Genomic DNA, 57,671 nt, shown 5'->3' on the forward strand with positions numbered 1-57,671 from the left:
AGCTGGGCTATCTCTTTTTTATTCTTTCCAGCTTGTAATAATACGAAAATCTGGTATCTTTCCTTCCTAGAAAGGTGATTATAATGCATAGCAATCTCCAAACTGTGGTGGTGCGAAGGTGCTAGTATAAATCACCTTTCTACTTTCTTCACTCCACCGTGTTTAAAATTGCACTTCATATTTGAATCCAGGAAACATTAAATAAAAACTTTAATAAAATCAATACCTTTTCTGACCGATTTTTTGGCGGAAAATCAGGCCTTTTTGGTTTTGGTGAATAGAATAAATTGAGTGCGGTGGTTTCGGACGTTTTGACCTTGGGTGGACAAAACGTCCGAAACCTTGCCGTACTATAAATAGACCACGAAATTAAATTGCTACAGCGTAATCACTAAAATTGCCAGCCACGCTTTTAGCGTTGGCGACGGCGGGGGCGGCGCGATTGTGACTTCGCCACAACTGCGCAACCCTAAGGGAAAACGCCCCAACTTGCGCGGGGGCTTGATTCTTTGTTAGATTGTCCTCTATCTACACCATACCCCCCCGCGGCCCAAGGATTAAATATTAAAAGCTAAGGTGTGACGCAAACGCCATTGCTTTTATAGAATATGTGGTTGTAAGTGATGTAGCCGTCGGTCGAGTTGACATAGAACTGATTATTACCTACCAAGTCACTCGTCCAGTAGAAGTAGTTGACGAAACCCGCATTGGTGTATTTGTCCATCCAACCCCACTCAGAAAAAAATCCTGCACCTATTTGTCGCGAGTAACCATTATAACCTGATGACGGCGTAGCAATAGAAATACTAGGAAAATCTGTTCTGACTGCATTGGTTAAATCACTTACCCTAGCAATACGATAACCCAAACGACTACACCAAGATGAGTGGTTAGACGGAGTATCGAATTCACCACCCCGATGGACGAACCACTGCTTTAACACAAATCCATACCTCACCTCATTACCACGACCATCCCTACCGACTAACTCAAACGTCTGTGGCAAAGATGGCACAATCAATGGATTAGGAGTAGCTGACTGTACCTGAGTGCTATCCGCCCTAGGACCGCTTAACGTTACCCGTGTGACATAACTGGATTTATCTTTAATCCATTCATCTTCGTTTTTGCCTTGATTTGGCTGCCTCCAACTTACCGTTGCTTTTATACTACCATTCGTGACAACAGACCACGTCAACTGACTTGCATCGACTCCTTCTATGTGCAAATCAAAATACAACCCATCAGCACCCATTGTCGGAAAGTTTCGGTTGTAAGATGATGGACTTGTTGACTGAACTAAAAAACCTTTTGTAGGAGACCATATGTTAGATGGGCCGGCGCGATAGATTATGCCATAAGTAAGATTTGGCCTTGCGTAACAAACACGAGGAACAGTGTTATACGGATTGATATAATAATCCACCGTAGCCCCACTAAAACTACTACTCCTTGGCACTCCATACTGAGTAGTTAAACGTCCTTCTGTACTTACTAACCTTACCCTATAAGGAGCATTACATATATCCAATGCATCACTACGATTAACCGTATTGTCATCCTTATCCGTAAACGATACCGATATACTCCCCGATGCGGTAACACCACTTGTACCCTGTCCATCTCCATCATCATCTCCCCAATTACCCTGAACAACCAAATCATTTATACTAATTGAACTCTGTGACGACGGAACGACCATTTCTATATGACCTAAGTTACTCCCCACATACGGCAATATTATTGGATTTGCTGAACTTGATGGATTAGTTGATGGCGTAATAACTCGACCATCCTGCAACCTAATAGACAACAAACTGTCTGTGTCTGTTACCTTTGTTCGACCACCGTCAAACGTTAAATATGGCGGAGTACCTTCTATGACTCTTGATGTATGCGCCGTTAATGCCACAGAACTCTGTGTATATGACAATAAGAGCAGCACGAAGAACAACAAGAATCTAGGTAAGCTAAATAATCTAAGTAAGCTTGGTAATTTAGATAACCTAAATAAACCAGCTAACCTAAGTAAGATAGAAAAATTAGAAAAACTAAGTAAGCTAAGTAAAAAACTTAACCACAACGATAACCTCGGCAATAATGCCAAGCCCGAAGACCGCGATAAATTCGGCAACCTCGCCAAACTCGATGAACTCGATGAACTCGATGAACTCGATGAACTCGATGAACTCGATGAACTCGATAACTTCGGTGATGAAAATAAGAACTGTGCCTGATTTCGACTACAGTGAAATTGAAAAAGATTTAGGGCATAGGTTTGGCAGGCCATGTGCCATGTGCCATGTGCCATACATGGTAATGCATTTTGATCGTCCTGTCAAGTAAATTTTTGTTTTATTTACATTTTTTATAACTAACTGCTCACTAACGAGCTTTCTCTTGCTTTAAAGCGCTTAAATTATAACCGGTTGATTTATAATGTGCTACTTTTTTTGTTAAAAATTTGTAAATTTTTGTTAAGTGTATAATGTTGAGCTTTTGGTGGTGTGTTTTGGGGAATGGTTTTGGCGGAGTTTTTAAATAAAAAAAACACAAAATAAAAACTTTAATAAAATCAGTACTTTTTCTGACCAATTTTTAGGTGATTAAACGGCTGTTATTAAAATATGCTATTCGTAGTTTTGTTGATTTTTTGTATGCCGGAACCTTGCTTAGGTTGTGTAAGTGATTGATTTAGCTTAAAAATAGCAAAACAAAAACTTCAATAAAATCAATACCTTTCCTGACCAACTTTTTATGGAATTAGTTTTTTTGAAAGTGAATACTTTATTTTGCACCTAAGTAATTTAATTGGCGCCACGATTCGTATACCACAACCGCTACCGAGTTAGATAAATTCATACTGCGGCTTGTTGCTAGCATGGGAATGCGTATTTTTTTGTTTTGGGGTAATAAGTCGAGTATGGTTGCAGGTAAGCCTCGGGTTTCGGGACCAAACATTAAAAAGTCATTTGATTTGTAATTGACTTCGCTATGTGGTTTTTGTCCTTTTGTGGTTAGCGCATACAGTTGAGTTTGTAGGTCTATTTGGTTTTCATCCATAAAGCAGTTAAAGTTTTTGTAGCGTTTTACATCCACAAATTCTTGATAATCTAGTCCTGCTCGTCTTAACTTTTTGTCGTCCCAAAAAAAGCCCATAGGCTCAATAATATGTAAGTTAAAGCCTGTATTAGCACATAGGCGAATAATGTTACCAGTATTGGCTGGAATTTCGGGTTCAAATAAAACGATGTTTAAAGCTGGTGTGGACAAAACTTTTCTCTTCTATTTTTAATATTTATGAATTGGTAATACTATCACAATTCTCAGTCCACCAAGGTGACTTTTTTCTGCTTTGACAGTGCCATGATCGCGGATGATGGCATTAGCGACAATAGCAAGCCCTAGCCCTGTTCCGCCTGATTCGCGGTCGCGCGCTTCGCTTGTGCGGTAAAATGGTCTAAAAATCTGCTCAAGTTCACTTTCTGAAACACCAGGGCCATCGTCATCAATGGTTATGGTTATTTTTTGTTGTTGTACCGTAAAATTGATAATAACTTCTTTATTGGAATAACGAAATGCATTACGAATCACGTTTTCAAGCGCGCTACATAGGGCAATGGGGTAGCATAATATGGTTTGGTTGGTCGGCGGGGTTGCAACTAGAAATGTTTTCCCTATTTGTTCTGCTTCAAAAGCAGCATTATCAAGCACTTGTTTAAATAGTACATTAATTTTATTAAATTCTCTAATTTCGTTATTGTCATATTGCTGTCTTGCCAATAAGAGCAAATCCCCAATCATTGAATCAAGTTTTAATGCTTCATTATTAATTCGTACAACTTCGCTACTTTCACCTTGTTTGCGTCGCAATAATGAGGTCGCAAGTTGTAGGCGAGTTAAAGGCGTACGTAATTCGTGAGAAATGTCAGAAAACAAGCGCTGTTGCACATCCTGCATTCGCTTTAGTTCCCTTAACATGTGGTTAAAACTAGCCCCCGTTGCTTTATATTCAGACGATCCGATTTGTTCAAGCTCTGGCCTTTCTTGTAAATTCCCTTTTGCTACTTGATCGGCTACTTGTTTTAAACGCCTTGCTGGTTTAGCTATACTCCAAGATAACCAAAGCAAAAACGGAGAACTTGCAAGCATAGTCAAGGTTAATAATAGCAAAGGGTGATCAAAAATGAAGTTAACAAATTGAGATTGCGTATCTGCGGCTTGTTGCAAAATATATAGTTGATATTCTGCATTAGCATAATGAAGCAAAAAAGGCCCTATAATTTCTTGGGAATCATAGATTTTTCTTGCTGGATCGGCAACATTATGCGATTTTTCACTGAAATTTTTAATTAAATCAATGTTTTTAGTTTCAGCTGTAATGATTTGTTCATTAGGTGTAACAATAAATAAAGATTGCCCTGGTTTTTGATGACTATCCATGGCAACAATGAAACGCATCCACCACCGAAAGCTATCTTTAGGTATTTTAACAAGATCACGTTCAATTTGGTTGGCTAATAGGTTACCACTTTCTTTATCTTTATTTGCTAAATAAGTCAAATTTCGAGAATCAAGACTCGGTAACACCATAATTAACATAAGAAAAAAAACTATAGTCAGCAAAAATATAGTAAAAATTCTGATTGTTAGGCGATCAAAAAGCCACATTTTAGCTGACCTTCATTTAAATATTATCTTATCCTTGTAACAAATCATCAGTTTGATCAATGACAAATAAATAGCCTTTAGAACGCAATGTTTTAATCCAAGGCAAACCATCGCTCCTAGGCGGAAGTTTTTTTCGTAAATTAGAAACATGAACATCAATCGATCGAGCAAGTGGAATAAACTCTTTACCTAAAACGGTTTCGCTTAATGTATCTCGCGATATTATTTTACCTGCGTTTTCAAGTAGTTTAAGCAACACTTGAAACTCCGTGCCCGTTAATTCAATATATTTGTTATCAAAATAGACTGATTGTTGTTTCCGATTTACATTCAGTTTATCAATAGTATATTGATTCTGCTTGTCTAAGTCATCATCAACGATATTATCCCAATGGGTTCTGCGTAAAAGCGCATTGATCCGAGCAATAAGCTCTCTATCATTAAACGGTTTTAAGATGTAATCATCAGCACCAAGTTCAAGCCCAATAACTTTATCATACTCATTATCTTTAGCCGTCAAAAATATAACAGGAACTGTAAACCTACTTCTAAGTTGAGATAATACACTAAGTCCATTCATTTCAGGCATCATAATATCAAGTAAGATGAGATCTATTGTGCTGTCAAACTTTTCTAAAGCTTCAATACCATTATTGGCTACTTCAACTTTATATCCCTCTAATTCAAGTAATTCGCGTAATAATAAAGCAATTTCTGGATCATCATCAACTACAAGTAATTTACTACTCATTACAGCCCTCTTTATATAATACATTTTTGCTACTTTTTTTACCTTAATAACCAATACAACTCATATATAACGTCCCATTATATATGTAAAAAATACCAATAATATAGTAAATTATTGTTAAGTTTTATGTGCGAAATATTTTTACGTTATTAAAACCTTGGTCAATTAGATAAAGTGCTTGTAATTTACTCATAACGCCGCGTTCACAATATAACAAATATTGTTTTGATTGATCCAAATCACCAAATTGCGTTGCTAACTTATAAAATGGAATAAGTTTGATATCAATGTCGTTCAATATGAGTGGATTATCCTCTTGCTCTTCTGGAGAGCGAATATCGATAACAACATGATCTGCATTAAGCATGGTGACTGTTTCGACCGATGTTATTGTGGTGTCTGTTTGTTTTTTTATTTCACGGATATCAATATTTTCAGCATTTTCAACCGCTTTATCTAAAATAGCAAAATCAAAATTCAACTCTTCAGCTTCAATTTTTTCTTTGATAGCTTTAACCGTTGGGCTTTTGGATATGACACCACAAAATTCTGGCATTGTTTTAGCAATGTCCTCGGTGCCTATTTGACGTGCAAGGTTGATAATTGTTTCTTTATCGTGCGTGATAAGTGGACGTAAAATTAATGTGTCACTTACATTGTCAATTAATCGTAAATTAGTTAGTGTTTGGCTCGATACTTGCCCCAATGCTTCACCAGTGACAAGTGCTTCGACATTATAACGTTGAGCAATTTTCGATGCAGCACGGATCATCATTCTTTTTAAAATAACCCCCATTTGCCCATCATCAATCTTTTCAAGTATTTCACCCACAACATCAGAAAAGTCAATGGCTATAAAACGTACTTTATGCGAACTTCCAAATCGCTCCCATAAATAATGAGCCATCTGTTTAACACCGATTTCGTGAGTTTTCCCTCCTAGATTAAAAAAACAATAATGCACCCTGCTACCACGACGCATTAACATGTAACTTGATACACCAGAATCAAAACCACCCGATATAAGCGACAACACATCTTCCTGTGTACCTGTTGGAAAACCACCAATTCCAGCATGTCGCCCTTTGACTAGTAGTAATTTGTCATTGTCGATTTCAAGGTTAATGGTGATGTCCGGTTGAGTTAATTTCACTTTAGCCGATACAACGTGTTGATTAAGCCCACCGCCAACATAACGTTCAACATCAATTGAAGTAAAGTCATGTTTCCCTCGGCGTTTGACTCGCACACAAAAGGTTTTATTCTCAATTAATGGGGCATAATAATTTAATGCTTTTTCGAAGATGTCATGAACGTCAACAAAGGTAAGCTCGTCAACTGCTAGAATATGATGAATACCTGGAATACGTGTTAATAGATCAAGGATCTGAGCTTCACTATTTTCAACTTTCGGGCGAACTTCAATAAAATCCCAATGACGAACCACAGCAACATCTTCAATGTGATGCTTTAAAATGTTGCGAATATTACTCGTTAATATTTTAATAAAACGTAAACGGACAGAATCACTTTTAATGGTAATTTCAGGAAAGAGCTTAACAATAAATTTCATAAAATCAATGCGAACTATATAAATTTAGCACCATTATACTGGTTTTCCTCCAAAACATACAATTGATTATGGAAAATAGTAAAATTATAAAATGAAGAAAGTATCAATAAGTTTGTTTTTTTAATAAACCAATAATACATTATGTAAAAAGATAATTTTTAAGCTATAAATGGTGTGTTTTTACTTATTTAAAGGGATAAATGCTCAAAACATATCAATTATATCTTAAATTTTACTTGCTTGTTGGTCTGTCTTTCGCTAATATTTCGCATCAATAAATTCTGTTGTATAACACATAAAATTGACAGGTTGAAATGTACGAATTTTTAATTATAAGCTATTTAATTATTGCAATTGTTATTATTGGATTAGTTCTAATACAACGAGGCAAAGGTGCAGATATGGGCTCATCTTTTGGTGCAGGCGCGTCAGCAACTTTATTCGGCTCTTCAGGAAGTGGGAATTTTTTAACCCGTGCTACAACAATATTAGGCATTTTGTTTTTTGTGATAAGCATCTTACTGTCAAACTTAGGTAGCAAACCTAGTATAACTTCAAGCAATGAATTTAACTTCATTGATGATGTTGTACCGGCAACAACACAATCAAACGAAGACAATACAGTACCTGTAACAGCGCCACTTGTTCAGCCTGTACAACAAAATTCGACATCAGATATTCCAGAATAAAAACGGCGCCGTGGTGGTGAAATTGGTAGACACGCTATCTTGAGGGGGTAGTGCTCTAAGGGCATGCGGGTTCAAGTCCCGCCCACGGCACCAAATCAATAATCAGTAACATTCTTTTAAACCCAACAAAGCACATCAAATCCAGTAATAACAAGCCTTGAAGACTATTTCAGCAACTTAAAGAAACTTGTAATTCTTGTAATAATACCTTTTACGCTATAGTTCGAAAACAAAAATTAGATTGAATTACTCAACAATAGCTATTTAGGTTACCCATTTGATAATAACAATCACCTGCTCAGTGATAGTCAAAAAATTATTTTAATTCATGGTGTTGCATAAAAAGCAGGGTGGGCGGTTTGGAAGCCTAAAAATTGCAGAAATTTACTACCTCCTGCTGACTTGGCTTGAAGAATTTTCTGGCATGTTAGAAAAATATAATAACGTTGATTGCATGGGGTGTTTTTACAAATAATACTTTTTATTAATATAATTACATCTGGACTAATTAAAATTATAATTTTGTCAGTCCATAAAAAAGAGGATGGTACAGTAACTTTGATGATTTAAAGACACGTTAGAAAAGAAAAAGATAAATCGCTATTTTCATGGTGTACCAAACATAAGATTAATTGTATCGATTGAACAATCAATAGTTGATGAAATAGACGACTTTATTAAACATGATAGAAGTCATCTAGCCAGTAAAAACCGTTCTGAGTTTGTGAGATTAGCGATAATTGAGAAGCTAAATAGAAATGAATAAATTTAAGATAGTTTTAATGATATTATCTATTGTTTTATTTGGTATTAAGCAATGTGAAAATAAACAAAAACAGCGAAGTAATGAGCTACTAAAAGATATACCACTAAAAGATTTACAAAAAATATTAGATAATCCTAAACTTTATATTAAGGACATTAAATCTAAATCTACTAAAAAAGATGAATAAATTTCATGTATATAATCGCTAGTATTAATAAATCTATAAAATAGGTATCCAGTGAAAAAACATTAAAGTAAAGGATACTAATCTAAGCAAAAGCGGTAATAATTGCTAATGCTTGCTTCCACAAAAAATGGAGACAGTTATCTTTATTATGAAGACATCTTATAATTATAGTCTTTTTTATGGAGTTGAATTTAAAAAAGCCCGATAGGGTCTTATTATTTTGCTGATAAACGTGCTTTATGCTTTGAAGCGGCGCGACGGCTTAAATATTTATTGCTATTTTTTGCAAATGCTCTTATTTATTTACCCTAAAATGTTATTTTAATTCTGTAATTTTAACATAATTAAGTTGTGTTCATATATATTCAGTTATATACTTTTAAATACAGGGTATTATTAGAACCTGCATATCTATTAAATGGTCACCGTCAATTTATTTAAATGCGATTTTTATTTTAACGAGACAATAAATGCAAAATATCCAAGTAAATAGATATCCTGCGTTAAATAAAATTTTGTGGGACTATCAAGGGCAAACAATTCCAGAAGACGAAGCTTTCAAAATTTATGAAAGAAGATGGTGCTTTATTAAAGATGTAAAGCTTGCTGCCAACGAAAAAAAATTAATCCATAAACTTATTAAAGAGTATGGAAATGGCTATTTCCTACCAACATGCGTTTAGTTTAATGTCATATCAGTTAACTCATCACCAAATAATAGACCATTTATTAAATAATTTTAATGTTGATTTTTTAGTGGACAACAATATTTATTTTGGTGGCGGAAATGGAATAGAACAACTTGCATCATTTAAAACTGATAGTGGCAAAATCTTAAGGGATACTATGGGTAAAATGGTGTCTATAGCGACTGAAAATGTCAAAAACATTAAAGAACCTAAAGGCAAACTAGTCAGCAAGATTAGCCAAGTAGTCACTTTTATTTAGGCCATCATAACGTTTTATTTATATAATTTAGTAAAAAAAGATACTAATAGGCTACTTGCAGTTAAAAATAAAATTTCGCCGACAATTTGTCGGCGAAAACGTTACAACATAATAGAAAATTACGCAAAACCTTTCAAACCAACCACATGAACATGCTCTTGATTATTGATCACTTTACGAACCAATTTATAGGTTGTGCCTTTTTCTGGACTGATGTTTTCTGGTGCTGCTATAATCAATTGCATCTGTAACCGTTCGCATAGCTCAAACAATGTTGCAATTGATTTGGCATCAAGGCGTGCTGCTTCGTCCAAAAATAGTAATCGACATGGTGAAATATCTTTGTTGCGCAGACGCTTAGATTCATCTTCCCAACTTTGAATCACCATTAGTAAAATCGACATACCTGTACCAATTGCTTCACCTGTTGATAGTGCGCCACTTTCAGCACGTAACCAACCATCAGCACCTCGATTGACCTCAACATCCATTTCTAAGTAATTTCGGTAATCAAGTAGCTCTTCACCGATATTTTGCGCAGTACGTTGTCCCATATCAATATGTGGGTTTAAGCGTTGATAGAGTTTAGCTAATGCTTCAGAGAACGTTATGCGATTATTACTAAACAGATCTTGATGCTCATTTTTTTCATCAGACAATGCGACTAGCAGTGAAGAGTGGGCTTCACGAACATTGACATTTAAACGTACACCGTTAACTTGCCCAAAGGCCACTGCCTGTAGACCTTGGTTAAGTAAGCGGATACGATTTTGCTCACGTTGAATCGTTTTACGAATAATATTAGACACACTTTTTGAGCTGATCGCTAATTGTTGCTCACGGGATGTCAGTTCTTCGGTCAAACGTGATAATTCTATTTCCATCTGTTCAATTGCTTCAATAGGGTCATCAGTTTTGACAATATCTTGACGAATTCGCTCACGTAAGTGAGCGTAAACTGCAATGTAAAATTGAATTTTACGTTCAGGCCGTTTTGGATCTTCTGATAGTCTTAATACATCACGCAAATGTTCATTATCATTAACAGCCAAACGTAACGAACCTAAAGCCTTATCCGACATAGAACGCAACTCATCAGCACTTAAATAAGCCAGCTCCCGACGGTGTAAACGCCGTTCAACACTGTTTTCTTTTACTAAACGTAATACTAAACACCACCCAGCTTTGGCTTCAACAACTTGCTTACGTAGTTGCTTATAATCACGCAGTGTTTGTGTAAGGCGTTTTTGCATTTGTGTCATTTCGCTTTCACACATAATCAGTTGTTTTTCAAGCGATGTGCAATGCAGGCGATTATTATTTAATTTTTGATGAATTTCATCACGGCGAATTCGAGCTCGTTCTTCAGTGATCGCATCAGCTTTTACGCCAATTTGTTCGATCTCTTTTTGTAATTCTTGCAGCATATCGCGTTTAGTATCAAATGCACTTTTAAGCGAAGCCAGCGTTTGATTATATTGGTTGTATTTATCTTGATACTGTTGCATCTGGCTACGCGCTTCAGCTCTTTGGACTTCAACTACTTCTAATCGAGATCGTAATTTTTCATTTAAATCACTATTTTCGCTCAACATGCCAGCCGAATCTTCATAACTAAAGTGAGCTCGGCGTTGCATCACTTCAGTTAACGCAAAGACTTGTTGGCGAATCGTTTGTTGCTGAGCCTTAACCGTGTTGTAATGTTCACGAAGCGATTCATTTTGTTCGGGATCACTTTGTAAAACAGCCACTAAAGGTTCAAGTTCTGAAATAGTATTTCGATTACGGCTAACGTATTGCGCAGATTCTTGCGCTACAACTAATTGCTCTCGTAATTCATCCACCCGATCAGCTAAATCATCATCTGCAAGTAAGTGCATCTGAGCAATAAGCTTATTGACGGTAACTAATTGCTCTTTGCAATTAATAACTTGTTGTTGGTTTTGCTGATCAATGCTTTCTTGAGATGATAATTGACGCTCAATTTCGGTGCGTCTTATCGCTAATTTTTGTGCTTCCGCTTCAGGATCGATATCAAAAGCAACAGCAAGATATTGTCCTATAAATTGTCCAACATTTTGCTCAATACGTTGTAATTTTTGTAAATCAAATGAGATCGTTGCAAAACGTTCATGTAATTCATCACGTTCAGCCGATAGTTTTTCAAGATGAACTTCACGCGCGGCACGACCGAATAGTGGTACACTTGGAAAACTTGAAAATCGCCATTGACGGTCGCCTGTTTTGACTAGTACCGATTTATTCATTTCCTCACAGTCAAAAACACTATCATCAAATGATGAAGGATCACCTTCGATAAAGTATATATCTTCAGGATAATCTTCATCACTTTCCGTTAGGATTTCTAATTGCTGTTTCACTAATGATAAATCAGGCACAACAATAGCTTGCCTTGCAGGGCCATAGAGTGCTGAAAAATAAGGTGCATCATCAATGGTTACATCTTCATAGATTTCAGAGAGTAGCACACCATTAAATCGTTCAGCTAACAAAGTTAAACGCCCATCGTCCACACCACTTGGTTGATTAAGTTGTTCGATTTGGACATCAAGCTGGCTACGCCTAAAATTGATTTGGTCGCGTTCAGTTACAAGAACACGTTCTTGTTCAAGCAGCTGTTGCATATGTTGTGTTACAGCTTGGCTGTGAGTAAATGTGTCACCTGTTTGTTCTTGCAAAGCAGTTAGGGCATCTTGGGCTTTTAACCATAATGGTGCCCTTTGTCGATAATCAGCAATTTTCGATTGAATTTGTTCAAGTTCTTGCCTAAATTCAATACGTTTTTCGCTTGATTCGTTAGCCCGTTCAGCATTCTCATCTAGCTGGGTTTCGATCTCTTGTTTTAATTCGTCAAGCTCATCATAATTAATTTGTCGCCCAATACGTTTACAAAATTGTGTTAATAATGATTCCGCTTCTTTTTGTTCAAAAAAGCGTTGCTCTAGTTCATCAAGTTGCAGCTGTAAATGTTCCGCTTGTTCAGCTTGATAACATTGTGATGGCCACTGTCTTAATGCTTCTTTTGCAGCTACAAAGGAATCACTACGAGTTACATCACCAACCAATTTAACGACCAATTGATAAGCTCGATCAAATTGATTAATGGCGGCATCAGATATACTTAATTTTTGTTCAAGTTCAAGAACTTGTTCGGTGATCTCTTTTTGCTTTTCATCAAACACGGCAAAGTGATCTTCGATATTGCTAATACCTAGTTTTGGTAACTGACATAATGACTGCGCATTCTTTAACGCCTGTAAAGCCTGTTGGTATTGAATTGCTCGTGTTTGTTGAACATCAAGTGCTTGCTGATAATCCGCTAACTGTGTTTTGATTTCATCAACTTCTTGCTCTGTTTCGTTGACCTGATCACGGTAAACTTGGTACTGTTCATTCGCTTCAAGCACCACTTCGTTTTGTTCTTCAAGTTTTAAATTTAAGTCATCTAAATCTGCTTGATAGCGGTCAATTTTTTCTTGTTGGCGTAGCGCCGTTTGTGCTAAGTTGAGGTGATCATTAGCCGCTTGTAAATCAGTTTCCAAATCGCTTTGCGATTCTTGATATTCTTTAAGTTCTTTCGCCGTTTCTATTTGGCGGTATTGATTGCTGATAAGCTGATCTTGCGTTTTAAACATATCACGACGCAAGCCAAGTACCGATTCAATATGCACTCGACGTTCGTTAGCATGACGCATATAATCAGCAGCAACATAATTGGTCGATTCGGTAATAAGATGTTTGAATAAATCACGATCGGATTGCGTAACTCGAATCGCTTCTAATGTCATTCGATTTTCACGAAGTGCCGCTTCCATATCTTGGAAAGCTTTACGTACACCACCATTTTCAGGTAATAAATAGTCGCGTAGTGAACGAGTAATCGCACTTGAAATCCCACCATACAGCGAGGCTTCAATTAAGCGATAATATTTACTACGATCAGATGAAGAGCGTAGACGTTTAGGTAATATGCCAAAGTCAAACATAACTGAGTGATAATCAGTAATCGAGTTAAATTGTTTGAAAATAATGCCGTCCATTGATTCGACTTTATCTTTTAACTCTGGCAACGATAAAATGCGTGCTTGTTTATCATTTAAACGTTCAGTAACTAATTCTGTAGGACTAATAACGACAGGTAAACCTTGCAGTAAAAATGGTTTAATATCCACTTTTTTGTCACGCCCAGCAACTTGTTGTAAACGTACACCACAGATAATTCGTTGGTTACGAGAATTAATTACATCCAGCATTGAATAACAAACACCTGGTTTTAACTTACCATGCAAACCTTTATCACGTGAGCCAGATGTTGCCCCCGCCTCAGTGGTGTTTCTAAAATGTAACAGGGTTAAATCAGGTATCAATGCTGTAACAAAAGCCGCCATCGTGGTCGATTTACCTGCACCATTACCACCAGATAAGGTTGTGACTAGCTGATCAAGCTCAAATGTTCGAGCAAAAAAACCATTCCAGTTTATCAGAGTTAATGAGTGAAATTTGCCGTGTCCAATCATGTTTATTCTATCTCCTCATTAACATCATCATCTTGTTCTTCATTGTTATCATTATCTAAGATTAGGGTCGATTCAATTTTAATTGCTTCGCCATCTCGGATTAAACGTAATTGGGCTTCTTGCGCATCATCACCACTACGAACATCAGCTCCAAATCGGAAAATAGCTTCGTTAATACGAAAGCGTGAGCTGTCGTTTCCAACAATAAAAAAAATCATACCAAGTCGTCGTAATCGATTTAACGCCGTTTTTACTTTATCAAATAATTTTTGACGATCTAAATCTGATCCCGTTGAGCGTTGATTCACTAATTTAAGTAATCTACTTTCGTCAGCTAACGAAACTAGCTCATCAAATAGCTCTTGTAGGGTAAAAACACCTTCGTGAGCTAATCGTTCAGGGCTTAGATACAAATAACAAAGAACCTTACCAACAAGCATATCAAGTTCAGATAAAACAGATCTTGGAATTAATGTTGTTGAACGAGGTCGAAGATAGAAAAAACCTTCAGGAGCTCGAATTAATTCAACATTATAACGTTGGTAGAATTGTTCAAGCTCAAGTTGAAAATCCATTAAAAATGCGTGATGATCAAGTTCATCAATACCAACATGACGGCCTGAACGTAATAAACTGTCCAGTTCTGGAAAAATAGGATTAGCAATCGCTTGCGCCAATTTTACAGGCATATATTTATCTATGGACGCCTGAGAACTTGCCGCAATACGTTCCATGACATCATCAAGATGATGAGCCGTTTGTTCTATTTCTAAATCTTTAGTATCTGTCGATGACATGTGCTTGCACCTTAGCTCCATAATCGTTAATAAGTTTCCATTCAGCAGGAACACCAAGCAGATCATCTTCGGCAATACCGAGACGAATAGCTTGATCAATGAATAACCTTGCAATATCGAAATGCTGCTCACGTGGGAATTGAGCTAAATAACTGCGAATGGCAATACCCATATCAAGTGGTTTATTTTCTTGTTTAAAAATCAATAAATTTTGTTCAATATGCGCAATAATATGTTCTTGAATTTCTTCAATCATTTCAAATTCAAGCTCTGATGGTAATTCCCCCGTCACTTCAGCATCATGTAACGCTAACTCTTCATCACGCATATCAAGTAAGCGCTCAGCATTAGCAAAAGTTAGTGACCAAGGTAAATCAAAATATCCTTGAATCGATTTGCGTAAACGTTGTGAAAATACACGGTTTTTATCTAAGTCGATAGCTGTACGAATAAATTTATGAACGTGTCGATCGTAACCTATCCAAAGATCTATCGCTTTTTGTCCCCAACCAATAATGCGGTCAAGCTTACCTTGTAGATCCATGACTACGTTGTTAATTTTATCTAGTTCAGGTTTATCAAGCGTTGCGTCTTGTATCAAAAGTAAACTGGCTTGTAATTTATCGCCAGCAGCGGCTAAAGTGTCTTGTAACTCGCGCAATGTTTGCGATGTTTCGGTAAGTAATCCTTCACAACTGGTAATTGCGGCCTGCCAATCTTGACTTAATAACGCCGAGATATTTTGCTTCACATCGGTTTGCTGTTCATCCATGACGCGTTGGGTGATATCAATACTATCAAAAATTTCTGCGACCGAATATTTTAACGGAGCAAAGACATTTCGGTGCCAATGTAAATCATCACCACCTTCGACTGCTGCATCTGCGGCACGTTTTAATTCTTGCGCAACAATAGATAATTGAATGGATAAGCGCAATGTTGAAAATTCGCGCTGGCGAATATAATAATCAGAAATGCCTATCCCTAATGGTGTTAAACGATAAATTGAAAAACCATCAGTCATTTCACTTGCAAACCGCGTAATAAAACGCTGACGCACTAAATCGTTAATTGCATTATTGGCTCGTATAGTGATGGTATCTTCACTTTGTTCAAAAATTTGTGAAACATGCCTAAAAGCATCAATCAATTCAGATTCTGTCATTTCGCCATCAAAACGTTCACTATTTAATACGGCAATAGCCAATAAAAAAGCTAACCTTTCAACTGGCAAAGTGATCGAAAAATCATTCTTTTTTGCCCAAGAGACCAGTTCCGGCACTGATTGGGAAAAATCAATCATAAAAGTTCCTCAATTCAACGAGAACAAAATCGAAACATACCGTAGAGCTTCCATTGTTTACGGTATAAACAGAAATATCGTCAATTATATAACAATATAGAGTAAATTTGTAATGGAATTCGATGAAAGAATTAAAACTGTATTATTAAAATTCTGGCTACTTAAATATAAACTTATAATAATATTAATTAATAAATATCATCAAAATAAATTAAAATCTTATTTCTTGCATAAAAAATAGATTCCCTACTCGCACTGATACCTATTTATGCTAAAATTAATATACTCTATATAAACTAACGTAAGGATGTAACAAAATGCATATCGGTATACCTAAAGAACGGTTAGCCAATGAAGCTAGAGTTGCAGCAACTCCCCAAACTGTTGGACAACTGTTAAAACTTGGTTTTACAGTTTCTGTAGAACAAGGTGCTGGGCATGCTGCTCATTTTGAAGACCAAGCTTTTATTGATGCCGGAGCCACAATCCAAAATACACAAGACATTTGGCAAAATGATTTAATTTTGAAATTTCATGCGCCAACTGATGATGAAATCGCGTTAATGAAAGAAGGGTTAACTCTCATCAGTTATATTTACCCAGCGCAACACAAAGAATTATTAGAAAAACTAGCAGCTAAAAATATTACTGTTATGGCAATGGACTGTGTGCCACGTATTTCACGGGCACAATCTTTAGATGCCCTCAGTTCAATGTCTAATATTGCTGGTTATCGTTCAGTTATTGAAGCTGCAAACCAATTTGGTCGTTTCTTTACTGGTCAAGTTACTGCTGCAGGTAAAGTCCCGCCAGCTAAAGTATTAGTTATTGGTGCTGGTGTTGCTGGCCTTGCAGCAATTGGTGCTGCAGTAAGTTTAGGTGCAATTGTTCGAGCTTTTGATACGCGTCCTGAAGTGGCAGAACAAATAAACAGTATGGGAGCTGACTTTTTAGAGCTTGATTTTGAAGAAGAAGCAGGCTCTGGCGATGGCTATGCTAAACAAATGTCAGCAGCCTTTATTGAAGCCGAAATGGCGCTATTTGCTGAACAAGCTAAAGATGTAGATATCATTATTACCACAGCATTAATTCCAGGAAAACCGGCACCAAAACTTATTTCTAAAGAGATGGTTGAATCCATGAAACCAGGTAGTGTTATTGTTGATTTAGCAGCATTAACTGGCGGTAACTGTGAATTAACTAAACCGGGCCAAGTTTTCGAAACTGAAAATAATGTAAAAATTGTTGGCTATACCGATCTAGCTAATCGTATGCCAGCTCAAGCATCACAACTTTATGGTACAAACATTGTTAACTTATTAAAACTGCTAGCTAAAGAAAAAGATGGCAATATTAATATTAACTTTGAAGATGTTGTTATCCGTGGTGTAACAGTGGTTAAAGAAAAAGAAATAACTTGGCCAGCACCACCAATTCAAGTATCAGCACAACCTCAGAAAAAAACTTCTGAGCCAATTGCTAAACCTGAACCAAAACCAATGGATCCACGTAAAAAATATGGAATTTTTGCATTAGCCATTCTAGCCTATTTCTGGCTTGCGAATTCTGTACCCGAAAGCTTCTTAGGGCATTTCACTGTTTTTGCTTTATCTTGCGTGGTTGGTTATTACGTTGTATGGAATGTTACGCACTCTCTACATACTCCACTGATGTCAGTAACTAATGCAATTTCTGGTATTATTTTAGTCGGAGCAATATTGCAAATCGGTGATGACAACGGTCTAAGTACAGCAATTGCCTTTGTTGCTATTTTAATCGCTAGTATTAATATTTTTGGCGGATTCTTTGTTACGCAAAGAATGCTGAAAATGTTTCAACGTGGCAAGTAAGGGAGGGAATAAACCATGAGTAATGGAATCATTCAAGCAGCCTATGTTATTGCTGCATTACTTTTTATCTTTAGTTTACGTGGTCTTTCTAACCAAGAATCAGCCAAATCAGGAAATATCTACGGTATGATTGGTATGGCTATTGCACTTATTGCAGCAGTAGCTAGTATCAAGGGTGGATTACACTGGATCGTAATCTCAATGATTATTGGTGCAACAATTGGGTTATACCTTGCTAAAAAAGTTGAAATGACGCAAATGCCAGAACTTGTTGCGCTACTACATAGCTTTGTTGGTATGGCAGCGGTACTTGTTGGTTTAAATAGCTTTTTAGACTTAAACAGTCATTCACAACTATTTCATGGTAATGAGCTTACTGTACATTTAGTCGAAATTTTTGTGGGTGTATTCATTGGGGCTGTAACTTTCTCAGGTTCTGTTGTTGCATTCGGTAAATTAAATGGCCGTATTAGCTCTAAACCGCTTTCTATTCCAAATAAACATTATTGGAATTTAGCTGCGATTGTTGTTTCGATCATATTAATGTATACCTTCATTGAAGTAGAAAAAGGAACAGGTGCACTCATTAGTCTATTAATTATGGCAATAATTGCATTTGTATTTGGCTTCCATCTTGTTGCCTCAATTGGTGGTGCTGATATGCCAGTGGTAATCTCAATGCTAAACTCTTATTCTGGTTGGGCAGCCGCAGCAGCGGGCTTTATGTTAGGTAACGATCTATTAATTGTAACAGGCGCATTAGTTGGTTCATCAGGTGCAATTCTTTCATACATTATGTGTAAAGCGATGAACCGCTCATTTATTAGTGTTATTGCTGGTGGATTTGGCAGTGATGGTAGCGCAGCTAATTCATCTGATGAAGAACAAGGCGAGTACCGTGAAATGCAACCTGCTGAAGTTGCACAAACATTAAAAGAAGCGCGTTCTGTTATCATCGTTCCTGGCTATGGTATGGCTGTTGCACAAGCACAAGGTGCAGTAAGTAATATTACAGAAAAACTACGTGCAATGGATATTGAAGTGAGATTTGGCATTCACCCAGTGGCTGGACGTTTACCTGGGCATATGAATGTATTATTAGCTGAAGCGAAAGTCCCTTATGATATTGTATTAGAAATGGATGAAATCAACGATGACTTCCCTGATACTGATGTGGTTTGGGTAATTGGAGCTAACGATACTGTTAACCCAGCAGCAGAAGAAGATCCTAATAGCCCAATAGCTGGCATGCCTGTTCTTGAAGTTTGGAAAGCAAAGACTGTTATTATTTCTAAACGCTCAATGAATACTGGTTATGCAGGCGTACAAAATCCACTATTCTTTAAAGAAAATAGTTATATGTTATTTGGTGATGCTAAAGATAGTGTTGAAAAAGTACTACAAAGTCTTTAATGATTAATTCATAAAATATACTGTGGTTTTGCCACAGTATATTTTTAAAATAAGCGCTAATTTAAATTTGATTTAGCTAAAAAATCGATTATTCGATCCGTTATTTCACGGTGTATCTCTGTCCTTGTGCGATTACCGCCATCTTTACAAATGATTGATTCTCCTTTAACCTCTTGCTCTAAAATATCTATAGCATCTGATTTACAAATTTGTATGAAAGTAAAATGCATTGCATCAGGAATAACAATATAAGTTGATAATGATTTTGAAAGAAACTGTTGTAAATAACCAGATTCAAGCTCTACATTCATATCACCAACATCAATACCAGCACCAATGATTAAAGAAGGAACAGTAATATTTTTCAAACTATCTGCGGTAAATCCTCTAACTAATCCCGCATCTAAAGAAATAAATGACTTTATTCTCGGATCTGACATGTTTTTATTTAATTGTGGGTTATCTAGTCCAAGTTCACTCACTAACTGGCAAGCTTTTAAATGTGAATGTATAGTGCAATCTTGTTTAAAAAGATCTGTATCAAACCTTGCTCCGGCAAGTGCAGCTACTGTCCAACCGCCAAGGGAATGTCCAATAGATGAAATTTTGTTCACATCAATATGGTTTGCTAAAATTTCATCTATTTGTAACGCATCAATAGTTTTACTTAGATCTTGAGGACGTAACCACAATTTACTAGATTGAGTAATATTTTTATTAAAATAAGTAGTTCCGGGATGATTAGGTGCAGCAACAATATATCCCTTATCTGCTAGTTCATAAGCAAGCCAATTTAAACTTTGCCAACTTCCTCCATAACCATGTGAAATAACAATCAAAGGATGTTTACGATAATTTGAAATAGATGCTGCATTAGGAATGACTTTAGAACCGTAAAAAACGGCATTATCGCCAATAGCTACTGCTCTTTGTTGAGCATCTGTCGGATACCATATTGCAATATTTAAAGGTCTACTGTCTTCTTTGCTATAATAGATTTCCTTAAATCCCACATTTGAATGAGCATAGTTGAAAAAGGGAAAGGACAAAATAAGCGAATAAAGCAAAAAGTATAGTTTAGTCATGAAATTAATTTCTATTTAACAATGTTTCTCTTTTTTTAATGCTATAGTATGAATAACAAAAACACAATAAATAGTAATAGTAAAAATCAGTAATTAGTAGATATTCTTATTGAAAATAATTAATTGCTAAACAGCATAAAATTTTAATATTACGACCAAATTAGAATTTTGAGATTGGATTTGGGGTAGTATAACGATTAATGACTATCTTTTTTGATTTGTTCTTTATGATATAAATAATAAGCTCCACGAGACACCATTCTTAGTTGGAAAATAAGATCTTCAATTAATTTTTGTCTTTGTGCTGTGTCAAAATCAATTGCTTCAGCTCCCGCATTAAAAGCAATAGTTACCATTGCTTCTGCTTGAGCTTCATTGTAATGGTGAGGCATCTGGTTGGCATTATCAAGATAATCAACAAGCTCTACAATAAAGTGTTGGATTTCTCGAGCAATAGCAGAACGAAAAGCTGCTGATGTTCCAGCTTTTTCGCGGAGAAGTAATAAAAAGACTTTAGGATTTTTATCAATAAACTCAATAAATGTGGTAACAGATGTCCGTAGTACACTACCACCTTTTTCAATACGCTTACGCGCTTGTCGCAATAATTGACGAAGAGTCAAACCACTTTCATCAACCATGGCCAAACCTAATTCATCCATATCTCGAAAATGGCGATAAAACGAAGTTGCAGCAATACCTGCTTCGCGGGCAACTTCTCTTAAACTTAAACTAGCAAAACCTTGCTCGGCATTAAGTTGATTAAATGCCGCATCAATTAAGGTACGGCGGGTTCTTTCTTTCTGTTGAGCTCGAACACCGCCGCCGGTCTTGATATTTTTCATTTTATAGCTCAATCCTAGTTGCTTATATGTAAACTAACATTAATTTGCTGATTTTAATAATCGCTCTTTTTCAGCAAACACTTTCGGCATATGCTCACGGATAGTTTTAGCTATGGTTTCATAGCGAGAACGTAATGGCGAGCCAGGACGATAAATCAAAGTAATACTGCGTGATGGTACTGGCTCTGCACAAGGAATATAGCAAATATTATCTCGAACCCGCTCATTAGGTGCCGCAAGCTCTGGAAATAAAGTGATGCCACGGCCAGCAGCAATCATACTACGAAGCGTTTCCAGACTGGTTGCTTTAAACTGTTTATCCTCATCAATACCAACTTGGAAACAATATCCCATTGCATGATCTCGTAAACAGTGACCATCTTCTAGCATTAAGAATTTTTGTCCTTTTAACTGAGATAGTTTAACGACTTTTTTGCTAGCCATTTCACTACTTGCAGGAACAGCTAAAAACATCGGCTCGTCAAACAATGGTAACTCAATAAACTGCGAGGTTTCTTTAACTTGAGCAACAATGGCACAATCAAGTTTTCCACTTTCAAGCTGAGCAACAATGTTAGCGGTTTGAGCTTCGTGTAAATACAGCTCTAACTGAGGAAAAGACTCATGTAACACAGTAATCACATGCGGTAAAAGATAAGGTGCTATCGTAGGAATCAAGCCTATATGCATTGGTCCTGACATTTCTTCACCTTGACGACTTGCCATTTCTTTTAGAATTTGAATGTTACGCAAAATCTCTTTAGCTTGCTCAACCAGCATCATTCCTGTTTGAGTAAATAATACTTTGCGACTAGTACGCTCTAATAACATTACGCCTAGTTCATCTTCTAATTTCCTAATTTGACCACTAAGAGTTGGTTGACTCACATTGCAAGCATCAGCAGCTTTACGAAAATGACGAAATTCAGCTAATGAAACAAAATATTCCAAATCACGAATATTCATAATGTCCCCAATAAGTTATTAGTTAATAGTATATACTCAAACAACTTCCATATGTAAAGTTATAACAAATAACATTCTTCATAATTTCTTAAACTATAATGCTTTATAAATTATATTCTGTAAAACAAATAAATAAAAAGAAATGTTGAGTATGGTTTTATTTAGTCTTAATCAGCTAATTAAATTACTCTAACCAGAGCAAAACAAAATTTGTCGCTTTTAATTAAATAATGCCAATATTACTATTGTTGATAATTATATTAAAAAAATCAAATATAATATTTAAACTATTTAGTAAAATTACAATTTTATTGTACTCATAAACACCAATGCTAAGAAACATGGAAAATTATTGGCAATTACGATATAATCGCGCGCTATAGTTGTTATTAAGCCAAAAACACTTTTTGAGGTGCGCTATTTTTAAACAAGTTTCACGTTTTTATCAAAAGTTTTTTCGCCATGAAGAAAAAAACAACAAACAACAAAAAATTGGTTATGTATCTATTGCACGTAATGAGCATAATATATCCCGTAAAGACATTAGTGCGAATGCATTAAAAGTCCTCCATCGATTAAACAAACAAGGGTACGAAGCTTATTTGGTTGGAGGATGCATCAGAGATCTAATATTAGGCAAAATGCCAAAGGACTTTGATATCACAACTAATGCAACACCAGAACAAATCCAAAAAATTTTCCGCAACTGTCGCTTGGTAGGAAGACGATTTCGTCTTGCCCATATTATGTTTGGTAAAGAAATTATTGAAGTAGCGACTTTTCGTGGAGATCATGATGCTCAGAATGGGCAAAACAATATTTCTAAACGTTCACAGTCTGGTATGTTGTTACGCGATAATGTTTACGGAACCGTTGAACAAGATGCAATTCGTCGCGATTTTACTATGAATGCACTTTATTATAGTGCAAATGATTTCACTTTACGCGATTATTGTGGAGGGTTGAAAGATTTACAAAAAGGCATTATCCAATTAATTGGCGATCCACAAACACGTTATCGAGAAGATCCCGTTAGAATGCTAAGAGCCATCCGTTTCGCAGCAAAACTGAATATGAAAATTGAGCCAGCTACTGCTGGGCCAATTAAAGATCTTGCACCACTATTGAAAAATATTCCCTCTGCTCGACTTTTTGACGAGTCTCTTAAACTTTTACAAGCAGGATACGGTTATAAAACTTACCTGTTACTAAGAGAATATTGTCTTTTCGAACAGCTATTTCCGACTATTGAGCGTTTATTGGCTAACAACCAAAATAGTCATTTAGAACAAATCATTGAGCAAGTTTTAAAAAATACTGATTATCGTATCGCCAACAATAAACGAGTCAATCCTGCATTCCTATTTGCTGCCTTTTTTTGGTATCCAATTATTGAACAAGCAAAAGCAACAAGTGTTGAAAGCGGTTTGCCATTTTATGATTCGTTTTCGATGGCAATTAATGAAGTGCTTAGTGAACAATGTAAAAATATTGCCATACCTAGACGCTTAACCACCATAATGGGAGACATTTGGCGTTTGCAGCTACGGATGAAAAAACGAGATGGGAAACGTGCATTTGCTATTTTAGAGCACCCTAAGTTTCGAGCGGCCTACGATCTTTTAGAAATACGAGCATCAATCGAAAAAGGTGAACTTTTGGAGTTAGCTAAATGGTGGGATGAGTTTCAATACACTTCACTCGAAAAAAGAATAGTGATGGTAAAACAGCTAAACAAAATGAATAAACGCAAGGGGAAACGTTAATTTTTAATTCGCACTTTTATAAATAACAGCTATAATGCTTCAATTAAAATAATCATAATAACTTTTTAATCATTGATGAAAAAATTAGCGCCTTCTCTTATTGCAATAGCTGTTACTCTTTCTTTGTATAACAACTCTAGTTATGCTATAGATTTACCTAAAGCCGCTATTAGCAATAACCCTCAATGTCTTATAGGCGTTCCTAGGTTTGATCGCCCTTTAGTCAATGGAGACATAAACAGCTTACCTGTAAATGCTGAAGCTAACCAATTGGAAGTATTCTATCCAAATATAGCCGTATATAAAGGTGATGTCTTAATAGAACAAGGTAATCGCACCGTCCAAGCAGATAAAGTAACAATCGACACTCAAGATAACAATAATCGAGCTGTAACACTAGAAGGTGATATTACTTATCAAGATAATTTAATACAACTGAAAGGCGATAATGCATCAATGAATTTAAATAACAATGATGCAAATATGATCCCTAGTCAGTATCAACTTGTCAATAGACTTGGTCGTGGCAATGCGGATCAGATGAAACTTGAAAAAAACCGATATGTTATTTTAAAAAATGGTAGCTACACATCTTGTCCTGTTGATGACAGTACATGGAACATTAAGGGCACCACGGTTATCCATGATAATGAAGAACAATTACTAGAAGTTTGGAATGCCGTATTTAGCATAGGCAAAGTTCCAGTCCTGTATTCACCATATTTACAACTACCAACTGGAAATAAACGCCGTTCGGGTTTATTGATGCCTAATTTAGGCTATGACAGTATCGATGGTATTGATTTTTCAATGCCAATTTATTGGAATATTGCACCAAATTATGATGCCACTTTTACACCAAGAGCTTTACAAAACCGTGGTGTACAATTACAAACAGAATTTCGCTATTTAAATGAACTAGGATTAGGTACATTCGCATTTGACTGGCTACAACATGATAGTAAATATAATGAAGATAGAAGCAATCATGTTAATGGTAATAATTATGATGATAATAACCATCGTTGGTTGTTCCATTGGAAAAACGAAGAACTAATTAACTATAATTGGCGTTTTTATGCCGATACAACTCGAGTTAGTGACAATCAGTATCTCACCAATCTAAATTCTAAATACGCTTCTCAAACTGCTGGATATTTAACACAGTTTTATAAAATCGCTTATAATGATGAAAATTGGGATATTAATTTAGGCTATAGGCACTTTCAGCCATTTCATTCAGAACTAAAAAACTCGCTTTACCAAACCGAACCACAATTGGATATGAGTTATTATAATAATGATTTGGGACCATTCAAATTTAGGACATTTTCTCAAATATCTCATTTTTTGACATCAGGAGAAGATAAACCTAAAGCATGGCGAGCTCATGTTGAACCAACCCTAAATTATACCTTAACCAATTCTTGGTCATCATTAACCACTGAAGCTGGTTTTATGGCAACGCATTATAATCAAGATCGTATCGATAAAGAGATATATAAAGACTTAGATAAAACTGTAAATCGTTTTTTACCTAAATTCAGCATTGATGGTAAAGTCATTTTCGAACGTGATGTAAGTTTTATTGATGGTTATACCCAAACATTGGAACCAAGAGTAAAATACATTTATATTCCATACCGAAATCAATCCAATATTGGCGCCTATGATTCCACTGTATTACAATCAGATTATATAGGTCTATTTAGGGATCAACCTTACAGTGGTCTGGATAGAATTGCCTCGACCAATAAAATATCAACTGGTGTAACAACTCGGTTTTATGATAATAACAAGGTTGAAAAATTTAACTTATCCATTGGACAAATTACTTATTTTACTAAATCAAAAACTAGTGAACATAATAATGATTTAGATGAAAACTCTGATACAGGTAGTATCACTTGGGCATCTGATAATTTTTGGCGCATAAGTGATGATATAATCTTTCGAAGTGGTGTTCAATATGATACTCGGATTGATACGATTTCACTAGCTAATACAATATTTGAGTACCGACCATCAGGTGATAAGTTAATGCAATTATCTTATCGATATGCAAACCGTAACTATATTGACGTTGTAGATAAAAACCCTTCTTATAGAGGTTATAAGCAAAATATTTCTCAAGCGGGAATAATGACTGCTTGGCCATTGTCACAAACAGTTAGTGCTGTTGGTTCATACTATTATGATGTTAAATTAAAACAAACCGCAGATAGCTTTGTTGGTTTGCATTATAGCGATTGTTGTTGGGGGATGACGGTACAATATGGTAGAAAGCTAACAGATTGGGACAATATTTCTCGAAAAAGCAAATACGAAAATAAACTGTCTATTAACTTCGAATTACAAGGTTTAGGCAACAACCGAGATACCAAAGCTAAAATGCTAAATTTCGGTAAGCTACCATATACAACAACATTTGAATAAAATACTTTTGTAAATATAGATTACCGATAAATTTATTGTAGGCTACCAATGCCTCAACAACAAAATGAGTTGAGTGAATATGAAATTATTAAAACTATTTATCACCTTAAACCTAAGCATAAGCTTAGGAATTATAACTCCATTATCTGCGAATGCCGCACCCAAAGTGGTAGAAAAGGTTGCTGCCGTTGTTAATAACAATGTCATTTTAGAAAGTGATGTTAATGATATGCTAAAAACAATTAAAGCAAGCACTGATCCCCAAAATCTACCTAATGATAAAATACTTAGACAACAAATTATTGATCGTTTAGTTATTGAAAACTTAATTTTACAAAAAGCAGCTAAGGCTAAAATCACTGTTAGTGATGACGAAGTAACCAATGCAATTGATAAAATTGCGTCTGAAAATGATATGACCATTGATCAACTTCGAAGCAAACTCTCGACAATGGGCATCAGCTATAGCTCCTATCGAGAAAGGATCCACAATGATATGTTGATTGATGAAACTCGAATGCATGAAGTAAGACCTAGAATCAAAATTTCAGAAAAAGAAGTAGAAAACTTAGCAAAAAATATTACTCGCCAACCAGCTAATAATATTGATGTAAAAATCAGTCATATTTTGATTTCTATACCAGAAAAAGCATCTAAACAACAAATAGACAATGCCGTAAATAAAGCACAAGATATTATCAATCGGGCGCAAAAAGGGGAAAACTTTGCTAAATTAGCAACCTCTTATTCAAATGACGACCTTGCTTTAAAAGGCGGCAGTATGGGTTGGCATAAACTAAATGAATTACCGACCCTCTTTGAAGAACGTTTAGTGCGTGCAGCAAAAGGTAGTATTATTGGTCCTATTCGTTCAGGTGTTGGTCTGCACATTATAAAAGTTGATGATACTCATTCAGAAGCACCAAAAACTATTACACTTCAAGAAGTCAATGCACGTCATATTTTGATTAAAACAAACGTATTAGTTACCGATAAAATTGCCCAACAAAAACTTGCCGATATTCGCAAATCAATTACTAATGGCACAATAACATTTGAAGCTGCAGCTAAGGCGAATTCTGAAGATACAGGTACAGCCGAAAAAGGAGGCAATTTAGGTTGGAATCGTCCTGAAATTTATGATAACGGGTTTAGAGACGGCTTATCTCAGCTAAAAAAAGGAGAAATTAGCCAGCCAATAAAATCATCTTACGGATGGCATTTAATCCAATTAATTGATACAAGACAGATTGATGGTACAAATGCGATGAAAAAAGATCAGGCCTATCGACTTATTTTTAATCGTAAATTTTCAGAAGAAGCCCAAGCCTGGGTTCAAGAAATAAAAGGTGACGCTTACATCAAAATTACAGGTGAAGATAAACATGAATAATCGTGTTCACCAAGGGCATTTTGCCCGTAAAAGATTCGGACAAAACTTTTTACATGATGACTATATCATCGAAAGTATTGTTGCAGCGATTCAGCCAAAAACAGATCAAGCGCTAGTGGAAATCGGACCAGGACTTGCAGCATTAACAGTACCTGTAAGTAAATATGTTGATCGTTTAACCGTTATAGAGATCGACAGAGATTTAGCCAGTAGATTGATCGAAAATCCATTTTTACATAATAAACTAACTGTTATTGAACAAGATGCACTGACCTTTGACTTTAATCTATTGGCCAAGCAATTAGATAAACCATTAAGAGTATTTGGTAACTTACCATATAATATATCAACCCCTTTGATGTTCCATTTATTTGAACATGCAAATATCATCACCGATATGCATTTTATGTTACAAAAAGAGGTAGTAACTCGCTTAGTTGCAGCACCTAACAGTAAAGATTATGGTAGATTGAGCGTAATGGCTCAATATTATTGTCAAATCATCCCAGTTCTTGAAGTGCCACCAACATCATTTAAACCTGCACCAAAAGTTGATTCAGCAGTAGTTAGATTAGTACCCTATAAAGAAAAACCTTATCTTGTTAATGATATAAAAACACTTTCTCGTGTAACTACAGAGGCATTTAACCAACGACGTAAAACTATTCGTAACAGTTTAAGTAATATGTTTACTGTTGAACAGTTAGTTGAATTGAATATTGACCCAAATTTACGTGCTGAAAACTTAACAGTACAACAATACTGTCAACTAGCAAATGCATGGAAATAATATTATGGCAAATCTACTTATTGGTGATATTCATGGCTGTTATGATGAATTTATGCGGTTACTTGAAAAAGCAAAATTCTCATCATCTGACACTTTGTGGCTAACTGGTGATCTTGTTGCTAGAGGTCCAAAATCATTAGAAGTTCTAAGATTTGTTAAACATAATGCCAATCAAATTAGATTGGTATTAGGTAATCATGACCTACATTTACTATCGATTTATGCCAATATTACGCAGGCCAAAAAGAAGGATAATCTTGAAGAGCTCATCCGTGCGACAGATCTTGATGAATTAATGAATTGGCTACGTAAACAACCATTAGTTCAAATCGACGAATCATTAAAACTAATTATGACTCACGCAGGTATTTCACCACAATGGGATCTTGAAACACTAAAAAAATGTGCCAATGATTTGAATGCTATGTTATCAAGCGATTCTTATATTTTATTCCTTGATAAAATGTATGGTAATTTTCCTGATGAATGGCAACCAGAATTACAAGGCTTAGATAGGCTACGTTATATTGCTAACGCATTAACTCGTATGCGTTTTTGCTATGAGGATGGTCGGTTAGATTTCTACTATAAAAAATCACCTGAACAAGCACCATCAAAACTTAAACCTTGGTTTTTATTACCTAGTAAAATTTCAAACGAATATAGTATCGCTTTTGGACATTGGGCGGCATTAAATGGCAAAGGGACACCAGAAAACATTTATGCACTTGATACAGGATGTTGTTGGGGTGGAAAACTGACATGCTTGCGATTTGAAGATAGAAAATATTTTAAAAAGAAAAACATCGAAATAAAAACTAGATAAACCACTATAAAAGGATCAATTATTATGTCTGCTTTATCTGCCATTAAATCAATATGGAAAATGATTAACTTTATTAGAGAAATATTTCTTAACTTAATTTTTCTAATTATTATTATTTTGATCTTTAGCTCTATTGCATTAATCAAAGAAGCACAAAAACAAGAAATTGTTCCACAATATGGTTCATTAGTTCTGGATATTGAAGGAATTATTGTTGACAACACACTTTACAATGATGAAATCTACGCTTTACAAAACAAAATCTATGGCAAGAAAGTCAATACTTCTCGTGAAAACAGTTTATTCGAATTAACTCAAAAAATAGCTCAAGCTACTACTGATCCAAAAATTACAAGTATAGTACTTAAATTAGATAATTTTGCTGGTGCCGATATAAGTTCGCTACAATATATTGGCAAATATTTAACCAAATTTAGCGAAGCAAATAAACCTATTTATGCTTTTGGTTCAAATTTCAATCAAAGCCAATATTATTTAGCTAGCTATGCTAATAAAATATACTTAGCACCACTTGGATCTGTTAATGTATATGGGCTATCCGCTAATAATCTATACTATAAAACCTTACTTGATAATTTAAAAATCAATACACATGTTTTTAGAGTAGGTACTTATAAATCAGCCATTGAACCGTTTATGCGCAATGACATGTCTGAAGAAGCAAAAAGCAATACAACACGCTGGTTAACACTTATGTGGAATAACTATCTTAATGACATTTCAACACAACGAAAAAAAGCCGATACACAATTGGTTCCCGCCCCAAATATTATGTTAACAGCGTTAAAAGAAGCTAATGGTAACATGGCTCAATATGCTATATCTAATGGATTAGTCGATGCTATTGCCTCTAACTATCAATATGAACTTGATTTCAATAACCAACATGAGGTTAGCATTTATGATTATCAACTTAAATCAAAAAATGAAAAATCAGACAGTGACTCCAAGGGGAAAAAACCACTGATAGCAGTTGTATTTGTCAATGGTACTATCACCAATGGCGAAAATAGTAGTAATATTGCTGGTAGCCAAGACATTGTTGAACAGCTGAGAAAGATTCGTAAAAACTTAAACAAACATAACATACAAGCAATAGTATTACGTGTAAATAGCCCTGGGGGTAGTGTAGATGCATCGGAAGCAATTCGTAGTGAACTAGAAGCGCTACGTGATTACCAGATTCCTATCGTTGTATCTATGGGAGGAATGGCTGCATCAGGTGGATACTGGATATCTACCGCATCTGATTACATAGTTGCTAGCCCAAATACGATTACTGGCTCTATTGGTATTTTCGGTATTATTCCAACATTCGAAAACTCTTTATCTCATATTGGTGTTTATAGTGATGGTATAACTACATCACCATTAGCAAATAATACCTCAACACAAAATCTGCCTAAAGAAATGAGCCAATTAATTCAAATGAATATTGATAATGGTTATCAAACATTTATTTCGTTAGTAGCAGAAGCAAGAAATATGACAACCGAACAAGTAGATCAAATTGGACAAGGCCAAGTCTGGTTAGGGTCAGAAGCAAGCAAAATTGGACTTGTTGATAAGTTAGGCGATATTGATGATGCCATTGAAACTGCTGCAACATTAGCGAATGTAACTGATTATGAAATTGACTGGCAAAAACCAAAAGGAAATTGGTTTAATGCATTTTATTCGGATATGATAGCTATGTTACCTAAATCCACTGCAGAAATATTTTTTGAACAACTACCAGCAGCGAAACAACTTAAAGAACATGTTTCTTTATGGAATAAGTTTCAAGACCCACAAAATCGCTATATTTATTGCCTAAATTGTGCCGACGTGCGCTAATACACAGATCATTATCTACCATACTCGTGGTAGATAATGATTCGCCAATTTATACCTAATTATTTTTATCTTTTAAGCTATTTAGCCCTGATTGGGAAAAATAACGCATATGATTCATCGCTTCTTGAATGTATTGATAATTTGGTGTTTCATCTGTTTCACGATTATGTAAATCCATATAATGATTAATACCTAATCGATTCACGAAATAAATATGATCAGACGTTCTAACTGCATAAGAACTATAATTTGACATCAAAAGCCAATTACGATCAGTTATAGGACTAAATAAGTCATAACCTGTCGAATAATCGCTTATATCATTTTTTACATATAAATAATGTTTCATTAAGGTAGGAACGACATCTTCATGGCTAGTTAATTTTTTACTATTATTTTTAAGATTTTCTAACTCTCTCGCGCCAATAATAATAAAAGGAACCTTTGTTTGTGCATCAGTATAATTACCATTATGCCCCCAAAATCCAAGTTTATTATCATTCATTTCTTGAGAATGGTCACCAGTAATAATCAATATTGTGTTATCTAAAGAACCTGATGCAGCAAGCTCATCATAGACATTTTGTAATAAATAATCATCATAATAAACACTTTGTTTGTAACGATTAAAAATTGGCAAAGGATCTGTATCATTATTCAATGTCATATAATTTAGATCACCAGTAGGTTTAAACTTGACCGAAAAATCGGGAGGAAAATCATAAGCATGAGGAGCATCATAAAATAAAAAAGAAAATGTCGGTCGAGAAGTATCGCGAGCTTTATACCATGCAAGCCAATCCTCTGTGATTTGTTTATCACGACTAGATGCCGAACCATCTTTACTACTGATTCTTAAATTTTTGATGGTGACAAATGCAGTTCGGTCAAATTCTGGAGCAGAAACTTTAGCTGAAGTAAAGATGCCGATATTATAGTTTTCTTTTTGTAACGTTGTGATAAACAGTGAAGGAATACTATTTCGTAAAAATGAATCCCAATACGTACCAGGAATACCATAAAATAGTCCAAAAATACCTGTACGAGTTGCATTCCCTGTTGAGTAATGGTTATCAAAAATCACACCATTATTCTGCTTAACAAAACGGAATGTATTAGGAGAAATATCTTCACTAAAGGTATCATATCGCCAAGAATCTAAGACAATAAACATAATATTTTGTGGCTTATTATTTTCAGGATTAATCACCAATTCTTTTTTGGGATAATCAACACCAGCGTTGTCATTATTCTTATTATATACGACTTTTCTTTGCCCATTTGCATCAAAAAAGCTCATAATCTTTTTCGACGTAAATGGCTTATACAATGGAATATATTCTTTTACAACCATAATAGGTGAATAAGCGTAATAAAAGGCAACCATATGTACTACATGGTTCACTAAAAATGAGCTAAAAAGAAATATTGTTGATATCAAAAGAATTTTTGATTTATTATGCTGTACAGTGAATTTTTTATTAATAAGATAAAGAATAAAATATTCAGCACAGAATGAAACAATAATAACAGCTAACATCAATAAATAAGTAATTATTGAAAAATCAACAACCTGCCCCGATAAAACCATTGCTAAAACAGATTGATTTACATGAAATCGGTACTGTTGAAAAACAATAGTATCAATATATAATCCAATTTGGATAAAGCTGAATATTGCAGCAAGAATAATATTACGAATAGACTGTTTAAGCCAAATAAAAGGAATACAAACAATAAAAAGTAATAAATAAGCAGAGAAAAAATGCCCCAACACAGCAAATACTGAAAATGTCACTCCAGCCCAATTAAAAGACGCACCTGGTACAATAAAAAATCGAATTGCTAGTATTGATGAAATAAAGATATTAATTAGAACAAAATAGTATAATTTTTTCATAGTATTCGCTATTGAGTAATGACTTAATGATAAGAATTTTATATACAAAAAAGGCTCAATTCAGAGCCCTTTATTTAATTTAAACAGAATTGAAGGCGACTACCTTCCTATTCAAAATTTGAGCCGTTAGGTAAATAATTTTCCATTAATCACCTCGAATAAAATACATGATATAGCTTAATACTATTATAACCTAAATAACCACTAATACCATTTTTTCAATGCCTCAGCATCGGATTTTTTTGCATCAACCCATATATCGCCATCAGTAGTTCTCTCTTTTTTCCAGAACGGGGCTTCATTTTTTAATATATCCATAATAAATTCAGCTGCTGCAAATGAATCAGCTCGATGTGCACTACTCACCCCCACAAATACAATTTGTTCGTTGACATTAATTTTACCAACACGATGAATAATAGCTACTCGACTTAATTGCCATCGTTCTCTAGCTTGAGCAATAATATTCACCAAAACCTTTTCAGTCATTCCTGCATAATGCTCTAAAAATAAGCTTATTGTATGTTTTTCAATACTACGAACTTTGCCCATAAAGGTAACAATGGCACCATCTTGTGGTAATTGTGAAAGCCAATCGGTTAGCTTATTAACATCAATAGGTTCTTGGCTAACTTTAATAAGATCCATAATACTAACCTCCCGTCACAGGAGGAAAAAATGCAATTTCATCGCCAGCTTGAACAATATAATCAAAATCAACCAATGTTTGATTTACAGCACATAAAACAGAACGCTCTTTGAAAGCCAATAACCATTGATCACCACGAGCACTTAATTGTTCAATAAGACGAAAAATTGAAAGTTGTTCTGCATCTAACATCAAACCCTCTACACCAATTAACTCTCTAATTTGGGCAAAAAAAATAATTTTATTCATACTACTCACTATTCTTATGATTTAGCTACAAAATCGCCAGATTTGCCACCCTTTTTTGTCAATAGTCTTACTTGAGTAATCACCATATCTTTTTGAACAGATTTACACATATCATATATAGTTAACGCAGCAACAGAGGCGGCTACCAATGCTTCCATTTCTACACCTGTTTGACCATTCAATCGACAAATAGATTCAATTTTGACACAACAATTCACTAAATCAGCTTCAATATTAATTTCAATTTTACTCAATAAAAGGGGATGACATAAAGGAATAAGTTCCCACGTCTTTTTTGCAGCTTGGATGCCCGCAATTCTTGCCGTTGCAAAAACATCACCTTTATGGTGTTTTCCCTCAATAATGCTATTTAATGTTTTGGCATTCATCATAATAAAGGACTCAGCTCTTGCTTCGCGAGTAGTGATCGGTTTATTTGATATATCAACCATGTGGGCATCGCCTTGACGATTAATGTGTGAAAAGGATTCAGACATCCGCTATATATTCCTCAAAAAAATAAAACTATATTGTATTGCCAAGATAGCAAATTTTATAAATAGATACCACCACATTTGACTAGATCAATAACACACTAAAGTTATTAAAATAGAATAAATCAGGTTAGATTTTGCGAGTTAAACGAAAACTGCGTACAATATAACTTTTGATGAATTATAATTGTGACTTTTCAATGCTTATTGCTCATGTAGCCTTACCTGTGCCACTCTATCAACTTTATGATTATAGTTTAGCGATGCCTGCTCAAGTTGGAATGCGTGTTAAAGTTCCTTTTGGTAAAAGAGATACAATAGGTATTATTGTTAACATTGATGAAAAAACAGAATTTAATGTAAAAAAACTAAAAACCATTAAGGCAGTTATTGATAGTGAACCAGTTTTTACACATTCTATTTGGCAGCTATTAAACTGGGCTGCTAGTTATTACCACTACCCTATCGGCGAGGTTCTGTTTCATGCTATGCCTATTTTGCTAAGACAAGGACGCCATGCGGTCAAAGAAGAAATCAAACAATGGCAATTAACCCAATTGGGGAAGCAGATTGATTTAGAATCGCTATCACGAGCCCCAAAACAGCAATTATTACTATCATCATTTAGAAATAATACTATTTCTAACACTAACGTAAGTAGCACAGTTTACCACGAATTACAGAAAAAACAGCTTATAGAGCAAGTAAGCCACCAACTAGATCACATTCAATGGCAAACAAATTTTTCAACTAATGCTAGTTCAATTCAGTTAAATAAAGAGCAGAGTTATGCGATAGAAACAGTCAATAAACAAAATCACCAATTTGAGGTATTTTTACTGGAAGGCGTAACTGGCTCAGGTAAAACTGAGGTCTATTTGAATATACTCTCGAATATTTTAACTACAGGAAAACAAGCATTAGTACTTGTTCCTGAGATTGGTTTAACACCACAAACAATTAAACGTTTTAAACAACGTTTTAATGCTCCGATTGATATTCTTCATTCAGGCTTAACAGATAAACAAAGACTAGCAGTTTGGTTAAGAAGTAAAAATGGAGAAAATGCTATTGTTGTAGGTACTCGCTCATCACTTTTTACCCCATTTAAAGACTTAGGGGTAATTATTATTGATGAAGAACATGATAGCTCCTATAAACAACAAGAAGGTTGGCGCTATCATGCGCGAGATTTAGCAATTATACGAGCTAAATTTAACAATATTCCGATTATTTTAGGCTCTGCAACACCATCACTTGAAACACTCAATAATGCACAAAACGATAAGTACCACTTATTACAATTAACAGAAAGAGCCGGTAATGCAACGTTAGCCAAACAGTCAATTTTAGATTTGCGTGGGTTAGTACTTACTGCTGGTTTATCACAACCATTAATTGAGCAAATCAAAAAACATTTATCTAATAATAATCAGGTAATGTTATTTTTAAACCGTCGAGGATTTTCACCATTATTAATATGTCATGATTGTGGTTGGATTGCTGAGTGTCCTCGTTGTGATAGGCCTTATACATTTCATCAAAAACAACACAAGCTGATTTGTCATTATTGTGATACACCAAGAGCAGTACCCAAACAATGCCCAAAATGTGGCTCTACTCATTTAATGCCAATTGGATTTGGAACAGAACAACTTGAACAGCAACTTGAGATTCTTTTTCCTAATATCAAAATTAGTCGTATTGATCGGGATACAGTTAGTAAAAAAGGTGCATTAGATAACTATTTACACAGTATTCAACAAGGTGGTGCTCACATTTTAGTTGGCACACAAATTTTGGCAAAAGGACATCACTTCCCCGATGTAACTTTGGTTGGAATTGTAGATGTTGATGGAGCTTTATTTTCAAGTGATTTTCGAGCAACTGAACGATTTGCGCAAATTTATACACAAGTATCAGGAAGAGCTGGCCGTGAAGCAAAAGCTGGTCAGGTCATTTTACAAACGTATCATCCTAATCATCCTTTACTTAATGTCTTACTAAGTGAAGGCTATCAAAAATTTGCCAAGCTGACATTACAAGAAAGACAACAAACCCAACTACCGCCATTTAGTTATCAAGCATTGATTCGTGCAGCAGATCGCAATAATCATTACGCACCAACACTTTTACAACACATTTATGATTGGTTAAAAGCACACTATAATCATACGTTATGGCAACTTGGACCAATGCCTGCAAGTCAACCCAAAAAAGCGGGTTATCATCGTTGGCAATTACTGCTTCAACATACAAATAGGCAACATTTGCAGCAAATATTAGATCAACTATTAATAGAAATAGGTCAATGGAGTGAAACATCGAAAGTGAGATGGAGTATTGATGTCGATCCAATTGATAATTAGATTGATATTATTTCCACCAATATTAATTGGTGGAAATAATAAATTATAAAATTATTTTACCGGCATTCTTATCTAGTGTTGCCTGACCAATACCAGAAACTTCTTTTAACTGCTCAACCGAAACAAAAGGGCCAAATTTTTCTCGATATTCGATAATTTTATGGGCTTTACTTGGCCCAATCCCCGTCAATACTTTTGATAATTCTTCTGCCGTTGCAGTATTAATATTTACTTGAACAACTTGTTTTTGTTCTTGTTTAACTTTAGCCGATGTCGTTGGAGTTGAATCGGCAAAACTTATGTCAGAAAAAACAAAACTTGATAATAAAATACATAATAGTGAAAATAATTTCATTTGATTAATCTCCCAAAATAGTTAGGCAAATAAATTTGCTTTATAACTATCTCACTTAATCAAATAAAACAAATTTCATGAATGATAAGAATGAGAAAAGCCACCTAAGTGACTTTTCTTTTTTTCGATAATTGCTACTATTTTGAGAACTAAATCACAGATTAGCATCTGGCATAATTTCTATCTTAGCTTTAGAGCGTATGTCAGCAGCAAAATAATAATGCATTTCATTAATGAATAAAGGTAATAACTCAGAAGAAATATCTTCATATTTTGTTGGGGTATCTACCTTAGTTAGCACAACAATATAAGCACTTTTATCATCGATAAATTCTGCACCAAAAACATTCTTTCTTGATGCTGATGGATTTAAATTAAATACCATATTAACAACTTTTGGGTCGAGTTCGGTTGAACTCCGCTTCAAGGTGTATTTTTGTGCAAACTGAACATTTTTAGCTTCTCCTGTTTCATTTAATTGAGTCAATATATTATCGACACTAGATTTAAACTGGTTTTGAGCCATTTTTGCAGAGAGTTTTTCATGAATTTGGTTTTTCACCTCATCAAAAGGCGCAACACCTTCAGGACGATAATCAATTGTTTGTACAACAAAATCATATCTGCCATAATCCCTTTCAGCTATTATTAAATCAGAAATTTTTCCTGTTGCTTTACCATCGGCTATCATTTCTTCACTAAAAACTACATCACTAACTTCAGGATGAGTAGTTATTCCAAATCTATCGTTGAAAAATATCCAATCAGAGGTCCTTACTTCTAGTCCAACTTTCTTAGCAAGCTCTTCAATACTTTTAGGAGAGTCATGTAATGCAATTTTAATTTTATTTTCGTCATTTTCCAAAGTCTGCTGTATTTTTTGTTGAGTCAGTTTTGAATCAATTTGATACTTCGCAAAATCAAAATCCATAACCTTAGAGGGCTGTATATCATCTAATTTCACGATTGCATAACCGCCGTCAACTTTAATTGGTGATGAAATTTTCCCTACTTTTTTCAACTGGGCATTTTTAAAAACTTGAGGTAAAGAGTCATCATCAGCAAACCACCCTAATGACCCATTTTTACCGTATGGAGAAATATCATGATTTTGATTGAAAGTTTTAGCAATATTATCAAAATCAGCTCCAGAAGAAAGCTCCTTCGCAATTTGATTAGCTTGCTGTTCATCAATAACAAAAATTACACTATAGGCTTTCTTAGCTGGATAAGAATAAGTTTTAATATTTTTATTATACTCATTCTTAATCTCGTCTTCAGTAACGTCAATTGTTTTTCTTATAGCATCTTCTGATACAAAAATATATTTAACTTTTACTCTCTCTTTCCTAAAAAACTCTTTTAAATTTTCGTTATAGTATTTTTGTTCATCATCTATCGTAATATGTGTTTCATCAATATCACTTATTGAAGTATTAACTGAAGTAGCATATACACTTCTAGTTTGATTTTTGAGTGAAGATATTTCAGAATCGATTGGCAAAACAAAACTACTATTTGTCAAAGCATTAATCGCCTGTTGTTGCTGCAATACAGTTCTGATAATTTCGGCATAAGCATCTGGAGTAATATTATTTTCAGCTAGAAGGGTTAAATATTTTTGAGAATCAAATTTACCATTTCTAAAAAAATCTCTTTGTTTCTTAATGTAATTTTTAATCTGTTCATTACTAATAGTTACACCTATCTTTTCTGAAAATTTATAAGCTAAATAATTATCAATTTGCTCTGATAATACACCCCGACGTATCTGTTTAATAAAAGAACTATCCCCTCCAGTATTCACTGTTGCTCGTCTAGCTTGGGCTTCAAATTCAGTACGGCTGATACCGTCACCATCAACTTTGGCGATGTATTGTTGCTGATCACGTGCACTATTATTACCACCGCCAAAACCTAAAAATCCGACGCCAGTGAAAATGAAACATAAAATAATTATTGCAAAAATAATCTTAACAACAAGATTATTTGCTGCTGTTCGGATTGTTTCCATCATTTCTTGAGATTCTCCGTATACCTAATGTTTAATTTTGCAAGTATAGCATATTTAACTAAATTGGCTATTGTCCGAATATTAAGTCCAAAAAAAGATCAACACCAAGTTGATCTTTTTCAAATTAAAAAATAATTAATTTAAGCTAGCAGAACGGCCAACACTACTTTTTATTTTTTTAATAGCCTTTTTTACAGGTTGCTTTAATGTCGTTTTTTTAGCTACGAACTCCATACCTAATGGATTATTTTGTAATGCAATTGTTAATACTTCATCAATCCATTTTACAGGATGTATATCAATTTCAGCTTTCACATTCTCAGGGATTTCCTCTAGGTCTTTAACATTATCGATTGGGATCAATACAGTTTTAATTCCACCTCGATGCGCAGCCAATAACTTCTCTTTCAGTCCACCGATGGGTAAAACTTCACCACGTAATGTTATTTCTCCCGTCATAGCAACATCTGAGCGAACTGGATTACCAGTCAATGTTGAAATTAATGAAGTACACATAGCAATACCGGCACTTGGCCCATCTTTTGGCGTTGCGCCATCAGGTACATGCACATGGATATCGCGTTTTTCATAAAAATCATTATTAATACCCAATTTTTCTGCACGAGACCGAACAACTGTCAATGCCGTTTGTATTGACTCTTGCATAACATCACCTAATGAACCTGTATAAGTTAATTTGCCTTTCCCAGGTACACTTACCGATTCAATAGTAAGCAAATCGCCTCCGACCTCGGTCCATGCAAGACCAACAACTTGGCCGATGCGGTTTTCATTATCCGTTTTACCGTAATCAAAACGCTGTATTCCCAAAAAATCTTTTAAGTTATCTTGTGTCACAGTTACCTTTTTCAATTTACTGTCTAATGCCAACTGTTTAATAACTTTACGACAAATTTTTGCAATCTCTCTTTCCAAACTTCGAACACCCGCTTCACGAGTATAATAGCGGATAATGCCGATGATGGCTGAATCATCAATGCTAATTTCTTTTGGTTTTAAGCCATTATCTTCTATCTGCTTGGTAATTAAATGTTGCTTAGCTATATTCAACTTTTCATCTTCTGTATAACCAGAAAGACGAATAACCTCCATTCTATCCAACAAGGGGGCAGGAATATTCATAGAATTAGCCGTTGCAACAAACATTACATCAGATAAATCGTAATCAACTTCTAAATAATGGTCGCTAAAAGCATTATTTTGCTCTGGATCAAGTACTTCTAATAATGCTGAGGCAGGATCACCGCGCATATCCGATGCCATCTTATCAATTTCATCTAATAAGAATAATGGGTTCTTAACACCTACTTTTGCCATACGCTGAATTAATTTGCCCGGCATTGAACCAATGTAAGTACGTCTATGTCCACGAATCTCCGCCTCATCGCGCACGCCACCTAGCGCCATGCGAATATACTGACGACCTGTTGCTTTAGCTATCGATTGACCTAGCGATGTTTTACCCACACCAGGAGGCCCAACCAAACACAAAATAGGACCTTTAACTTTATTAACACGGCCTTGAACCGCTAAATATTCTAAAATCCTATCTTTTACACGTTCAAGTCCATAATGATCTTTATCTAAAACTTTTTGTGCACCTTCAATATCTTTTTTAACTTTGCTACGTTTATACCAAGGAACTTGAATCATCCAATCGATATAACTTCGAACCACTGTCGCTTCAGCAGACATTGCCGGCATCATTTTTAATTTATTAAGTTCAGCTAATGCTTTATCTGTAGCCTCTTTTGGCATCTTAGCTTTAGTAATTTTTTCTTTTAACTCTTCATATTCATCAGGTTTATTGTCTATATCACCTAACTCTTTATGAATAGCTTTAATTTGCTCATTCAGATAATACTCTTTTTGAGCCTTTTCCATTTGCTGTTTAACACGTTGTCGAATATTTTTTTCGACTTGTAATAAATCAATTTCTGATTCCATTAATGAAATAAGCAACTCAAAACGCTTTACAAGATTAGCAGCAACTAGAATCTCTTGTTTCTGTTCGACTCTTAAAAAGAGCGTAGCAGCAATAGAATCAGCTAAACGCGATGGCTCTTTTACTAAACGTATAGAATCAACAACTTCCTGAGTTATTTTTTTATTAAGCTTTGAATATTCATCAAAGTTAGATAAAGTTAAGCGGATCATTGCTTCACTTATATCTTCTGCCTTTTTAACTTCGCTTAATGGCTTAACTTTTGCAATAAAAAATTCATCATTTTCATGCACAGCAATATCCATCATTTTGGCACGTTCAACACCTTCAACAAGAACTTTTACAGTTCCATCAGGCAATTGAAGTAATTGTACGACATTAGCCACAGTTCCGACTTCATATAAATCATCTACATCAGGATCATCTTGGGAAGGATTTTTTTGGGTTACAAGAAAAACTTGCTTATCCATTTCCATTGCACTTTCTAGGCAACGTATTGATTTACTTCGACCAACAAAGAGAGGAATTACCATATGTGGAAATACAACAACATCACGCAATGGTAAAATAGGCATAATCATGTGTTTAGTTCGTTTTATTTTCATTTTCTTCTCTCTAGTAGTACAAACCCATTAGATAAATATGGGGGTCGTTTTTAGACATTCAAGCCTATTTTTGGAACATATTGACAGTTATCAAAGGCACTTTATTTTAGTATTAATTTGAGGCTATAGTTCTTGCCATCATATTTTTATGATGGCAGGTTTATATTTCAAGCAGATAGTTCAGCATTTTCTCGGTATACTAACTTCGGTGCTTGATATTTTTCGACCGTTTCTTTTTCTACAATCACTTTTTTAATAGAGTTCATTGACGGTAAATCATACATTGTATCTAACAATATATTTTCAACAATTGAACGCAATCCCCTTGCCCCTGTTTTACGTTGCATTGCTTTTACAGCAATAGCTTCCAGTGCTTCTTTTGTAAACTCAAGTTCAACGCCATCTAATTCAATCAAAGTCTGAAATTGCTTAGTTAACGCATTTTTAGGTTCAGTTAGAATATTAATTAAAGCATTTTTATCTAACTCCGATAAAGTACCAATAACAGGCAATCTTCCAATAAATTCTGGAATTAAGCCAAACTTAACTAAATCTTCAGCTTCGATTTGTGCTAATAATTCTGACTCAGAAATTTTATTCTTAATGCTTTTTACATCAGCACCAAAACCTATTCCTGTATTAGTTGATACGCGGTTTTCGATAACTTTATCTAGACCACTAAATGCACCACCACAAATAAATAAAATTTTTGAAGTATCAACTTGTAAAAATTCCTGCTGAGGATGCTTACGCCCTCCTTTTGGTGGAACAGAAGCAATTGTTCCCTCAATAATTTTCAATAAAGCTTGTTGAACACCTTCACCAGAAACATCTCTCGTAATAGATGGATTATCCGATTTTCGTGAAATCTTATCAATTTCATCAACATAAATAATACCACGTTGAGCTTTTTCAACATCATAATCACAATTTTGTAATAGCTTTTGAATAATGTTTTCTACATCTTCACCTACATAACCAGCTTCCGTTAATGTTGTTGCATCTGCCATTGCAAAAGGCACATCTAAAAAACGAGCTAATGTTTCAGCTAATAACGTTTTACCACTTCCTGTAGGTCCTATAAGCAAAATATTACTTTTACCCAATTCAACATCACTTCTACTTGCATAATTACGTAATCGTTTATAATGATTATAAACAGCAACGGACAAAACTTTTTTTGCACGTTCTTGACCAATCACATACTCATCAAGATGCTCTCTAATTTCATGTGGTGTTGGTAATGGCTTACTGATAAACTCTTCATGAGAAAGAAAACTTTTTGTCTCTTCTTTTAAGATATCATTACACAATCCTATACATTCATTACAGATATAAATAGATGATGGCCCAGCAATAAGCTTACGGACTTCATGCTCACTTTTACCACAAAAAGTACAATAGAGTAATTTTTCTGAATTTTCTTTATTCACTTCTATCACCTATCTAATATTAAGATCGTTTATTGTATATGGCATCAACTAAACCATATTCAACTGCTTTTTCAGCAGACATAAAATTATCACGATCGGTATCTTTTTCAATTACACTTATATCTTGACCTGTGTGCATTGCTAAAATGTTATTTAAACGACTCTTTACTTGTAAAATCTCTTGTGCATGTATTTGAATATCAGAAGCTTGCCCTTGAAAACCACCTAATGGCTGATGAATCATTACACGAGCATTAGGTAAGCAATAACGTTTACCTTTAGTTCCTGCCGTTAAAAGCAATGAACCCATTGAGCATGCTTGCCCCAAACAGATTGTACTAACATCTGGTTTTATAAACTGCATAGTATCATAGATTGCCATACCAGCTGTAACCACACCACCCGGTGAATTAATATACAAATGAATATCTTTATCAGGATTTTCCGCTTCTAGAAATAACATTTGAGCGATAATAAGATTTGCCATATTATCTTCAACTTGCCCTGTCAAAAATATAATTCGTTCTTTTAATAATCGTGAGTAAATATCGTAAGCTCTTTCGCCACGAGAACTTTGCTCAACAACCATTGGAATAACACCCATATATGATTCTAAAGGCATTTTTATCTCCTAATTAAACAAAATAGCCCAAACAGATATTCCTTATTTGGGCTTTTTAAAGTGCTCTTTTTGGACTAAATGAAAAAGAAAATAGATTAAGCTATTTGCTGATTCATTAATTCAGAAAACGAGTAATTCTTTTCCGTTACTTTTGCACTAGCTAATAATAGATCAACGACTTGATCTTCTAATGCTACAGCTCGAATATTCTCCATCGCTTTTTTATCTTTACGATAATATTCTAAAACTTCTTTTGGATCTTCATATGCGGTTGCAATTTCATCTATTAACGCTTGAACACGCGCTTCATCCGCAGTTAGTTTATTACTGTCAATGATTTCACTAAATAATAAACCAGTAGCCACTCGTTTTCTTGCCTCGGCTTCAAATAGCTCTTTAGGTAACTCCATACCTGGTTTTACATTACCACCAAAACGAGATAAAGCCTGCTTACGTAATACATCAACTTCGCGGTCGATTAATGCCACAGGTATATCAATTTCATTATTTTTAACTAAACCATCAATAGCTTGTGTTTTAACTTTATTACGAATTGTTGTATTGAGCTCTCTAGTCATGTTCTTGCGAACTTCAGCTCGTAGACTTTCAACAGTACCATCAGCGATACCAAAGCGTTTAATAACATCTTCTGTAAGCTCTGGTAACTCAAGCTCTTCAACTTTTTTAAGTGTTGCTGCAAATATAGCAGGTTTACCTTTTAGGTTTTCGGCATGATAATCTTCTGGGAAAGTCACATTAATATCAAACTGGTCACCTTCTTTATGACCAATAATTGCATCTTCAAACCCAGGAATCATACGACCTTGACCTAAAACCAATGCAAAATCATTTGCTTTACCACCTTCGAACTCCGCACCGTCAACCTGACCAACAAAATCCAAAGTAACACGACATTGATCTTGAGCTGCTTTTTTAACCTCTTTCCAAGCACCTTGTTGTTTGCGTAAAGTTTCGATCATCATCTCTACATCGGCATCTACAACTTCTGCTACAGGTTTTTCAACTTCAATTTTATCTAAATTTTCAACTTTGATTTCTGGATATACTTCAAATTCAACAGTAAAGGTATAATCTTCACCATTTTTATATTCTTGTGGAGTATAAGTTGGAGCGCCCGCTGGATTTAATTTTTCTTGAATAATTGCTTCAACAAAATTTCGCTGCATCAAATCGCCTAATGCGTCTTGTAAAATAGAAGCCCCATAACGTTGTTCAACAATCTTTAAAGGTACTTTTCCTTTACGAAAACCATCAATACGTACTTTTTTTGCAGTATTAATTAGTTCTTTATCAACCGCTTTTTTGATGTCTTCTGATTTAATTGTAATTGATAAACGTCGACCTAAACCTTTTGTTGTTTCTACCGAAACTTGCATCTTTATACCTCGAAATTATTGAATGTTATCCGTCCATAATTATATAAAAACGATAACTGAGCTAAAAAAATATTAAAAATAGGCATGCATTATACCGACCGTAATCGTCTACGTCGAGACATTTAATTGTTTCTTCTCAAGTGCTTTCAAGCGTTTATTCATTTCGTCAATATGTAAAACTAACGACGCGGTTTTACGCCATACTTTATTTTCTTGCAATGGAATACCTGATGAGTAAACACCTGGCTGCGTAATTGGGCGCATTACCATCCCCATACCAGTTACGGTAACTTGATCACATATTTCCATATGTCCATTAATCACGCTAGCTCCACCAATTAAGCAATGGCGACCAATAGTCAAACTCCCAGCCATAATAACACCACCAGCAACCGCTGTATGATCACCGATAATATCGTTATGAGCTATTTGGCATTGATTATCAATAATCACACCATTACCTATAACAGTATCATCTAACGCACCACGATCGATTGTTGTTGAGGCGCCAATTTCAACATTATCACCAATAACAACACGGCCTAATTGGGGAATTTTAATCCATTTACCTTTATCATTAGCATAACCAAATCCATCTGCGCCAATTACAGTTCCAGATTGAATTAAGCAATTTTCACCAATAATACAATTATGATAAATAGAAATATTAGCCCATAATTTTGTACCAGCACCGATTGTTGTATTTTTACCAATAAAACAGCCTGCGCCAATAACACAATTATCACCTAATACAACACCGCTTTCGATGACAGCATTAGCACCAATCGAAATATTGCAACCTAGCTGAGCAGTTGAATCAATTACTGCTGTTGGTGCGATATCTTTTGCTGGTGTTGGCGTAGTATCAAGGATTTGTGCTAATTTTGCATATGCAAGATAAGGATTTTTAACAATAAGAACAGCCCCACCCCAATGTTCAAGACTCTCTCTAGTCATTACGACAGCAGAAGCTTTACATGTTGATAAATTACTTTGTAATTTTTTATCAGACAAAAAAGTAATTTGCCCAGGTACCGCACTTTTCATTGATGCTATACCGGTGATGATTACATTACCATCACCATGTAACTCGGCATCAAGTTGCTTAGCTAATTGCTCTAAACGAATGGAAAACATTAGTTCTTAACCTTTTCCAACACTTTATCTGAAATATCAACAGCATCTGATGCGAACAATGTAGCTCCAGCGCTTAAAATAACATCGTATCCTTCTGTTGCAACAATATCTTTAACTGCCTCTTGGATTTTAGTAAATAATTTTTCAGCTTCTTCTTTTTGACGTTTTTGATAATCTACTGAAAACGCATCAGCCTTACTTTCAAAATCGGAAATTACCTTATTTAATTTAGCTTTTTCAGAAGAAGATAATGTTAAACCATCTTTCTTTAGACGAGCGATAGCTTCTTTAGATTTTTTTTCTTCTTCTTGCAATGAGTTGGCTCTTGCTTCAAATTCATTTTTCAACATTTTTCTTACTGATTCACGTTGAGGCATCCGTTCTAATACTGATTCAACATTAATCACACCCAATTTAACTTCAGCATTTGCAAATCCAGCAAAAAGTAATGCGGCACTAATGCCTAAAACAGCTATAATTTTTTTCACTTTAATCACCTATGTATTTTTATTTATAACATGAATTACCATGTAGAACCTATATTAAACTGGAATTGTTGTGATGAGTCACCATCATATTTCTTGAATGGTTGAGCATAAGAAAATACTAAAGGACCTAATGGTGACATCCACTGAACAGCAAGACCAGCTGACATTCTAATATCAGATGGGGAGCTATAGTCAGGAATATCTCGCCCCTTTAAGTTCCATTCAGTATCCCATACTGTACCCGCATCAAAAAATAGCGATGTTCTAAGATTATCAGCGTATTTTTCTCCAGCAAATGGGGTTGGAACAATTAGCTCTGTACTAACAAAAGCTATAGCATTACCACCTACGGCATCTTTTGATTTTGTGCATCCTGATGTACGTTCTAAACTATCACAAACGCCAGTTTTATTAAGATATACTGCTTTAGGACCAACGGTATTTGATTTAAACCCTCTCAATACTGATGCCCCACCAGCATAGAAGTTTTCATAAAATGGCAACTCTTTACCCCCTAAACCACCGCCATAACCAAATCGAGCACGAGTTAGGAATATCCAATTATGGTCATTGTCAATTGGATAATAGTAAGATGCATCTGATATCAGTTTATAGAATCGATTATCAAATACAGGTGCGGTGACTTTAGCACTAGCAGTCATTTTTAAACCATCAGTAGGAAAGAATCCACGATCTAAAGAGTTATATGTCCAATAAGCATTCAACAATAGATCATTTGTATCATACGTAAATGAATGCTTATCTTTTACATTTTTACCCATAGAATCAAAATAACGCCACATACTATACTGTGGTTGCATATCCGATAATTTATGATTGGCAAATTCTGAACCAAATCGAACAAAATTATTTTCACTAATAGGGAAACCTAAATTTGCCGATGCTCCCCATGTTTTACTTGAGTATTCTGACTCATCATCTTTATCGTCATTTTTATAGGTATTGTAGTAAATACTGCCGCCTAAACTTACTCCATCAACTGTAAAATAAGGATCAACAATAGAAATAGATGCAGTTTTATCTGTATCAGTAGTATTAACATCAAATGAAACACTATTCCCTGTACCTAACCAGTTATCTTGAGAAATACCGGCATTGAAACTGAGACCGCTATCAGAACCGATACCGACACCAAATTTAATACTACCTGTATTACGTTCGGCAACTTTATAAATGATATCAACCTGATCATCTACGCCTGGTACTCGCTCAGTATTTGCTTCAACAGTATCAAAAAAACCAAGTCGACTTAAACGTTCTTTACCTAATTCAACTAATCCATTACTTAGCCACGCGCCCTCCATTTGTCGAAGTTCGCGGCGAATAACACTTTCACTTGTGACGGTATTACCGACTATTTTAATATTGCGAACATAAAAACGTTGACCTACATCGACAAGAACAACTAATTTAACTGTATGTGCGGCATCGTCCATTTCTGGTTGAATAGAAACCCTAGGGTATGCATAACCAAAATTAGCGAGTAGACGTTTAACATTATCTTCAATTTCGGTTATTTTTTTGCCATTATAAAGTTCACCAATCTCTACTTTTTCATTAGCAATTTTAGCAATCGCATCTTTATGATTTGCAAAATTACCCATAAATTCAAGTTGTGATAATTTATACTGTTCACCCTCATGAATATTAATTGTAACGTAAATGCCTTTTTTATCTGGCGTTAAACTAACTTGCGTTGACTCTATATTAAAACGAGCGTAACCTCGATTTAAATAAAAGCTCTGCAACTCATCTAAATCTGAAGATAATTTTTGTTTTTGATATTTACGATTGCCAAGCATATTCCACCAAGGAACCTCATCACGCAAAGTAAAGCGCGCAATAAGTTCTTCTGATGAAAAAGCTTTAGCTCCAACAATATTGATCTGATCGATCAACGCCGATTTACCTTCAGCAACAACTAACTTTAAATCAACACGATTACGAGATAAAGGAGTTACAACAGCTTTAACTTGAGCATTGTACTTACCAACACTGTAATAAAAATCTTCTAAGCCCTTTTCTATACCTGAAAGCATAGTACGATCTAACGCTTCGCCTTCACGGATGCCTGAACTATCTAGATTTTTCTTAAGCATGTCATCTTTCACTGATTTATTACCAGAAAAAGTAATACTTGCAATAGTAGGGCGTTCTTCAACATGAATAATTAGCTGATCACCATCACGAGAAACAGTAATATTATCAAAGTTACCACTAGCATAAAGTGATTTGATGATACGGCCTAAATCAGCTTCATTAACATAATCACCAATTTGAATTGGCATTTCAAGTAATGCAGCACCAACTGTCACACGCTGCAAACCTTCAAATTTGATATCTTTCACCACAAAATCATCAACACAAAATGCATTGGAACTATATACGGCCGTCGTACTGAACAGCAAAGATGCTATAAGTAATTTATTTATTTTCATCGTAAATGTTTATAACCTCATTCCATCACAATCGTAAAATATCATTGAATAGTGCAATTCCCATTATTACCATTAATAAAAAAAAGCCAATACGAAAAAAACGCTCTTGGGCTTTATTTGATAAGGCTTTTCCTTTTATTTTTTCAAATAATAAAAAAATAAGGTGGCCGCCATCTAACATAGGTAATGGAACAAGATTGATAACCCCTAAACTTATACTAATAAAGGCTAGAAAATATAAATAAGGAGTAAAACCATAACTTGCTGTTTGCCCTGCGCTTTTTGCTATTGTTATTGGTCCTGATAAATGTTTTAATCCAATAACACCTGTTACTAATTGATAAAGCGAACGAATTGTTAACTTTGTGGTTAACAATGTTTGCGCAATACCTTTATTAAATCCATCGAAAAAACCATACTGAACAACTCTTGCATCAGATGTAGGATATAAACCAGCAACACCTTCTCCGTTTTTTTGAACGGTTGGTACGAGTTTAAGATAAATATCTTTATTTTCTCGATTAACCTTTAAAGTGATAGCTTGAGCTTTTTTAATTGTATTAGAAAAATCACGCCAATCTACATACGATTGCTCATTATAACCAATAATTTTATCGCCAACACGTAAACCTGCCCGCTCAGCAGCAGAATCTGGTACAATTTTACTCACAATCGGATAAATTTCCAACTCTTTAGGCACAAAACCAAACGCCATAATAGCTGAATCTTTTTCTATATCAAAATGCCAATTGTTAATATCTACACTTTCTTTCACTTCTTTTTGATTACTATTATCAGTACTATCAATATAAGAAAAAGTTATATTTGTTTTACCCATTACAGCAATTAAGGCCAAATTGACATCATTCCAATTTTCAACTTCAACATTATCAATGGTCTTCAACTCAGCGCCAGATGGGATTGCGACCGAAGCAGCTGGTGTGTTAGGTATTACATCTTTTACTTTAACGGGATAATGTACTACCCCTATCAAAAAAATAATCCAATAGATAATCAAAGCCAACATAAAGTTAGCAAATGGACCGGCAAAAATAATTAAAGCACGTTGCCAAATCTTTTTTTTATCAAATGCAAATTTTTCGTTATTGCTTGATAAGATTGTTGCTCTTCCGTCGAGCATTTTAACATAACCACCAAGTGGAATCATAGCAATTACCAACTCGGTTCCACTTAAAAATTTATGTGACCAAAGTTTTTTACCGAAGCCAATTGAAAAGCATTCAACTTTAACCTTGCATAAGCGAGCAACACAAAAATGCCCAAACTCATGAATAGTAACTAATATACTGATAGTAATAACAAATAATAATAGTGACCACAGCAAAATCTATCACCTTTTATAGTAAACAAAAAGATAATGCAGTAAAAACAGGAACAGCAGCAGTTAAACTGTCAATACGATCTAAAATACCACCATGCCCCGGAATTAAATGACCGCTATCTTTAATGCCAGCTTCACGTTTAAACATACTTTCAGTTAAATCACCTAATACTGAAACTAAAATTGCTAATAAAGAGCTAACAAAAAATACGCTAAATGCCATATCAAACAAATTAAAGAAGTAAGCAATTAGACTAATAATGATTGCCAGACTAACACCACCAATAAAGCCCTCTATAGTCTTACCTGGAGATACTTTTGCTGCTAATTTTCGCTTACCAAATGTTCGCCCAGCAAAATAAGCACCAGTATCTGTAGCCCATACTAGCACAAAGACATAAAGCAACCAAATTGCGCCGATATAAGAATTAGAATTATAGTTAATGGATCGCAATTCAATCATACTAATAAAAAACGGCACTAGAGTAAAAAAAGCAAATAACAATTTTATAACAATTGAATTACACCAATATTTAATTGTATCAGGATAGCTAAGTACTAAACACAAAGCAATTATCCACCATATAATCGATAAAAATAAAATAACAGCAAATAACCTTATTTTTAATTCACAGGAATTGGGAATCAAATAAAGTATACTTAGCAAAACAACGATTGAAATAACAAAAACCAACCTTGAATACTTGTTAGTAATATGAAGAAACTGAGCCCATTCCCACGCTGCTAGCCCACAAACCAGAATAATAATTAAAGAAAATACTGATAACGGGACAAAAAAAACAACCGCTATAACAAGTGGAATAAGCACAATTGCAGCAAGTATACGATGGATTAACATGAGTGTTCCTTATTATGAATGCCTCCAAAACGTCGTTCTCTGGCATTAAATACATTGATTGCTTCATCAAATAAAGTCTGATTAAAATCAGGCCATAAGGTATCGGTAAAGTAAAGCTCAGAATAAGCAATTTGCCATAGTAAAAAATTACTAATCCGATATTCACCACCTGTACGAATAACTAAATCAACTTCGGGAAATTTTCCCATACACATTATTGAAGCAAAACGATCTTCTGTCACTTGTTCTAAAGTAATTTCCCCCTTTTTTATTTGCATAGCCATTTTTTTAGCAGATTGTAAAATATCCCAACGTCCACCATAATTGGCAGCAATATTCAGAACAAGGCCTGAATTGTTTTTGGTTAGATCTTCTGCGCGAACAATCATTTCTTGCAAATGTTCACTAAACCGAGAAATATCACCAATAATATTCAAGCGAACATTATTTTTATGTAAGTTTTTGATTTCTCGATTTAATGCATAAATAAAAAGGGAAATCAGAGCTGAAACTTCATTAGGCGGACGCTTCCAGTTTTCACTACTAAATGCGTATAAAGTAAGGACTTTCACCTTCAATCTTGCCGCATAAGCAACAATTTTTCGTACAGTTTTTAAACCTGCTCGATGACCAATGGCACGCAATTGGTTACGTTGTTGTGCCCAACGTCCATTTCCATCCATAATTATAGCCACATGACTTGGAATACATCTTTCTTGAGTCATGCCATATCTCGTATTGTATCAATCATTTTATCAATTTATTATTGTGACAAATTAACGTGTACCATAAACAACAATCGTTTTACCATGTGCAGAAATCAAATGTTGATCTTCAAGCATTTTTAAAATTCGGCCAACTGTTTCTCGTGAACAACCAACTATTTGCCCTATTTCTTGCCGTGTAATTTTAATTTGCATACCATCAGGATGAGTCATTGCATCAGGTTGTTTTGCAAGATTTAAAAGTGTTTGTGCAATGCGTCCAGCTACATCCAAAAATGCTAAATTGCTGACCTTTTCAGAGGTTACTTGTAATCGACTTGCCATTTGGCTTGCAAGACGCATTAAAATATCAGGATTAACTTGGACAAGTTGTTTAAATTTTTTGTATGAAATTTCGGCCACCTCACAACTTGTTTTAGCTTTAACCCAAGCACTTCGCTCCATGCCTTCTTCAAAAAGGCCTAATTCACCTAAAAACTGATTTTGATTCAAGTAAGACAAAATCATTTCGTTACCTTCATCATCTTTAATCAAAACTGCAACAGAACCTTTTAAAATATAATAGAGAGTTTCTGCTTTTTCACCTTGGTGTATAAGGGTGCTCTTAGCTGGGTATTTATGAATATGGCAATGAGATAAAAACCATTCTAACGTTGTATCCGATTGCGGTTTACTAATCATTATTGCTACCTCTCTATTTAATTTACATCCAAGACACTATAACAAAGTTACACAATAAATCATATATTAACATACAATCATTTTAATCATTATTTAATTAGTTTAATATCAATTGTTTCATGTAATTGTGACCAAAATATGACTGCAGAACCATTTGCTAACTGAAGCTTAACATCGTTAACTTTTTCTTGTAATGATGTTTCGTGTAAACCGTAATCAGTACCTTCACGCAATACAAAATATTCTATAAGGTTATTTAACGTTTCAGGGTCAAGATCTTGCCAAGGAATATTCATTGTAAATTACATCGAGTTAAATTTGGTGCCATTTTAAATCATTAAGTTAATAATAAGAAGTGAGAATTTAATTATTATAATTTTACTGAGTTTATCTGTTTTATATCAAAGCTAAAATAGACAAGATACGAACTGTATTTTACCTAATACGTTCAATATTAAATTAAAACCACAATTTAATAAAAAACCACTCCGAAGAGTGGCTTTTATAATGTAAGAATCTAGCTTACAATTAGTTTGTTTTAACTTGAAGTTTGTAACCTTGAATACCTGCTTTATGATTGCCAAAGATGCCAGTATAAACACTGTTATGCTTAGTACCAGCGGTATCAGAACCTAAGAAGATAGTATCATTTGTGCCTTTTCTATTTCCATTACCGGTAAGGGCAGTTGTTCCAGCTACTATATTACTACCTATAAAACCATCTGTAACTGGGACGTCACTACTATCACCGGTTACATGCCATTCAAATCTAAAGCCAGTAGTAAACTCAGTTTCACCCGAGTCAATAGTACCATTACTATTTGCATCATCCCATACTATAGCTGCATATCTTTCGCCATATTTAGGTTTTAAAGTAGAACCTAAATGAGAATAGCTTTCGCTATTTAGAAGGGTACCTGTGCTATCAACTAGGAAAATACCTAACACACCACCTGAAGGCATAATAGGGCCAGGGTTTGTACCAGGGATGTTACCCTCACCAGGCCCCCCAGGGTTACCATTATCACCAGGAGCTCCAGGGTTAGCTGGATTATTACCACTATGAGCAGGGTCGCCTGTCCCGAAGATATCACTTACCCATACCCAATTACCTTTTGTAGGAAGACCAAATTCAGTTTCAGCTAAAACCTTGAAACCGATGCTGCTTTTACCAACGAAATCATTGGTAAGTTCAAATACAAGTTCACCTAATTCCGGATCGGTAGCATCATAAGTTGATACTACCGTAGGTGTAATATCAACCCAGCTACCATTTGAATCTTTTCCAGAAACTTTGAGTGAGTCTTTTACTTTTCCTGCACTAGCAGTATCAGTATCACCATCTAAATCGGCTAATCGATATTTGATATGAACTTTATCACCTACTCTAACTACGTCACCTGCAACATATGGTGTGCCATCCGCATGGATTACATCGACAGTCAATTTGTTATCTGCACCTGCACGGGATTTCAATACTGGTGCATTACCGTTGATAAAACTAGCTGTTTCTTTCTGTAAAGCAGCAAACGCACTACTTGCTGCATAGCCAGCTAAAAACAAGCCTAGTGCAACTTTTTTAATTGTAAGATTTTTCATGTTTAACTTCCTATTTTTTCTATAAACTAATGTATTATAGTTATACAAACACACCATTAAGTTGGTGTCCCTTCTACTAGATTACCGACAGTTATCGGTAATCTAAACTTTTATTTATCATAAAACTGTTACTTGCAATTTGAACCCTTGGTCCCCAGCACATGCACGAGGAGAAGATGTTACTTGTCTTAAATCTAGATTATTTGGTGCACCTTGTACCGCTGGAATACTAGTACCTGATGTTGCATAACTATCGTTTCTACCTTTTATCATATAATGGACATCAGTTCCCATTGCAACGTTAAACCAAGGTCCATTTGGATTACTAGCAGCATTTGGTAATGTTGTCGGGGCAACACCAAGACAAGCATCTGCATTTGAACCAACCAATGACCAAATCACATATGGATTAGCGATTGGAGTACCATCAGCTGCAAAGGCTTTAACAAGATATTCCTTACCAACACGCCATTCGTTTGGACCTGCAGGGTCAAACTGAAGTAAAGAACCTGAACTTCTAGCAACTAGTACTCCAGAAGTATTCCAAACTTCAAGGAGACCTGCACTACCTCCAGTAAAATCGACGGTAGCACTATTAAATGACTTACCCAAACCATACTGTTCTAGCGAAATTGAAAAATCAACCGCTCCAGTAATATTTGAAGCAACATCCAATGCATAACTATCGCCAATTACTTGTAAACCAGCAGCAGTTGAAGCACGAGATGATACATTATGGTCTTTTGCTATTTTTTCAAATGATTTCACAATAACACAAGCAATTTGCCCTGGACATTGGTTTATATTGCCAGAAGTACCGTCAATTAAAGCAATTTTTCTACCATTACTCGTCGCCGTCCATAATTTTGAAAATTCGCTAAATGTTTCAGGAATACTGTTCGTTACATTTTCATCACTAAATCCATCTACATCTAGAAATGTGTTAATTGCGCCATTGTACACTTTAGGCTTAACAAGAGTTGCTAATACTGTCAAACTACTTAACCCATCAGCCGTTTGAGACGTCATTACTGTCTTATTTCCTGAAGTATCAACAGCCCATACACCGACTTTACGCATCACAGGGTCTGGTAATACCTCAAAACTAACAGTGTTAGATGTTGCAGATTTACCGCGACTATCTGAGACGGATAAAGATAAAGAATATTTTCCATTTGTGCTAACAGGTAGCCGCTGACCATTTGCACTAACATAACTAGGGGCAACAATTTTCCAGTTATTTGTATCAATTGGTGGATTAAGCCATGAAGAAGCAGTACATACCCCCACTGTCGCACATAAGAAACCGCCACCAGCATCAATGTCTAGCATATTACCTGCCCATGCTAAACTTTGTAAGTTTTTAGCATTATGAACGCTAACACTTAATGGATAGGTTTGTCCCTCAATTAACTGAGTTTGTTCAAGCCCCAAATCGACAGACATTTTCTTTTCTTTATATTCGAGAACAATATAATTATTACGATCGACTAAATCATAACGGCTACCCTTTAAAGAACGAGCAGATTGAACCATATTTGGATCTAATTGGTCTTTTAATGGAGTACCAATACGATAGTTCAACGTTAACTCAGCCTTAGTTGCCTTTTTGTTGTCTTGCCCTCGTTTATGATCTGCTTTGATAGTAAAAAGAGGAACTGGTGTATAATCAAGCCCTACTGTAACGGCTCTTGGATCTTTTTGTAAATTATCTTTACCAAATAAAGCGACTTTATCACCATAGTATTGCTCATACATAAGTGATCCACCCAAATGTGGATATTGTGGTAAATAACCTTGGAATCGAACGTCAAAACCTCTTGCGGCTCGTTCTAAGTAATCATCAAAGTCTTTAGAAGACTTCCAATCAGATAAAGGGTGATAATAGTTAGCAGCAAACTTCATATAATCAGTCCATGCCTCGGCACCAACACCTAAACGATTGTGTGAACGTTGAAAATCATGATCAAGAAATACGTTATAACCAAGTAACCATTTTTTATCATCTACATCCCAACGCTGACCAACACCAAAGTTACCTATTCGACGATTATGTTCATATTCTTGAAACGACATTTGACTAAATATTAATGTATCTTCGGTATCATACCATGGGCTAAATAACTTCAAGTTGACATTGTTAAATGTACCTGTATCACTCAAATCAAACTGCAATTGAGCTGTACCAAAACGCCCCAAAAAGTCCTGAACAGCGCTACTAACAGGAGCTACTACTTGATTTTTAACTCCATTACGCACATAATTCTCTGCGTAATCTTTACCTCTATTCTTTAAATGCCCAGATAGACCACCATTATCTGACGAAGTTATTTGTTTCCAATCTTGACTCGCTAAAGTTTGTAATGTTGAAGCTACTTGGGTTGAAAGTGCATCTTTATCTTGTTTTACATTATAATTTTCATCCGAGCCTAATTGTGGCAAATTGGCATGCTTATCGTTTTTATTATTTTTTTGCTTAATTGCAGGCAATAATGGTGAACTTTCAGGCAAGACCAAACGCTCTCCAACCTCAACTACATCTTTTTTATCAAAGCGCCCTGCATTCATTGCCCGCAATTCTGAAACCGAAATACTACTTAACAGTGCAATTTGATAAAGACTTCGCTGCTGATCATTTATCATCTCACGAGCTTTTGAACCATCTTTTAACTTGATTATCTTATTGCTATCTACAGAATCTTGTGGCGTCTGAGAGCCAATAGCAAAAGCTGACTGCCATCCTAATGTAGCAATCACAAATGCAGAGATAATTGTTAAATTAAGATTTTTTCTCATCTTAACATTCCTTATTTTCCTACGACAAACCGTATAACACAGAACTTCTAACCAAGACCAACTTGCCTTCATTAAATATTTA

At 35.0% G+C, this 57,671-nt stretch carries 43 protein-coding genes, 1 tRNA gene and 1 pseudogene; 14 read left to right on the top strand and 31 right to left on the bottom strand.

The window, feature by feature from the left end; genetic code table 11:
- Positions 1-571: 571 nt before the first annotated feature.
- The 5 genes from GQ598_RS11045 to thiI all read right to left on the bottom strand — a co-directional run bounded on the left by GQ598_RS11045 (position 572) and on the right by thiI (position 6,995).
- Positions 572-2,311 carry a hypothetical protein gene (locus tag GQ598_RS11045; protein WP_202112633.1) on the bottom strand — a complete coding sequence of 580 codons (1,740 nt, stop codon included), beginning with the start codon at positions 2,309-2,311 and terminating at the stop codon, positions 572-574.
- Between the two features lie 476 nt (positions 2,312-2,787).
- Complete coding sequence (gene trmL, locus GQ598_RS01655; RefSeq protein ID WP_160402065.1) at positions 2,788-3,273, bottom strand: tRNA (uridine(34)/cytosine(34)/5-carboxymethylaminomethyluridine(34)-2'-O)-methyltransferase TrmL; 486 nt, start codon at positions 3,271-3,273, stop codon at positions 2,788-2,790.
- 18 nt (positions 3,274-3,291) lie between these two features.
- Positions 3,292-4,671, bottom strand: a complete 1,380-nt coding sequence (gene cpxA, locus GQ598_RS01660; RefSeq protein WP_160402066.1) for an envelope stress sensor histidine kinase CpxA — start codon at positions 4,669-4,671, stop codon at positions 3,292-3,294.
- Positions 4,672-4,699: 28 nt separating this feature from the next.
- On the bottom strand, positions 4,700-5,422 hold the full coding sequence (locus GQ598_RS01665; protein WP_160402067.1) for a response regulator: 723 nt from the start codon (positions 5,420-5,422) through the stop codon (positions 4,700-4,702).
- A gap of 124 nt (positions 5,423-5,546) precedes the next feature.
- A complete protein-coding gene (gene thiI, locus GQ598_RS01670) occupies positions 5,547-6,995 on the bottom strand; it encodes a tRNA uracil 4-sulfurtransferase ThiI (protein WP_160402068.1) in 1,449 nt (482 codons plus the stop codon).
- Positions 6,996-7,309: 314 nt separating this feature from the next.
- Between thiI and secG the strand changes: the two genes are divergently transcribed.
- From secG to GQ598_RS01695, 5 genes are all read left to right on the top strand, one after another.
- On the top strand, positions 7,310-7,684 hold the full coding sequence (gene secG, locus GQ598_RS11245) for a preprotein translocase subunit SecG (protein WP_160402069.1): 375 nt from the start codon (positions 7,310-7,312) through the stop codon (positions 7,682-7,684).
- Between the two features lie 7 nt (positions 7,685-7,691).
- A tRNA-Leu gene (locus GQ598_RS01680) sits at positions 7,692-7,777 on the top strand.
- A 665-nt stretch (positions 7,778-8,442) separates the two neighbouring features.
- Positions 8,443-8,637, top strand: coding sequence for a hypothetical protein (locus GQ598_RS01685; RefSeq protein WP_160402070.1), 195 nt, complete (start codon positions 8,443-8,445; stop codon positions 8,635-8,637).
- A gap of 470 nt (positions 8,638-9,107) precedes the next feature.
- On the top strand, positions 9,108-9,320 hold the full coding sequence (locus tag GQ598_RS01690) for a hypothetical protein (RefSeq protein ID WP_160402071.1): 213 nt from the start codon (positions 9,108-9,110) through the stop codon (positions 9,318-9,320).
- Entirely contained in the window at positions 9,292-9,585 is a 294-nt protein-coding gene (locus GQ598_RS01695) for a hypothetical protein (protein ID WP_160402072.1), read from the top strand. Before GQ598_RS01690 ends, GQ598_RS01695 begins: the two co-directional genes overlap by 29 nt.
- Before the next feature lie 119 nt (positions 9,586-9,704).
- On the opposite strand, the gene mukB is transcribed toward GQ598_RS01695, so the two are convergent.
- The 3 genes from mukB to mukF are packed head-to-tail and all read right to left on the bottom strand — an operon-like array spanning position 9,705 to position 16,223.
- Complete coding sequence (mukB, locus tag GQ598_RS01700; protein ID WP_160402073.1) at positions 9,705-14,123, bottom strand: chromosome partition protein MukB; 4,419 nt, start codon at positions 14,121-14,123, stop codon at positions 9,705-9,707.
- Positions 14,124-14,125: 2 nt separating this feature from the next.
- Complete coding sequence (gene mukE / locus GQ598_RS01705) at positions 14,126-14,857, bottom strand: chromosome partition protein MukE (protein WP_160402133.1); 732 nt, start codon at positions 14,855-14,857, stop codon at positions 14,126-14,128.
- 43 nt (positions 14,858-14,900) lie between these two features.
- On the bottom strand, positions 14,901-16,223 hold the full coding sequence (gene mukF / locus GQ598_RS01710) for a chromosome partition protein MukF (protein WP_160402074.1): 1,323 nt from the start codon (positions 16,221-16,223) through the stop codon (positions 14,901-14,903).
- 317 nt (positions 16,224-16,540) lie between these two features.
- Between mukF and pntA the strand changes: the two genes are divergently transcribed.
- Together pntA and pntB are read left to right on the top strand one after the other, a co-directional pair.
- Positions 16,541-18,073, top strand: coding sequence for a Re/Si-specific NAD(P)(+) transhydrogenase subunit alpha (gene pntA / locus GQ598_RS01715; RefSeq protein ID WP_160402075.1), 1,533 nt, complete (start codon positions 16,541-16,543; stop codon positions 18,071-18,073).
- 15 nt (positions 18,074-18,088) lie between these two features.
- Positions 18,089-19,486, top strand: a complete 1,398-nt coding sequence (pntB, locus tag GQ598_RS01720) for a Re/Si-specific NAD(P)(+) transhydrogenase subunit beta (protein WP_160402076.1) — start codon at positions 18,089-18,091, stop codon at positions 19,484-19,486.
- 56 nt (positions 19,487-19,542) lie between these two features.
- Here pntB and GQ598_RS01725 read toward each other — a convergent pair whose 3' ends face one another.
- The 3 genes from GQ598_RS01725 to oxyR form a co-directional block, all read right to left on the bottom strand.
- A complete protein-coding gene (locus tag GQ598_RS01725; RefSeq protein ID WP_160402077.1) occupies positions 19,543-20,571 on the bottom strand; it encodes an alpha/beta fold hydrolase in 1,029 nt (342 codons plus the stop codon).
- 197 nt (positions 20,572-20,768) lie between these two features.
- The gene (gene fabR, locus GQ598_RS01730; protein ID WP_160402078.1) at positions 20,769-21,416 is read right to left on the bottom strand and encodes an HTH-type transcriptional repressor FabR; all 648 of its coding nucleotides are present in this window, start codon (positions 21,414-21,416) and stop codon (positions 20,769-20,771) included.
- Positions 21,417-21,455: 39 nt separating this feature from the next.
- Positions 21,456-22,382 (bottom strand): DNA-binding transcriptional regulator OxyR, encoded by a 927-nt coding sequence (gene oxyR, locus GQ598_RS01735; RefSeq protein ID WP_160402079.1) that lies wholly within the window; start codon positions 22,380-22,382, stop codon positions 21,456-21,458.
- Between the two features lie 419 nt (positions 22,383-22,801).
- On the opposite strand from oxyR, the gene pcnB reads away from it, so the two are divergent.
- The 6 genes from pcnB to sppA all read left to right on the top strand — a co-directional run bounded on the left by pcnB (position 22,802) and on the right by sppA (position 31,450).
- On the top strand, positions 22,802-24,148 hold the full coding sequence (pcnB, locus tag GQ598_RS01740; protein WP_370516515.1) for a polynucleotide adenylyltransferase PcnB: 1,347 nt from the start codon (positions 22,802-22,804) through the stop codon (positions 24,146-24,148).
- 75 nt (positions 24,149-24,223) lie between these two features.
- Entirely contained in the window at positions 24,224-26,584 is a 2,361-nt protein-coding gene (gene lptD, locus GQ598_RS01745) for an LPS assembly protein LptD (RefSeq protein ID WP_160402081.1), read from the top strand.
- Positions 26,585-26,663: 79 nt separating this feature from the next.
- Positions 26,664-27,977: a peptidylprolyl isomerase SurA gene (gene surA / locus GQ598_RS01750; RefSeq protein WP_160402082.1), complete on the top strand. Its 1,314-nt coding sequence runs from the start codon at positions 26,664-26,666 to the stop codon at positions 27,975-27,977.
- Positions 27,970-28,767, top strand: coding sequence for a 16S rRNA (adenine(1518)-N(6)/adenine(1519)-N(6))-dimethyltransferase RsmA (gene rsmA / locus GQ598_RS01755; RefSeq protein ID WP_160402083.1), 798 nt, complete (start codon positions 27,970-27,972; stop codon positions 28,765-28,767). Before surA ends, rsmA begins: the two co-directional genes overlap by 8 nt.
- Positions 28,768-28,771: 4 nt before the next feature.
- A complete protein-coding gene (apaH, locus tag GQ598_RS01760; protein WP_160402084.1) occupies positions 28,772-29,593 on the top strand; it encodes a bis(5'-nucleosyl)-tetraphosphatase (symmetrical) ApaH in 822 nt (273 codons plus the stop codon).
- Positions 29,594-29,617: 24 nt separating this feature from the next.
- Positions 29,618-31,450 carry a signal peptide peptidase SppA gene (gene sppA, locus GQ598_RS01765; protein WP_160402085.1) on the top strand — a complete coding sequence of 611 codons (1,833 nt, stop codon included), beginning with the start codon at positions 29,618-29,620 and terminating at the stop codon, positions 31,448-31,450.
- 55 nt (positions 31,451-31,505) lie between these two features.
- Here sppA and GQ598_RS01770 read toward each other — a convergent pair whose 3' ends face one another.
- From GQ598_RS01770 to moaC, 4 genes are all read right to left on the bottom strand, one after another.
- Positions 31,506-33,350, bottom strand: coding sequence for a sulfatase-like hydrolase/transferase (locus tag GQ598_RS01770; protein ID WP_160402086.1), 1,845 nt, complete (start codon positions 33,348-33,350; stop codon positions 31,506-31,508).
- Between the two features lie 204 nt (positions 33,351-33,554).
- Positions 33,555-33,998 carry a molybdopterin synthase catalytic subunit MoaE gene (moaE, locus tag GQ598_RS01775; protein WP_160402087.1) on the bottom strand — a complete coding sequence of 148 codons (444 nt, stop codon included), beginning with the start codon at positions 33,996-33,998 and terminating at the stop codon, positions 33,555-33,557.
- A 4-nt stretch (positions 33,999-34,002) separates the two neighbouring features.
- Positions 34,003-34,248: a molybdopterin synthase sulfur carrier subunit gene (gene moaD / locus GQ598_RS01780; RefSeq protein WP_160402088.1), complete on the bottom strand. Its 246-nt coding sequence runs from the start codon at positions 34,246-34,248 to the stop codon at positions 34,003-34,005.
- A gap of 14 nt (positions 34,249-34,262) precedes the next feature.
- The gene (moaC, locus tag GQ598_RS01785) at positions 34,263-34,745 is read right to left on the bottom strand and encodes a cyclic pyranopterin monophosphate synthase MoaC (protein WP_160402089.1); all 483 of its coding nucleotides are present in this window, start codon (positions 34,743-34,745) and stop codon (positions 34,263-34,265) included.
- Between the two features lie 197 nt (positions 34,746-34,942).
- On the opposite strand from moaC, the gene priA reads away from it, so the two are divergent.
- Positions 34,943-37,111 carry a primosomal protein N' gene (gene priA / locus GQ598_RS01790; RefSeq protein WP_160402134.1) on the top strand — a complete coding sequence of 723 codons (2,169 nt, stop codon included), beginning with the start codon at positions 34,943-34,945 and terminating at the stop codon, positions 37,109-37,111.
- 43 nt (positions 37,112-37,154) lie between these two features.
- Here priA and GQ598_RS01795 read toward each other — a convergent pair whose 3' ends face one another.
- From GQ598_RS01795 to GQ598_RS01870, 16 genes and pseudogenes are all read right to left on the bottom strand, one after another.
- Positions 37,155-37,466 carry a helix-hairpin-helix domain-containing protein gene (locus tag GQ598_RS01795; protein ID WP_160402090.1) on the bottom strand — a complete coding sequence of 104 codons (312 nt, stop codon included), beginning with the start codon at positions 37,464-37,466 and terminating at the stop codon, positions 37,155-37,157.
- Between the two features lie 154 nt (positions 37,467-37,620).
- On the bottom strand, positions 37,621-39,483 hold the full coding sequence (locus GQ598_RS01800) for a SurA N-terminal domain-containing protein (RefSeq protein WP_160402091.1): 1,863 nt from the start codon (positions 39,481-39,483) through the stop codon (positions 37,621-37,623).
- 210 nt (positions 39,484-39,693) lie between these two features.
- Positions 39,694-42,051 (bottom strand): annotated as a pseudogene (lon, locus tag GQ598_RS01805) (endopeptidase La); the annotation flags it as partial.
- A 167-nt stretch (positions 42,052-42,218) separates the two neighbouring features.
- Entirely contained in the window at positions 42,219-43,493 is a 1,275-nt protein-coding gene (gene clpX / locus GQ598_RS01810) for an ATP-dependent protease ATP-binding subunit ClpX (RefSeq protein WP_160402093.1), read from the bottom strand.
- A 10-nt stretch (positions 43,494-43,503) separates the two neighbouring features.
- A complete protein-coding gene (gene clpP, locus GQ598_RS01815) occupies positions 43,504-44,106 on the bottom strand; it encodes an ATP-dependent Clp endopeptidase proteolytic subunit ClpP (RefSeq protein ID WP_091348650.1) in 603 nt (200 codons plus the stop codon).
- Between the two features lie 95 nt (positions 44,107-44,201).
- Positions 44,202-45,503 (bottom strand): trigger factor, encoded by a 1,302-nt coding sequence (tig, locus tag GQ598_RS01820; protein ID WP_160402094.1) that lies wholly within the window; start codon positions 45,501-45,503, stop codon positions 44,202-44,204.
- Positions 45,504-45,611: 108 nt separating this feature from the next.
- Complete coding sequence (gene lpxD / locus GQ598_RS01825) at positions 45,612-46,640, bottom strand: UDP-3-O-(3-hydroxymyristoyl)glucosamine N-acyltransferase (protein ID WP_160402095.1); 1,029 nt, start codon at positions 46,638-46,640, stop codon at positions 45,612-45,614.
- A complete protein-coding gene (locus GQ598_RS01830) occupies positions 46,640-47,128 on the bottom strand; it encodes an OmpH family outer membrane protein (RefSeq protein WP_160402096.1) in 489 nt (162 codons plus the stop codon). The genes lpxD and GQ598_RS01830 overlap by 1 nt, the downstream gene beginning before the upstream one ends.
- Positions 47,129-47,163: 35 nt before the next feature.
- Positions 47,164-49,587 carry an outer membrane protein assembly factor BamA gene (bamA, locus tag GQ598_RS01835; protein ID WP_160402097.1) on the bottom strand — a complete coding sequence of 808 codons (2,424 nt, stop codon included), beginning with the start codon at positions 49,585-49,587 and terminating at the stop codon, positions 47,164-47,166.
- Positions 49,588-49,612: 25 nt separating this feature from the next.
- The gene (gene rseP, locus GQ598_RS01840) at positions 49,613-50,932 is read right to left on the bottom strand and encodes an RIP metalloprotease RseP (RefSeq protein ID WP_160402098.1); all 1,320 of its coding nucleotides are present in this window, start codon (positions 50,930-50,932) and stop codon (positions 49,613-49,615) included.
- 13 nt (positions 50,933-50,945) lie between these two features.
- Entirely contained in the window at positions 50,946-51,788 is an 843-nt protein-coding gene (locus tag GQ598_RS01845) for a phosphatidate cytidylyltransferase (RefSeq protein WP_160402099.1), read from the bottom strand.
- Positions 51,782-52,513, bottom strand: a complete 732-nt coding sequence (locus GQ598_RS01850) for an isoprenyl transferase (protein WP_160402100.1) — start codon at positions 52,511-52,513, stop codon at positions 51,782-51,784. Before GQ598_RS01850 ends, GQ598_RS01845 begins: the two co-directional genes overlap by 7 nt.
- Positions 52,514-52,564: 51 nt before the next feature.
- Positions 52,565-53,197, bottom strand: a complete 633-nt coding sequence (crp, locus tag GQ598_RS01855; protein WP_160402135.1) for a cAMP-activated global transcriptional regulator CRP — start codon at positions 53,195-53,197, stop codon at positions 52,565-52,567.
- Between the two features lie 86 nt (positions 53,198-53,283).
- Positions 53,284-53,490 (bottom strand): YheU family protein, encoded by a 207-nt coding sequence (locus GQ598_RS01860; RefSeq protein WP_091348626.1) that lies wholly within the window; start codon positions 53,488-53,490, stop codon positions 53,284-53,286.
- Positions 53,491-53,722: 232 nt separating this feature from the next.
- Complete coding sequence (locus tag GQ598_RS01865; protein ID WP_160402101.1) at positions 53,723-54,757, bottom strand: hypothetical protein; 1,035 nt, start codon at positions 54,755-54,757, stop codon at positions 53,723-53,725.
- Positions 54,758-54,910: 153 nt separating this feature from the next.
- Positions 54,911-57,589: an inverse autotransporter beta domain-containing protein gene (locus tag GQ598_RS01870; RefSeq protein ID WP_202112636.1), complete on the bottom strand. Its 2,679-nt coding sequence runs from the start codon at positions 57,587-57,589 to the stop codon at positions 54,911-54,913.
- Positions 57,590-57,671 lie beyond the last annotated feature (82 nt).

The organism is Gilliamella sp. Pas-s95, from assembly GCF_009795795.1.
Classification (GTDB): domain Bacteria; phylum Pseudomonadota; class Gammaproteobacteria; order Enterobacterales; family Orbaceae; genus Gilliamella; species Gilliamella bombicola.

What these genes read in the sequence shown, in the direction of transcription:
- GQ598_RS01770 (WP_160402086.1), bottom strand. Translation starts at nt 33,350, where the DNA reads ATGAAAAAATTATACTATTTTGTTCTAATTAATATCTTTATTTCATCA.
- tig (WP_160402094.1), bottom strand. Translation starts at nt 45,503, where the DNA reads ATGCAAGTTTCGGTAGAAACAACAAAAGGTTTAGGTCGACGTTTATCA.
- mukB (WP_160402073.1), bottom strand. Translation starts at nt 14,123, where the DNA reads ATGATTGGACACGGCAAATTTCACTCATTAACTCTGATAAACTGGAAT.
- GQ598_RS01795 (WP_160402090.1), bottom strand. Translation starts at nt 37,466, where the DNA reads ATGAAATTATTTTCACTATTATGTATTTTATTATCAAGTTTTGTTTTT.
- moaD (WP_160402088.1), bottom strand. Translation starts at nt 34,248, where the DNA reads ATGAATAAAATTATTTTTTTTGCCCAAATTAGAGAGTTAATTGGTGTA.
- GQ598_RS01725 (WP_160402077.1), bottom strand. Translation starts at nt 20,571, where the DNA reads ATGACTAAACTATACTTTTTGCTTTATTCGCTTATTTTGTCCTTTCCC.
- rsmA (WP_160402083.1), top strand. Translation starts at nt 27,970, where the DNA reads ATGAATAATCGTGTTCACCAAGGGCATTTTGCCCGTAAAAGATTCGGA.
- clpP (WP_091348650.1), bottom strand. Translation starts at nt 44,106, where the DNA reads ATGCCTTTAGAATCATATATGGGTGTTATTCCAATGGTTGTTGAGCAA.
- mukE (WP_160402133.1), bottom strand. Translation starts at nt 14,857, where the DNA reads ATGGAACGTATTGCGGCAAGTTCTCAGGCGTCCATAGATAAATATATG.
- sppA (WP_160402085.1), top strand. Translation starts at nt 29,618, where the DNA reads ATGTCTGCTTTATCTGCCATTAAATCAATATGGAAAATGATTAACTTT.
- surA (WP_160402082.1), top strand. Translation starts at nt 26,664, where the DNA reads ATGAAATTATTAAAACTATTTATCACCTTAAACCTAAGCATAAGCTTA.
- GQ598_RS01860 (WP_091348626.1), bottom strand. Translation starts at nt 53,490, where the DNA reads ATGAATATTCCTTGGCAAGATCTTGACCCTGAAACGTTAAATAACCTT.
- GQ598_RS01665 (WP_160402067.1), bottom strand. Translation starts at nt 5,422, where the DNA reads ATGAGTAGTAAATTACTTGTAGTTGATGATGATCCAGAAATTGCTTTA.
- moaC (WP_160402089.1), bottom strand. Translation starts at nt 34,745, where the DNA reads ATGTCTGAATCCTTTTCACACATTAATCGTCAAGGCGATGCCCACATG.
- pntB (WP_160402076.1), top strand. Translation starts at nt 18,089, where the DNA reads ATGAGTAATGGAATCATTCAAGCAGCCTATGTTATTGCTGCATTACTT.
- mukF (WP_160402074.1), bottom strand. Translation starts at nt 16,223, where the DNA reads ATGATTGATTTTTCCCAATCAGTGCCGGAACTGGTCTCTTGGGCAAAA.
- apaH (WP_160402084.1), top strand. Translation starts at nt 28,772, where the DNA reads ATGGCAAATCTACTTATTGGTGATATTCATGGCTGTTATGATGAATTT.
- GQ598_RS01850 (WP_160402100.1), bottom strand. Translation starts at nt 52,513, where the DNA reads ATGACTCAAGAAAGATGTATTCCAAGTCATGTGGCTATAATTATGGAT.
- moaE (WP_160402087.1), bottom strand. Translation starts at nt 33,998, where the DNA reads ATGGATCTTATTAAAGTTAGCCAAGAACCTATTGATGTTAATAAGCTA.
- lpxD (WP_160402095.1), bottom strand. Translation starts at nt 46,640, where the DNA reads ATGTTTTCCATTCGTTTAGAGCAATTAGCTAAGCAACTTGATGCCGAG.
- priA (WP_160402134.1), top strand. Translation starts at nt 34,943, where the DNA reads ATGCTTATTGCTCATGTAGCCTTACCTGTGCCACTCTATCAACTTTAT.
- thiI (WP_160402068.1), bottom strand. Translation starts at nt 6,995, where the DNA reads ATGAAATTTATTGTTAAGCTCTTTCCTGAAATTACCATTAAAAGTGAT.
- pntA (WP_160402075.1), top strand. Translation starts at nt 16,541, where the DNA reads ATGCATATCGGTATACCTAAAGAACGGTTAGCCAATGAAGCTAGAGTT.
- lptD (WP_160402081.1), top strand. Translation starts at nt 24,224, where the DNA reads ATGAAAAAATTAGCGCCTTCTCTTATTGCAATAGCTGTTACTCTTTCT.
- GQ598_RS01800 (WP_160402091.1), bottom strand. Translation starts at nt 39,483, where the DNA reads ATGATGGAAACAATCCGAACAGCAGCAAATAATCTTGTTGTTAAGATT.
- GQ598_RS01870 (WP_202112636.1), bottom strand. Translation starts at nt 57,589, where the DNA reads ATGAGAAAAAATCTTAATTTAACAATTATCTCTGCATTTGTGATTGCT.
- GQ598_RS01690 (WP_160402071.1), top strand. Translation starts at nt 9,108, where the DNA reads ATGCAAAATATCCAAGTAAATAGATATCCTGCGTTAAATAAAATTTTG.
- fabR (WP_160402078.1), bottom strand. Translation starts at nt 21,416, where the DNA reads ATGAAAAATATCAAGACCGGCGGCGGTGTTCGAGCTCAACAGAAAGAA.
- cpxA (WP_160402066.1), bottom strand. Translation starts at nt 4,671, where the DNA reads ATGTGGCTTTTTGATCGCCTAACAATCAGAATTTTTACTATATTTTTG.
- GQ598_RS11045 (WP_202112633.1), bottom strand. Translation starts at nt 2,311, where the DNA reads ATGGCACATGGCACATGGCACATGGCCTGCCAAACCTATGCCCTAAAT.
- secG (WP_160402069.1), top strand. Translation starts at nt 7,310, where the DNA reads ATGTACGAATTTTTAATTATAAGCTATTTAATTATTGCAATTGTTATT.
- oxyR (WP_160402079.1), bottom strand. Translation starts at nt 22,382, where the DNA reads ATGAATATTCGTGATTTGGAATATTTTGTTTCATTAGCTGAATTTCGT.
- GQ598_RS01695 (WP_160402072.1), top strand. Translation starts at nt 9,292, where the DNA reads ATGGCTATTTCCTACCAACATGCGTTTAGTTTAATGTCATATCAGTTA.
- GQ598_RS01845 (WP_160402099.1), bottom strand. Translation starts at nt 51,788, where the DNA reads ATGTTAATCCATCGTATACTTGCTGCAATTGTGCTTATTCCACTTGTT.
- bamA (WP_160402097.1), bottom strand. Translation starts at nt 49,587, where the DNA reads ATGAAAATAAATAAATTACTTATAGCATCTTTGCTGTTCAGTACGACG.
- GQ598_RS01685 (WP_160402070.1), top strand. Translation starts at nt 8,443, where the DNA reads ATGAATAAATTTAAGATAGTTTTAATGATATTATCTATTGTTTTATTT.